This is a genomic window from uncultured Sphingomonas sp. (genome assembly GCF_913777625.1).
In the GTDB taxonomy this organism is placed as follows: Bacteria; Pseudomonadota; Alphaproteobacteria; order Sphingomonadales; family Sphingomonadaceae; genus Sphingomonas.
Genome location: NZ_CAJYTI010000008.1, coordinates 57672 through 113883, shown reverse-complemented (window position 1 = coordinate 113883; position 56212 = coordinate 57672). Strand labels below are relative to the sequence as shown.

General features: G+C 66.9%; 52 protein-coding genes and 1 tRNA gene (1 of these 53 running past the window's edge). 26 read left to right on the top strand and 27 right to left on the bottom strand.

The features are described from left to right. Nucleotides 1–97: 97 nt before the first annotated feature. Entirely contained in the window at nt 98–1489 is a 1392-nt protein-coding gene (gene dacB, locus QZ814_RS04350) for a D-alanyl-D-alanine carboxypeptidase/D-alanyl-D-alanine-endopeptidase (protein WP_294329862.1), read from the bottom strand. 141 nt (nt 1490–1630) lie between these two features. On the opposite strand from dacB, the gene QZ814_RS04345 reads away from it, so the two are divergent. The 4 genes from QZ814_RS04345 to QZ814_RS04330 all read left to right on the top strand — a co-directional run bounded on the left by QZ814_RS04345 (nt 1631) and on the right by QZ814_RS04330 (nt 5039). Then, entirely contained in the window at nt 1631–3091 is a 1461-nt protein-coding gene (locus tag QZ814_RS04345) for an altronate dehydratase family protein (protein WP_294329861.1), read from the top strand. A 105-nt stretch (nt 3092–3196) separates the two neighbouring features. Then, nucleotides 3197–3451, top strand: coding sequence for a hypothetical protein (locus QZ814_RS04340; RefSeq protein WP_294329860.1), 255 nt, complete (start codon nt 3197–3199; stop codon nt 3449–3451). A gap of 7 nt (nt 3452–3458) precedes the next feature. Then, on the top strand, nt 3459–3983 hold the full coding sequence (locus QZ814_RS04335; protein WP_294329859.1) for a gamma carbonic anhydrase family protein: 525 nt from the start codon (nt 3459–3461) through the stop codon (nt 3981–3983). Nucleotides 3984–4094: 111 nt separating this feature from the next. Next, the gene (locus QZ814_RS04330) at nt 4095–5039 is read left to right on the top strand and encodes a nitronate monooxygenase family protein (RefSeq protein ID WP_294329858.1); all 945 of its coding nucleotides are present in this window, start codon (nt 4095–4097) and stop codon (nt 5037–5039) included. A 3-nt stretch (nt 5040–5042) separates the two neighbouring features. Here QZ814_RS04330 and QZ814_RS04325 read toward each other — a convergent pair whose 3' ends face one another. Together QZ814_RS04325 and QZ814_RS04320 are read right to left on the bottom strand one after the other, a co-directional pair. Beyond that, complete coding sequence (locus tag QZ814_RS04325) at nt 5043–5501, bottom strand: DUF1465 family protein (RefSeq protein ID WP_294329857.1); 459 nt, start codon at nt 5499–5501, stop codon at nt 5043–5045. Between the two features lie 73 nt (nt 5502–5574). Further along, nucleotides 5575–5772: a DUF465 domain-containing protein gene (locus QZ814_RS04320; protein WP_294329856.1), complete on the bottom strand. Its 198-nt coding sequence runs from the start codon at nt 5770–5772 to the stop codon at nt 5575–5577. Nucleotides 5773–5933: 161 nt separating this feature from the next. On the opposite strand from QZ814_RS04320, the gene QZ814_RS04315 reads away from it, so the two are divergent. After that, entirely contained in the window at nt 5934–6086 is a 153-nt protein-coding gene (locus QZ814_RS04315) for a YdcH family protein (RefSeq protein WP_294329855.1), read from the top strand. 181 nt (nt 6087–6267) lie between these two features. Here the strand turns inward: QZ814_RS04315 and QZ814_RS04310 are convergent, their stop codons facing one another. The 3 genes from QZ814_RS04310 to QZ814_RS04300 all read right to left on the bottom strand — a co-directional run bounded on the left by QZ814_RS04310 (nt 6268) and on the right by QZ814_RS04300 (nt 8061). Continuing rightward, nucleotides 6268–6642 (bottom strand): PilZ domain-containing protein, encoded by a 375-nt coding sequence (locus QZ814_RS04310; protein ID WP_294329854.1) that lies wholly within the window; start codon nt 6640–6642, stop codon nt 6268–6270. Between the two features lie 115 nt (nt 6643–6757). Next, entirely contained in the window at nt 6758–7216 is a 459-nt protein-coding gene (dksA, locus tag QZ814_RS04305; protein ID WP_294329853.1) for an RNA polymerase-binding protein DksA, read from the bottom strand. A 335-nt stretch (nt 7217–7551) separates the two neighbouring features. Further along, nucleotides 7552–8061 carry a host attachment family protein gene (locus QZ814_RS04300; RefSeq protein WP_294329852.1) on the bottom strand — a complete coding sequence of 170 codons (510 nt, stop codon included), beginning with the start codon at nt 8059–8061 and terminating at the stop codon, nt 7552–7554. Between the two features lie 90 nt (nt 8062–8151). Between QZ814_RS04300 and serS the strand changes: the two genes are divergently transcribed. Genes serS through QZ814_RS04280 form a run of 4 tightly spaced genes read left to right on the top strand, consistent with a single transcriptional unit; the run spans nt 8152 to nt 10740 of the window. Next, the gene (gene serS, locus QZ814_RS04295; RefSeq protein WP_294329851.1) at nt 8152–9432 is read left to right on the top strand and encodes a serine--tRNA ligase; all 1281 of its coding nucleotides are present in this window, start codon (nt 8152–8154) and stop codon (nt 9430–9432) included. Beyond that, nucleotides 9432–10199: a 5'/3'-nucleotidase SurE gene (surE, locus tag QZ814_RS04290; protein WP_294329850.1), complete on the top strand. Its 768-nt coding sequence runs from the start codon at nt 9432–9434 to the stop codon at nt 10197–10199. Before serS ends, surE begins: the two co-directional genes overlap by 1 nt. A gap of 12 nt (nt 10200–10211) precedes the next feature. Next, nucleotides 10212–10556, top strand: coding sequence for a DMT family protein (locus tag QZ814_RS04285; protein ID WP_294329974.1), 345 nt, complete (start codon nt 10212–10214; stop codon nt 10554–10556). Between the two features lie 43 nt (nt 10557–10599). Continuing rightward, a complete protein-coding gene (locus QZ814_RS04280; RefSeq protein ID WP_294329849.1) occupies nt 10600–10740 on the top strand; it encodes a hypothetical protein in 141 nt (46 codons plus the stop codon). On the opposite strand, the gene QZ814_RS04275 is transcribed toward QZ814_RS04280, so the two are convergent. After that, entirely contained in the window at nt 10737–11429 is a 693-nt protein-coding gene (locus QZ814_RS04275; RefSeq protein ID WP_294329973.1) for an alpha/beta hydrolase, read from the bottom strand. The two genes, QZ814_RS04280 and QZ814_RS04275, sit on opposite strands and share 4 nt — an antisense overlap. A gap of 49 nt (nt 11430–11478) precedes the next feature. Further along, nucleotides 11479–11922 carry a GFA family protein gene (locus QZ814_RS04270; RefSeq protein ID WP_294329848.1) on the bottom strand — a complete coding sequence of 148 codons (444 nt, stop codon included), beginning with the start codon at nt 11920–11922 and terminating at the stop codon, nt 11479–11481. 170 nt (nt 11923–12092) lie between these two features. On the opposite strand from QZ814_RS04270, the gene QZ814_RS04265 reads away from it, so the two are divergent. Then, nucleotides 12093–13943 (top strand): cache domain-containing protein, encoded by a 1851-nt coding sequence (locus tag QZ814_RS04265; protein ID WP_294329847.1) that lies wholly within the window; start codon nt 12093–12095, stop codon nt 13941–13943. A 142-nt stretch (nt 13944–14085) separates the two neighbouring features. Here QZ814_RS04265 and QZ814_RS04260 read toward each other — a convergent pair whose 3' ends face one another. From QZ814_RS04260 to QZ814_RS04240, 5 genes are all read right to left on the bottom strand, one after another. Continuing rightward, a complete protein-coding gene (locus QZ814_RS04260) occupies nt 14086–14442 on the bottom strand; it encodes a tetratricopeptide repeat protein (protein ID WP_294329846.1) in 357 nt (118 codons plus the stop codon). Nucleotides 14443–14718: 276 nt separating this feature from the next. After that, nucleotides 14719–15144 carry a biopolymer transporter ExbD gene (locus QZ814_RS04255; protein WP_084582710.1) on the bottom strand — a complete coding sequence of 142 codons (426 nt, stop codon included), beginning with the start codon at nt 15142–15144 and terminating at the stop codon, nt 14719–14721. 25 nt (nt 15145–15169) lie between these two features. Continuing rightward, on the bottom strand, nt 15170–15649 hold the full coding sequence (locus QZ814_RS04250; protein WP_294329845.1) for a biopolymer transporter ExbD: 480 nt from the start codon (nt 15647–15649) through the stop codon (nt 15170–15172). Between the two features lie 80 nt (nt 15650–15729). Continuing rightward, nucleotides 15730–16512 carry a MotA/TolQ/ExbB proton channel family protein gene (locus tag QZ814_RS04245; protein ID WP_294329844.1) on the bottom strand — a complete coding sequence of 261 codons (783 nt, stop codon included), beginning with the start codon at nt 16510–16512 and terminating at the stop codon, nt 15730–15732. A gap of 75 nt (nt 16513–16587) precedes the next feature. Further along, nucleotides 16588–17262 carry a TonB family protein gene (locus tag QZ814_RS04240; RefSeq protein WP_294329843.1) on the bottom strand — a complete coding sequence of 225 codons (675 nt, stop codon included), beginning with the start codon at nt 17260–17262 and terminating at the stop codon, nt 16588–16590. A gap of 227 nt (nt 17263–17489) precedes the next feature. Between QZ814_RS04240 and QZ814_RS04235 the strand changes: the two genes are divergently transcribed. Continuing rightward, a complete protein-coding gene (locus tag QZ814_RS04235) occupies nt 17490–18326 on the top strand; it encodes a hypothetical protein (RefSeq protein WP_294329842.1) in 837 nt (278 codons plus the stop codon). A 28-nt stretch (nt 18327–18354) separates the two neighbouring features. Here the strand turns inward: QZ814_RS04235 and QZ814_RS04230 are convergent, their stop codons facing one another. Next, entirely contained in the window at nt 18355–18726 is a 372-nt protein-coding gene (locus QZ814_RS04230) for a dihydroneopterin aldolase (protein WP_294329841.1), read from the bottom strand. 176 nt (nt 18727–18902) lie between these two features. On the opposite strand from QZ814_RS04230, the gene QZ814_RS04225 reads away from it, so the two are divergent. From QZ814_RS04225 to QZ814_RS04210, 4 genes are all read left to right on the top strand, one after another. Then, nucleotides 18903–19424: an N-acetyltransferase gene (locus QZ814_RS04225; RefSeq protein ID WP_294329840.1), complete on the top strand. Its 522-nt coding sequence runs from the start codon at nt 18903–18905 to the stop codon at nt 19422–19424. Between the two features lie 71 nt (nt 19425–19495). Next, entirely contained in the window at nt 19496–20062 is a 567-nt protein-coding gene (locus QZ814_RS04220) for a DUF1285 domain-containing protein (RefSeq protein ID WP_294329839.1), read from the top strand. Continuing rightward, on the top strand, nt 20059–20655 hold the full coding sequence (locus QZ814_RS04215; RefSeq protein WP_294329838.1) for a CoA pyrophosphatase: 597 nt from the start codon (nt 20059–20061) through the stop codon (nt 20653–20655). Before QZ814_RS04220 ends, QZ814_RS04215 begins: the two co-directional genes overlap by 4 nt. Next, the gene (locus tag QZ814_RS04210) at nt 20643–21890 is read left to right on the top strand and encodes a CCA tRNA nucleotidyltransferase (protein ID WP_294329837.1); all 1248 of its coding nucleotides are present in this window, start codon (nt 20643–20645) and stop codon (nt 21888–21890) included. Before QZ814_RS04215 ends, QZ814_RS04210 begins: the two co-directional genes overlap by 13 nt. Here QZ814_RS04210 and QZ814_RS04205 read toward each other — a convergent pair. From QZ814_RS04205 to QZ814_RS04195, 3 genes are all read right to left on the bottom strand, one after another. Then, nucleotides 21830–23440 (bottom strand): EAL domain-containing protein, encoded by a 1611-nt coding sequence (locus tag QZ814_RS04205; RefSeq protein WP_294329972.1) that lies wholly within the window; start codon nt 23438–23440, stop codon nt 21830–21832. The two genes, QZ814_RS04210 and QZ814_RS04205, sit on opposite strands and share 61 nt — an antisense overlap. Before the next feature lie 170 nt (nt 23441–23610). Continuing rightward, nucleotides 23611–25851 carry a DNA topoisomerase IV subunit A gene (parC, locus tag QZ814_RS04200; protein WP_294329836.1) on the bottom strand — a complete coding sequence of 747 codons (2241 nt, stop codon included), beginning with the start codon at nt 25849–25851 and terminating at the stop codon, nt 23611–23613. 72 nt (nt 25852–25923) lie between these two features. After that, nucleotides 25924–26928, bottom strand: a complete 1005-nt coding sequence (locus tag QZ814_RS04195; RefSeq protein WP_294329835.1) for a hypothetical protein — start codon at nt 26926–26928, stop codon at nt 25924–25926. A gap of 198 nt (nt 26929–27126) precedes the next feature. Here QZ814_RS04195 and QZ814_RS04190 point away from each other — a divergent pair, with 198 nt between their 5' ends. The 4 genes from QZ814_RS04190 (at nt 27127) to purQ (ending at nt 29978) form a co-directional block, all read left to right on the top strand. Next, entirely contained in the window at nt 27127–27960 is an 834-nt protein-coding gene (locus tag QZ814_RS04190; protein ID WP_294329834.1) for a DUF4349 domain-containing protein, read from the top strand. Between the two features lie 140 nt (nt 27961–28100). Further along, nucleotides 28101–28880: a phosphoribosylaminoimidazolesuccinocarboxamide synthase gene (gene purC, locus QZ814_RS04185; protein WP_264608526.1), complete on the top strand. Its 780-nt coding sequence runs from the start codon at nt 28101–28103 to the stop codon at nt 28878–28880. 205 nt (nt 28881–29085) lie between these two features. Then, nucleotides 29086–29316 (top strand): phosphoribosylformylglycinamidine synthase subunit PurS, encoded by a 231-nt coding sequence (gene purS, locus QZ814_RS04180; RefSeq protein ID WP_116468495.1) that lies wholly within the window; start codon nt 29086–29088, stop codon nt 29314–29316. After that, on the top strand, nt 29313–29978 hold the full coding sequence (purQ, locus tag QZ814_RS04175) for a phosphoribosylformylglycinamidine synthase subunit PurQ (protein WP_294329833.1): 666 nt from the start codon (nt 29313–29315) through the stop codon (nt 29976–29978). Before purS ends, purQ begins: the two co-directional genes overlap by 4 nt. A gap of 56 nt (nt 29979–30034) precedes the next feature. On the opposite strand, the gene QZ814_RS04170 is transcribed toward purQ, so the two are convergent. Both QZ814_RS04170 and QZ814_RS04165 read right to left on the bottom strand, forming a co-directional pair. Next, nucleotides 30035–30814, bottom strand: coding sequence for a sulfite exporter TauE/SafE family protein (locus tag QZ814_RS04170; protein WP_294329832.1), 780 nt, complete (start codon nt 30812–30814; stop codon nt 30035–30037). A gap of 109 nt (nt 30815–30923) precedes the next feature. Beyond that, a complete protein-coding gene (locus QZ814_RS04165; protein ID WP_294329831.1) occupies nt 30924–31667 on the bottom strand; it encodes a queuosine precursor transporter in 744 nt (247 codons plus the stop codon). A 63-nt stretch (nt 31668–31730) separates the two neighbouring features. On the opposite strand from QZ814_RS04165, the gene QZ814_RS04160 reads away from it, so the two are divergent. Next, nucleotides 31731–31807 (top strand) — tRNA-Arg (locus QZ814_RS04160). An 87-nt stretch (nt 31808–31894) separates the two neighbouring features. On the opposite strand, the gene rtcA is transcribed toward QZ814_RS04160, so the two are convergent. The 4 genes from rtcA to QZ814_RS04140 all read right to left on the bottom strand — a co-directional run bounded on the left by rtcA (nt 31895) and on the right by QZ814_RS04140 (nt 37212). After that, complete coding sequence (gene rtcA / locus QZ814_RS04155) at nt 31895–32917, bottom strand: RNA 3'-terminal phosphate cyclase (protein WP_294329830.1); 1023 nt, start codon at nt 32915–32917, stop codon at nt 31895–31897. Then, a complete protein-coding gene (locus QZ814_RS04150) occupies nt 32914–33705 on the bottom strand; it encodes a nucleotidyltransferase domain-containing protein (protein WP_294329829.1) in 792 nt (263 codons plus the stop codon). The genes rtcA and QZ814_RS04150 overlap by 4 nt, the downstream gene beginning before the upstream one ends. A gap of 42 nt (nt 33706–33747) precedes the next feature. Continuing rightward, on the bottom strand, nt 33748–34971 hold the full coding sequence (locus QZ814_RS04145; RefSeq protein WP_294329828.1) for an RtcB family protein: 1224 nt from the start codon (nt 34969–34971) through the stop codon (nt 33748–33750). Between the two features lie 693 nt (nt 34972–35664). Continuing rightward, nucleotides 35665–37212 (bottom strand): RNA-binding protein, encoded by a 1548-nt coding sequence (locus QZ814_RS04140; RefSeq protein WP_294329827.1) that lies wholly within the window; start codon nt 37210–37212, stop codon nt 35665–35667. 272 nt (nt 37213–37484) lie between these two features. On the opposite strand from QZ814_RS04140, the gene rtcR reads away from it, so the two are divergent. Next, complete coding sequence (rtcR, locus tag QZ814_RS04135) at nt 37485–39077, top strand: RNA repair transcriptional activator RtcR (RefSeq protein WP_294329826.1); 1593 nt, start codon at nt 37485–37487, stop codon at nt 39075–39077. 245 nt (nt 39078–39322) lie between these two features. On the opposite strand, the gene QZ814_RS04130 is transcribed toward rtcR, so the two are convergent. From QZ814_RS04130 to QZ814_RS04120, 3 genes are read right to left on the bottom strand one after another with little or no spacing between them, the layout of a single operon-like run. After that, nucleotides 39323–41707, bottom strand: a complete 2385-nt coding sequence (locus QZ814_RS04130) for an ABC transporter permease (protein ID WP_294329825.1) — start codon at nt 41705–41707, stop codon at nt 39323–39325. Then, entirely contained in the window at nt 41704–42375 is a 672-nt protein-coding gene (locus QZ814_RS04125) for an ABC transporter ATP-binding protein (RefSeq protein ID WP_294329824.1), read from the bottom strand. Before QZ814_RS04125 ends, QZ814_RS04130 begins: the two co-directional genes overlap by 4 nt. A gap of 9 nt (nt 42376–42384) precedes the next feature. Further along, a complete protein-coding gene (locus QZ814_RS04120; RefSeq protein ID WP_294329823.1) occupies nt 42385–43650 on the bottom strand; it encodes an HlyD family efflux transporter periplasmic adaptor subunit in 1266 nt (421 codons plus the stop codon). 140 nt (nt 43651–43790) lie between these two features. Between QZ814_RS04120 and QZ814_RS04115 the strand changes: the two genes are divergently transcribed. From QZ814_RS04115 to QZ814_RS04095, 5 genes are all read left to right on the top strand, one after another. Next, nucleotides 43791–44324 carry a DNA-binding response regulator gene (locus QZ814_RS04115; protein WP_294329822.1) on the top strand — a complete coding sequence of 178 codons (534 nt, stop codon included), beginning with the start codon at nt 43791–43793 and terminating at the stop codon, nt 44322–44324. Continuing rightward, nucleotides 44317–45531, top strand: coding sequence for a PAS domain-containing sensor histidine kinase (locus QZ814_RS04110; protein ID WP_294329821.1), 1215 nt, complete (start codon nt 44317–44319; stop codon nt 45529–45531). The genes QZ814_RS04115 and QZ814_RS04110 overlap by 8 nt, the downstream gene beginning before the upstream one ends. Before the next feature lie 351 nt (nt 45532–45882). Next, entirely contained in the window at nt 45883–46326 is a 444-nt protein-coding gene (locus QZ814_RS04105) for a transposase (protein WP_294329820.1), read from the top strand. 26 nt (nt 46327–46352) lie between these two features. After that, nucleotides 46353–46679, top strand: a complete 327-nt coding sequence (gene tnpB, locus QZ814_RS04100; protein ID WP_294329819.1) for an IS66 family insertion sequence element accessory protein TnpB — start codon at nt 46353–46355, stop codon at nt 46677–46679. A gap of 31 nt (nt 46680–46710) precedes the next feature. Beyond that, a complete protein-coding gene (locus tag QZ814_RS04095) occupies nt 46711–48240 on the top strand; it encodes an IS66 family transposase (protein WP_294329818.1) in 1530 nt (509 codons plus the stop codon). 214 nt (nt 48241–48454) lie between these two features. On the opposite strand, the gene QZ814_RS04090 is transcribed toward QZ814_RS04095, so the two are convergent. Continuing rightward, a protein-coding gene (locus tag QZ814_RS04090) for a hypothetical protein (RefSeq protein WP_294329817.1) crosses the window boundary here: on the bottom strand, nt 48455–56212 show its 3' portion. 2070 nt of this gene lie beyond the right edge of the window; the window shows 7758 of its 9828 coding nt (coding positions 2071–9828); its start codon lies off the right edge, out of view; it ends in the stop codon at nt 48455–48457.

Below are 56212 nucleotides of genomic sequence, written 5' to 3'. Positions count from 1 at the left end.
CCCCCAAAGGCTCCCCAGCCCTCTGCGCCCGAATGCCTTAACAGGCTGGAAACACAAGCGTGTGCAAGTTACCGCTCCGGAAAACTACGAGGCGCGCTCAATTGCGCGCGGCGAGCAGCGCCAGGGCGGCGTCCATTACGGGCACCGGTCGCGCTTCGGCAGGAGCGTCGCCCGCGAAAAAGGCGAAGGTCAGCACCGCGCCGCTTGCCGCCTGCAGCGTGCCGGCAAGGGCGTGGGTGCCGGCCAGCGTTCCGGTTTTGGCCGTCAGCCGCCCGGCCAGCGGGCCGTCGCGAAAACGGCGCGAGAGCGTGCCATCCACGCCGCCCACCGGCAGCGTTGCCCACCAGGCGGCGCCCCAGGGCTGGCCCGAGGCCCAGCGCAGGAACGTCACCATGGCGCGCGGGGTGACCCGATTATAGGTCGACATGCCGGAGCCGTCGGCGAAGCTGTAGCTCCAGCGCGGCACGCCGGCCTGGACGAGCAGCGCGGAAACCACCTTCTCGCCCGACTCGATGTCGCCCTTGCCCAGCCGGCGCAGCAGCAATTCGGCGTGAAGGTTGTCGCTGGTCTTGTTGGTATGCCGCACGTCTTCCGCGAGCGGCGGCGGAGTGAGGCGGGCGATGACGACGCCCGCCCCCTCTGCCGGCTCCCCTGCATCGCTGCGATGCCGGACCCGCACCGTGCCGCGTACCTGCACGCCGCGCGCCTCGAGCATCGTCCGGAAGCGCCAGGCAGCCCCTTCCGCAGGATCGTCCAGGCCGACGCTCCGCAGGACAACCGCCCCGCCCAGCGGCATGGCGCCGCGAAGATGGAGGGTGCGATCGAATGGCCGGCGATCCAGCACGACGGATGCCGCGCCTTGCGCCACCGTCGCCGTGCGATTGTCGAGCGCGAAGAGCCCGGGTGCCTCGACCCGGAGCGTGGCACCGATATCGCCGGGTGCGATGCGCACCACGGCCTGGTTGTCGTCCAGCGTCAGCGCCGAAACCGCTGCGCCTGATCGCGTGCCGATGTTGTTCCAGCCCATCCCGGGGCTCCAGCGCAGGTCCAGAAACGCGCGGTCGTCGCCGATCACGTCCCCCACCGTGCGCGTCCGCTGTGCCACCGCGTCCGCCAGGGTGGCCAGGCAATCGACCGTGCAGTCGACAGCGCTCGACAGCCGGGCATCGCCATGTCCTTCCAGCACCACGTCCTGACCTTCGAGCCGCACGACCGCGCCACCGCTCGCATCGGGATCGTTCACGGGGAGCAACGCGAAGGCCGCGGCTGTCGTGACCAGCTTGGTCGTGGAGGCTGGCTGAAACCGCTCATCGGGATGGATCGCGACGATCTCGCGCCCCGCCGAGTCGACGACCAGCAGGCCGAATCGCGTGCCCGACCCTGCCTGTGCCAGCAGCGTCTCCACCTCTGCCTGAAGGCCGGTTTGCGCCGACACGGGGGTGCTCAGGATCAAGAGCGGCAGCAGGACGAGGCAGCGAAGAAACGGCATCGCGGATCCCTAGCCTTGCGCACCCGGTTACGAAAGCAGGCGCTTTCCGCTTGCACCGGCGGCGACACCGGTTACCTCTGCCGCACCGTACCTGCCGCCAGGCGCTTCCGCCTTCTCTGCCGCTAACCTATATCGGTGCCCATGACCCCAGCCCTGTTCCAGATCGATCCACGCGACCCGGTCGCCACCGCGCTGCGCGACGTGGCCGCAGGCGAGACGGCGCTCGGCGTCACCGTCACAGAGCCGATCCCCAAGGGCCACAAGGTGGCGTTGCGCACGATCGACGTCGGTGCGCCGGTCCACAAGTTCGGCTTCCCGATTGGCCGCGCGACCCAGCCAATCGCTGCCGGCGACCATGTCCACACGCACAATGTCGCCACGGCACTGGAGACCAGCGGTAGCTACGCCTATCGGCCCGCGCTGGAAGCGGAGGCTGGCGCGGACGCCCCCGGCTTCCTGGGCTATCGGCGCGCCAACGGCCGGGTCGGCACCCGCAACGAGATCTGGATCCTGCCGACGGTCGGTTGTGTCGGGCGCACGGCGGAGAAGATCGCGGCGCAGGCGGGCCAGCGCTTCGCCGGCCGGGTGGATGGCATCCATGCCTTCGCCCATCCGTTCGGCTGCTCGCAACTGGGCGACGATCTGGAAGGCACCCGCGCCATCCTCACGGCGCTGGCCAACCACCCCAATGCAGGCGGCGTCCTGCTGGTTGGACTTGGTTGCGAATCCAACCAGATGCGAGGCATGCTCGAGGGTGTTTCGCACCCCAATCTGCGGACCATCGGCGCCCAGGCGGCGGGGGACGAGATCGAGGAAGGAATTGCGCTCGTAGAAGAACTTGTTGCCGAAGCTGAACATTTCGTGCGAACGCCGGAACGCTTGTCCGAACTCGTTCTTGGGGTAAAGTGCGGCGGCTCAGACGGATTCTCAGGATTGACGGCCAACCCCCTGGTTGGACGAATGAGCGACGCAGTGACCGCGGCAGGCGGCACTGCCATCCTTACCGAAATCCCGGAAATTTTCGGCGCCGAGCAACTGCTGATGGCGCGCGCAGCCGACGAAGCGGTGTTCGACCGCATCGTTGCCCTGGTGAACGGCTTCAAGGCCTATTTCACCCGCCACGGCGAGCCGGTTTCCGAGAACCCCTCGCCCGGCAACCTCGCCGGCGGCATTACCACGCTGGAGGAGAAGTCGCTGGGCGCGGTGCAGAAGGCGGGCCACGCCACGGTCACGGACGTGCTCGGCTATGGCGGACAAGTGCAGCGGCGCGGGCTGACCCTGCTCGAGGCACCGGGCAACGACGCGGTCTCGTCGACCGCACTCGCCGCCGCCGGAGCGACCGTGATCCTGTTCACCACCGGTCGCGGCACGCCGCTCGGCTTCCCCGTTCCGACAGTGAAGATCGCCTCCAACAGCGATCTCGCTGCGCGCAAGCCGGGCTGGATCGATTTCGATGCAGGACAGGTGCTGGCAGAAGGCATGGACGATGCAGCAGCGGCGCTCCTCGAGCGAATCGCCGCCATCGCCTCCGGCACGGCGACGGCGGCCGAACGCAACGGCGAGCGGGAAATCGCCATCTGGAAGCGCGGGGTCACGCTCTAGCCGCCAAAAGGTTCCCGGCCCCGTGCGATAAACGCGTGCTGCAACGCGGCGATCCGCATTTCCCCTGCATTGCTGCCGAAAGCTGAAAGGCTTAGAGCCGAAAGCGTGGAAGCGATCGGGGTCGTGAACATGGCAGAATTCTTCGTTTTCGTGTATGCAATGGCTTCCGGTTTCGTGCTGCTGACGATGCAGCGCAACCGCCGCGAACAACGCGCCGATGCGCCGATGGTGACCTTGGTCGGCTGGGGACTCTTCTCGCTGTCGTCCACGCTTGCCTTGCTGCTGGGCGCCGTCGCCCTGGCACTCGCGCTGGGGCTGCGCATGCCGCTGCCCGCCGGCTTCGAGACCTTCGCGCTCTAAGCCAGCGATGCCGCTCTACGCCTTTGGAGGCAAGGCGCCGCAGATTGCCGACACCGCCTGGGTGGCGCCCAGCGCCGAGCTGATTGCCGATGTACAACTGGGCGGCGAGGCCAGCATCTGGTTCGGTGCCGTGGTGCGCGCGGACAATACGCCGATCGTAATCGGCGCGCGCAGCAACATCCAGGAAGGCGCCCTGCTCCATTCCGATCCTGGCGCGCCGCTGACGATCGGAACCGAGGTCACCGTCGGCCATCATGCGGTACTGCATGGCTGCACGATCGGCGACGGCAGCCTGATCGGCATGGGCGCGATCGTGCTCAATCGCGCCGTCATCGGACCGGAATGCATCGTCGGCGCCGGCGCACTGGTGACCGAGGGCAAGGAATTTCCCGCCGGCCATCTGATCGTCGGCAGCCCTGCGCGTGCCGTCCGCCCGCTCGACGACGCGCAGCGCGCGATGCTGCGGGCGAGCGCCGCGCTGTATGCCGCCAAGCAGCGCGAATATGCCGCAGGACTGGTGCGAATCGACTGATTCGCGGGATTCTTGCTTTGATTCGGCCGCGGGCACTCCGGCAATGGTCGCATGCCGTAACGTCCGCTAGCCCCGCCTAGACAGGCTTCGTAGCTGCGGTATCACTCAAGCATGGCGCTACCGGCACTCTTCGATCGTCTGCGGCTTCCCGTCATCGGCTCGCCGCTGTTCATCATCTCCTGCCCCGAACTGGTCATCGCCCAGTGCAAGGCCGGCATTGTCGGGTCGTTCCCGGCGCTCAATGCGCGGCCGCAGAGCCAGCTCGACGAGTGGCTGCACCAGATCACCGAGGAACTGGCCGCCTGGGATCGCGACCACCCGGACACGCCCGCCGCGCCGTTCGCGGTCAACCAGATCGTCCATCGCTCCAATCCGCGGCTCGAGGAAGACGTCGCCACCTGTGCGAAGTGGAAGGTGCCGATCGTCATTACCTCGCTGGGCGCGCGCCCGGAGCTCAACGACGCCGTGCATGGCTGGGGCGGCATCACGCTTCATGACGTGATCGACGACCGCTTCGCCCACAAGGCGATCGAGAAGGGCGCAGACGGGCTGATCCTGGTCGCAGCCGGCGCCGGAGGCCATGCCGGGCGCCTGAGCCCCTTCGCGCTGGTGCAGGAAGTGCGGGCGTGGTTCGACGGCCCGGTGGCGCTGTCGGGGTCGATCGCGACCGGCGGCGCCATCCTGGCGGCCCAGGCGATGGGCGCCGACCTAGCCTATATCGGCTCCCCCTTCATCGCCACCGACGAGGCCAATGCGATTGCCGCCTACAAGCAGGCGATCGTCGATAGCCACGCCGAGGACATCGTCTATTCCAATCTGTTCACCGGCGTACACGGCAATTACCTGCGTGCGTCGATCGTCAATGCCGGCCTCGATCCGGAGAATCTGCCCGAGAGCGATCCCAGTGCGATGAACTTCGGCGGCGCCAAGGCGTGGAAGGATATCTGGGGATCCGGTCAGGGCATCGGCGCGGTCCATGCGGTGGAACCGGCCGCCACGCGAATAGCCCGGATGCGCGAGGAATATGCCGCCGCGCGGGCGCGCCTCGCTCTTTAGCGCTTAAAAGGCGCCGGCGAGCCGATCGAGCATCCGACGTGCCGGGCTGGGCACCGCCACCGGCACGTCCAGCGACGAGTCGAGCCGAGCGACGCGGCGATACAGTTCCATGCTCGAACGGACGATCCCGGCCGCTTGCTCGGGCATCTCGGCAAGCAGCGCCGCATCGGATTCGGGCGCCGGCCCCAGCCGCCGCGCGGGCGTGCGCGCCTCGTCCAGCGCTAGCTCGCCCGCATCCACCGCGCGCTGGGTGAGCAGCCAGGCGATGACGTGCATCAGGCGCGTCGTGACCTTCAGCGACTCACAGGAAAAGGCAACGCGGTTCAGCGCGTCCAGCGTCTCGCGCTCGTCGCGCCCGAGCTGGTCGAAATAGCCCCGCGCTTCATCGGCCAGCACCATCGCTTCGACATAGAGCGAGTCGACCAGTCGCCGATGGATCGTGGCGGTTTGCTGCCCCTTCATGCCCCTAGCCGTGCCATAGCCGAGCCCGGAACGAAACGGTCAAAATCAGCGGCGTTGCGCCAGGCCGGAACGGTCACGCGATGATGTCCGGAATAAGCTGATCCTCGCATAGCGAAATCTCGTCGCGCAGCTTGAGCTTGCGCTTCTTCAGCCGGGCAACCTGCAGCTGGTCGCGCGTCCCGCTGCCGACCAGCGCGGCGATCGCCGCGTCGAGATCGCGATGCTCGGCGCGCAACGCTTCCAGTCGCCGCCGAATCTCGCTGTCGTCCATCTACGCCCCCGTACGCCCGATTCGCCTGAGCGAATGCCCTCGGCACGAACCATCGCGACTTTTCCGCCATCTGTCGATCAGTGATGATTCTGCACGCGACAAGCAGCGCGAATCGTGATGTAGTTAGGACCCCTCGGACCTGTTTGTAGGAGGACTGCTTCATGCATACCGCGCATCTTTCGGCACTTACGGCCAAGCATTCGCAGCTGGACAAGCGAATCGCCACCGAAACGCAGCGCCCCCTCCCCGATCATTTGCTGATTGCCGAACTGAAGAAACAGAAGCTGCGCGTCAAGGAAGAGATGGCGCGCTAGCCAAATCATCCACAGTTTATTTACCATGGTCTTGGCCCGTGGGATGAATCGATCCCCACGGGCCCCGATCCGTATAGCTGTGCATCGTCCAGAGATGACCACCGGGGCGATGCGGGCCGAACGGCAAAGGGCCCGACGCCTGGCCGAGCCCACCGAAATTCCAGACTTTGTTAACGCAGCATCATCGCCGCGTAAGGATCGGCTTCACATAGACCGGCGTCTGCGTGCCCCCGCCCACCGGCTTGCGCGCGAGCTTGGGATCGATCTCGTTGTCAAAGGCCACCCCTACCCGGCCCTCGGCCGCCCAGGCGATCTTGCCCTTCACCCAGCCGACGCCGCGTACCTCGATCTCCACCGGCGTGCGCAGCCCGATCGGCGCGGTATATTCCGCCATCAGGCCACCCGAGGAAAGATTGCGGACGCGCACCATGCCTGCGTCCGCGCCATCCACGCGCAGTTGCGCGGTCAGCAGCAAGCTGTCGCGGGCCCCGCTGCGCTTGCCGGCAAAATCGTCGGCGGACAGGGTATTGGCGGGAATATAAGACTGCTGGTCCATTGTTGGCTCTCAAACGCGGATTCGCACCCAGAGGTGAGTAGACCAACAAGTCTTAACGAAAGGATTAACCGGAATCCGCTCCGGTATTTTGCCGGAGCGGATTACGACGTAGATTCTACTCGTCCCGGCTGATTTTCTCGTTCCGTTCGTGCCGCTCCTGCGCCTCGACGGTCATCGTCGCGGTCGGACGCGCCTCGAGGCGACCAAGCGGAATCGGCTCTCCGGTCACTTCGCAATAGCCATATTCCCCCTCATCGATCCGGCGCAGCGCCGCATCGATCTTGGAAATCAACTTGCGCTGGCGATCGCGCGTGCGCAGTTCGATCGACCAGTCGGTTTCGCTGGAGGCGCGGTCGGTGAGATCCGCCTCCCGGAGCGGCTCCGACTGCAGTTGGTTCAAGGTGCCGGCCGCCTCGCGATAGATCGCGTCCTTCCAGGCGTTCAGCTTGGCACGGAAATATTCCTGTTGCCGGGGATTCATGAAGGGTTCGTCGTCGGTCGGCCGATAACCGTCATCGCCGTCATTCGCGGCGGGAGGAAGGTGCTCTTCAAAACGGCCCAAAACAGTTGCCATTCCCACTCTCCACACCAGTCTTCCCGGTGGCACGCCGCCAGGGAGACCGCATTGCCCGCAGGCGCTATACTTTCGCGCTCAGCGGTTAACAAGCGGATGCTGCGAAAGCTTTTTGCTGCAATTCCCTATACTCCAGTAGAAATTAGCCCCTGCTGAACCAGCCGGGCCAATTTCCACAGCCTATCGCACCAAGTTCCCAAGCCAAGAACGTTGCGCATCCAGGGCCGTCCTGAAAACGAACATTGACGACTTGCTGTCCCGCAATGAACCCGCGGGACCAGGCATGCGCTTCTGCGACGCAGCCGCAGTATAACGGCCAGCGCGCGCCGGGCGGCCTATGCGTCCCGCAAGGCGCGCTCGATCTCCGGCACCGGATGGTCGGTCAGATCCTTGGCGAGTTCCCCGGCCAGACGATCGGTCACGCTGGCATGGTAATGTTTGCGCAGCTCCCCCAGCGTCTTGGGCGGCGCGACGATGATCAGCGATTCAAAGCTGTTGTGCAGCGCCTCCTCGCGGAGCAGACCGGCCACTTCGGCCGCGAAGCGATCCTCTTCCAGCTGATGGAAATCGGTCTCGCCCATCGTGCCGCGCGCCGGGGCGAATCCCGCGCCGCCGCCCTGGGCATGCATCGCGCCGCCCTGCGCCCCCGCCGGCGCGCCGGGCCCCGACTGGGTCGACGACGACCGTCCCGACGAATCGGTCTTCTGGTCCGAGGTCTTGGGATTGGGGTGCAGCCGCTTCTCCACCAGCTGGAGGTTGAGAAACTCGGCATCGCCCTGGTTGCGCAGCATCAGCAGCTTGCGGCCATCCGCCACCACCACCATCGCGTCGTGCGGAACCTGCATTGCACTCTCCTGTCGTTCGTTGATAGAGGAGAAACGGCCGGGCGCGGCCGGGGTTGCGCGCTCCGCGGGGCCCCGCCATAGGCTGGGCCCATGCACGACATCCGCTTTCTTCGCGATCATCCCGAAACCTTCGACCAGGGTCTCGCCAAGCGCGGCCTGGAGCCGCAGTCGGAGGCGCTGCTGGCGCTCGATGAACGGCGCCGCGCGCTGGTGACCGAGCTGCAGGCCGGCCAGGCCCGCCGCAACGAAGCCTCGAAGGCGATCGGTGCCGCCAAGGCGAAGAAGGACGAGGACGCCGCCGCCGCGCTGATGGCGGAGGTGACGATCCTCAAGGAACGGCTGCCGATGCTGGAGGCCGAGGAGAAGGCCGTGGGCGAGGAACTGGAAGGCCGGCTCGCCGCGCTTCCCAACCTGCCCTATCCGGACGTGGCGCTGGGTGCCGACGAGAACGACAATGTCTTCGTCCACGAGCGCGGCACCGTTCCCGGCTTTGCCTTCGCGCCCAGGGAGCATGACGCGATCGGCCCTGCACTCGGGCTCGATTTCGAGACCGGGGCCGGCATGTCCGGCGCGCGCTTCACCTTCGTGCGCGGCCAGGCCGCCCGACTGCACCGCGCGCTCGGCCAGTTCATGCTCGACACGCTGACCGGCAGCTATGGCTATGAGGAATGCGTGCCGCCGCTGCTGGTGCGCGACGAGGCGCTGTTCGGCACCGGCCAGTTGCCCAAGTTCGCCGAGGACCTGTTCCAGACCACCGACGGCCGCTGGCTGATCCCCACTGCCGAGGTGAGCCTGACCAACGCCGTGCGCGAGAAGATCCTGAGCGAGGAGGAGCTTCCGCTCCGCCTCACCGCCCTCACCGCCTGCTTCCGCTCCGAGGCCGGTGCGGCCGGCCGCGACACCCGCGGCTTCATCCGCCAGCACCAGTTCGAGAAGGTCGAGATGGTGTCGATCACCACGCCGGACCGATCCGAGGCCGAGCATGAGCGGATGACCGCCGCGGCCGAGGACGTGCTGACCAAGCTCGGCCTCGCCTTCCGCCGGATGAAGCTGTGCAGCGGCGACATGGGCTTCACCGCGGCGCGCACCTACGACCTCGAGGTCTGGCTGCCGGGCCAGGACCGCTACCGCGAGATCTCGTCCTGCTCGACCTGCGCCGACTTCCAGGCCCGCCGGATGAACGCGCGCTACCGGCCCGAGGGCGAGAAGGGCACGCGCTTCGTCCACACGCTCAACGGTTCGGGCCTGGCGGTCGGCCGCACGCTGGTCGCGGTGCTGGAGAACTACCAGCAGGAGAATGGCGCCGTGGCCGTGCCGGCGGTGCTCCAGCCCTATCTGGGCGGACTCGCGCTGCTCGAGCCGCGCGGCTGATGCGGATCCTCCTCACCAACGACGACGGCTATCACGCCCGTGGGCTGGCGGTCCTGGAGCGGATCGCGCGGACGCTTTCGGACGACATCACGATCGTCGCCCCGGCTGAGGAGCAATCGGGCAAGGGCCGCTCGCTGACACTCACCGAGCCGTTCCGCGTCCGCCGCCACGGCGACAATCGCTATGCGGTGAAGGGCACGCCCACCGACTGCGTGATGTTCGCGCTCGCCGAGGTGATGCAGGACGCCAAGCCCGACCTGATCCTGTCCGGCGTCAACCGCGGCGGCAATCTGGCCGAGGACGTCAGCTATTCGGGCACCGTCTCGGCCGCAGCCGAGGGCGCGCTGGCGGGTATCCGCTCGGTCGCGCTCAGCCAGCGCTACGCCCGCAGCGGCATGGGCGACGCGGTGCCCTTCGATACGGCCGAGACCTGGGGCGAGCGCGCGCTGCGGCCGCTCCTGACCATGAACTGGGCGCCGCGCACGCTGGTCAACATCAACTTTCCGCCGATCGCCGCCGATGCGGTGCAGGGCATCAAGGTCGTGTCCCAGGGGCTGCGCGACTATGGTCGCGTCGGGCTCGACAAGCGCGTCGATCCGCGTGGCTTTCCCTATTACTGGCTGGCGATGGGCCGCCTGCCCCACCAGCCGGTACCCGATACCGATCTCGATGCGATCGAAGCCGGCTTCGTGACGGTGACGCCGCTCCACCTGGATCTTACCCACCGCGAGTCGATGGATCGGCTGCGCGGCGCCTATGAGGGCTGAACGCCGATGCCGATGATGGACCGCCTGTTGCCGATCGCGATGCTCTGTGCGTCGAACGTGTTCATGACCTTCGCCTGGTATGGCCATCTGAAGTTCAAGAACGCCCCGCTCGTGCTGGTCATCCTGATCAGCTGGGGCATCGCGCTAATCGAATATTGCTTCGCCGTACCCGCCAACCGGATGGGCAGCGCGGTCTATTCGGCAGCGCAGCTGAAGGGCATGCAGGAGGTGATCACCCTCACCGTCTTCGCCGGCTTCTCGGTGCTGTATCTCGGCCAGCGGATCACGATCAACCACCTGATCGGCTTTGCGCTGATCGCGGCGGGCGCCTTCTTCCTCTTCCGCACGCACAACTGAACCGGCGGCCCGACGGGGCGTTCCTTATGCGAAGGAGAGCGCCATGACCCCCGAACCCACCCGCGACGCACCGGAAACCCAGCCGGGCACCGCCCATCAGCCCGACGGCACCGACAGCTCGGCCGAATGGAATGCCGAGATCGCCGACAAGAACATGATCCCGGACGAGGGTTCGAAGGCCTAGCCTGCGAGAAACTCGACCAGCGCGTCGCCCAGCTCCGGCCGGGTGACGGCGCTCATGTGATTGCCCGGAATCTCGATGAACAGCCCGTAGGGCAGCAGGTCCGCCACTTCCTTGGCTGACCCATTGTCATAATCCTCCGCGCCGGAAATCACCGCGGTCGGCTGGGTGATGCCGGCAATCTCGTCGCGCGGCGTGTCGACAAAGGTGTCGAGGATCCGCAGCAGCGCGACCGGGTCGCCCTTGGTCGTCTTGAGGAAGGCCTCGGTCAGCCATTCGGAGCTGCCGCGCTGAAAGCTGCCGAGGTTGGTCAGCACCCGGTGGAAATAGGCGCCGCGCCCCTGGGTCGCGACCAGCCCGTCCAGCCCCATGCCGGAAAGCACCACCTTGTCGGGCGCGGCCCCGTTCGCCAGCATCCGCACCACGGTGCGCGCGCCCAGCGAATAGCCGCCCAGATCATACTCGGTCAGGCCGAGATGGGCGATCAGCGCGGCATTGTCGTGCATCAGCACGTCGGGCGGATAGGCGGCGGAATCATGCGGCTTGGCGCTGTGCCCATGCGCGCGCAAATCGGGCAGGATCACCCGGCGACCGCGCGCCGCAAGCTTGGCGGCATGGCCGTACTTGATCCAGTTGACCTCCGCATTGGAGAAATAGCCGTGGATCAGCACCACCGGCCGCCCTTCCCCCATTTCGGTCCAGGCGATCTCCTGCCCATCGAAGCTGGCAAAGCGGTGCGTTTCAGTCGGGTAGTCGGCCAAGTGCGTCCATCCATCGTTTGACGACGTTCGGGTTGTCCTCGGTGCGGTATCGGGGCAGCGCGGTCGTGTCGAGCCACTGTTCGTGCATGCTCTCGACCGCATAATGGTGGCGCGGCTGAAAGCGGCCCGGCGAATCGAAGCTGCCGACGGTCAGGTCCATGGTCTCGCCGTCGAGGAATTCGAAGGTGAGCGGCGTGCCGCATTCCCGGCAGAAGCCGCGCTCGGCGATCGGCGAGGAGCGATAGCGATCGGGCGCACGCTCCCATCGCACCTCGGCCTTGCACACGCCCTTGAACGCGATCGACACGCCGCCGGTCGCCCGCTGGCACATGCGACAATGGCAGAGATAGGCATCGTCATTCTCGATCTGCACCGCATAGCGGATCCGCCCGCACTGGCAGCCGCCCCGAACTTCCTCCGCCATGTTCTTCTCCCGCGCGAATAATCCTGTGCAGACAGCGCTTTTGACCGCGAAGAGGATCCACCGCGCTCCGCCGATCCCGATCCGAGGCTGAACCGATCGCCTATAATCAATACGGGACTTACCGCATTGCTGCAGCCGATGGGCCGCACCGCCAACTTAACGGATCAACGATGGTACAGCGCTTCCAGAATCTTCCGCTCGCCACCAAGACGACAATCCTTGCCGTCTGCGGCCTGCTATTGCTGGCGACCGCTACCTTCTTCGTTGCAGATCGCGCACTTACCGCCCAAGCGGCCCAAACCGCGGCAGAGCGACAGGAAGTCAACATGCGGGTCGCCTGGCAGGTGCTGCATGGGCTCGGCAGCGATTTCCGCGTCGAAGGCGAGGACCTCTATGTCGGCAGCCACAAGCTCAACAACTGGGACGCGCCGGTCGACACCGTGAAGCGCCTGGTCGGCGGCACCGCGACGATCTTCCGCGGCGACATGCGGATCGCGACCAATGTGACCAAACCCGATGGCAGCCGGGCGGTGGGCACGCCGCTGGCCCGCAACGCCGCCTATGCAACGGTGCTGGAAAAGGGCCAGCCCTATCGCGGCACCGCCGACATTCTCGGCAAGCCCTTCTTCACCGCCTATGATCCGATCAAGGACGCCTCGGGCAAGACCATCGGCATCCTGTTCGTCGGGATCCCCGAAAGCGACGTGATGGGAGCGATCGGCAACGCGCGCTGGATGCTGGCACTATCGGCCGCGGTCATCTCGCTGGCGATTGCCGCCTCGGCGTGGTTCGGCGGCCGCGCGATGTTCGGTCCGCTCGTGCAGATGACGACCGCCATGCGCGCGCTCGCCGCCGGCAAGGTCGATGTCTCGATCCCGAACCATGTCGCAACCGACGAGATCGGTGCCATGGCGGAGGCACTCGCCCATTTCCGTACGTCCGAGATCGCTCGCCAGCAGGCCGAAGCGCGCGACCGCGACGCGGAAGCAGCGCGGGAACGCGCGATGGACGTGCTGGGGCAGGCACTCGCGAAAGTTTCCGGCGGCGACCTGACCGCCGATATCGGCGACGACTTCCCGGCCGATTACGCGAAGCTCGCCACCCATTTCCGCTCGGCGATCGGCAGCCTGCGCGAGCTGATCGGAGCGGTTCTGGAAGGGACGGCCTCGATCCGCACCGGCTCGCAGGAAATTGCCGGCGCTTCGGAGGATCTGGCACGCCGGACCGGGGCCACTGCCGCCAGCCTCGAGCAGACCGCGGCGGCGATCACCCAGATGAACCAGCGGATCGACGCCACCGCCTCCGCTGCCGGCGTGACCGTGCAGCGCGCCGATCAGGCGATCGGCGTCGTCGGGTCGGGCCGCTCGACCGCAGACGAGGCCGTGCAGGCGATGACGCGCGTGTCGGACAGCGCCAAGGGCATCGACAGCGTCATCGAGGGGCTGGACAAGATCGCGTTCCAGACGCGCGTTCTCGCGATGAACGCGGCCGTCGAGGCCGGTCGTGCGGGTGAGGCGGGCCGTGGCTTTGCCGTTGTCGCAGATCTCGTCTCCGCGCTGGCCATGCGTGCCGAAGAAGAAGCCAAGCGCGCCCGCGACCAGCTCACCGTCACCCAGTCCGAAGTGGAAGTCGCCCGCGATGCGGTCGAGCGGGTCGATCATGCGCTTGCGGCGATCGTCGACACCGTGGGCGAGGTGCACCAGCTCCTCGGCGGCATGGCGGCCGACAACCAAGCGCAGTCGACCGCGATCCGCGAGATCAGCACCGCGATCGGCGACATGGACCGCGCGACCCAGCAGAACGCGGCCATGGTCGAGCAGACCTCCGCCGCCGCCCGCCAGCTGACCGAGCAGGTCGCGCGTCTCGATGCCCATGCGGCCACCTTCCGCACCGGCGGCGAGCAGTCGCCACTGCGCCGGCCCGCCCTACGGGCACCGCGTACGCCACCGGTTCCCGCGCCGGCAGCCAGCGCTGCGCCGGCCCCGGCAATGGCGGACGGCGACGACTGGGCCTCGTTCTGAACGACTCTACAGGGCCTATTCGACCGTGTCATCCAAAGGAAAAGCGGGCCGGAGCGATCCGGCCCGCTTTTCCTTTGAATACCCGCTCGAAGGTTGCTGCGTGCCCGTGCCCGGCCGGCGGCCAGGTACGTGCCGCAACTTTTCAGCGCGCGGCGGTCTGCTGGCGCTTGTCGAGATAGTGCAGCCCTGCGGTTGCTACCGCGTGCGAGGTCGCAAGGCGATTGGAAACCACCGTCATCGGCACATCTGCCTGCGCCAGAACGTCGCGGTACAGTGCGCGCGCCTGCTCGGTCCGGCCAGTGGCGTAATAGACGGCGGCGAGGTTCAACTGAACGTCGGGTCGCACACCTGTCTGCATTTGAGTCAGAAGCTTCTGTTCGGCCTTCGCATAGGCGCCGCTCATGATCTCCCGCGCCGTGACCGTGCCGTCCTGGGCGGCGGCCGGCGAAACCATGGCGAGCATCGGCACCAAGGCCGACGCGACAAGTTTGATCGACATACATCTCTCCTTAGACGTTACATCGAAGCTACACTTTTATGACACTTCGGTGACGTAGGAGTGACACTAATGCGTCGATCTAGCAACCCCGCATTTGCGCTTAGGATAAGGAGGCCACGCCCCCCCCCTCTGCGTACCGCCCCGAGACACGCTGGCGCAGCAGCCCCGGGCCATTCGGACACTCCGCCCGCCGGACGCCCCAACCGGGCCGGCCGGGCACAAAAAAAGGCGGCCCCGAAGGGCCGCCTTCCCAAAATGCTCTGACCGCGTCGCGGATCAGAAGTCGTTGCGATACTGTTCGTTGCCGACGAAGCCAAGCTTCGTCACGTTCGCACGCTTGATGATTGCCAGCACGCGGTCGACCACGTCGTACCGCGCCTGCGGATCCGGCTGGAAGTGCAGCTCGGGCTCCGGCGAACGCTGCAGCGAAGCGTCCAGATACTGGCGCAGCATCACGTCGTTGATCGGCATGCTGTTCCAGAACACCTGGCCCTGCGCGTCGATATAGACCTTGTTCTTGTCCGGCTCGACGGGCGGTGCGCTGTTGGGGCTCGGCTGCGGCAGATCCACCTTCACCGCGTGCGTCTGGACCGGAATGGTGATGATGAACATGATGAGGAGCACGAGCATGACGTCGATCAGCGGCGTCGTGTTCATGTCCATCATCGGCTCGCCGTCATCACGGCCTGCGCTCATTGCCATTGTCGTAACTCCTTAAGCGGACCGATCAGAGCCGGGTCGTCGTCGAACCGGGCTCCGGTTCCGAGATGAAGCCGACCTTCACGAAACCCGCCATCTGCATCGTGTAGATGGTGCCGCCGATGCAGCGATAGGGCGTGTTGATGTCGCCGCGGATATGAACTTCGGGAAGTTCGAGACCAGCGGCATTCGGGCCACCCTGACGATCGATCTCAGCCTTGAGCTTGGCGACCGCGCGGTCGAGCAGCTCGGTGTGATTGACTCGGGTCAGGCCCCAGAAGATCTCACAACCGTCCGGACCGCCCTTGACCGAGAGCGAGACGTTCTCGGGCTTGGTGGTGGTCGGCTCGAACTGAACCTTCGGCAGCGTGAGGTCGATCGTCTGGATAACAACGGGAACGGCGATAAGGAAGATGATCAGGAGCACCAGCATCACGTCCACGAGGGGCGTGGTGTTGATGTCCGACATCGGTACGTCGTCGCCGCCGCTGCCTGTGCTAATCGCCATTGGGCGCTATCCTATCCTCTTGTGCCGGATCGAAATCCGGCGGCGGGGCTGCACAGCAGCGCAGCCCCGCGCCTTGATCGTTACGAGCGGGTCGGGGTGCCGCCGGTCGTGGTCGCCGGCTTCGGAGCAGCCGCAGCAACCGGCTTCTTCGCGGCAGCGGCCGGACGAACCTTGCCGTCCGAGGCGAGGTAGCCGAGCACGTCGTTCGAGAACGCGTTCAGGTTCTCGGCGATCGCCTTGTTGCGGCGCTGCAGGAAGTTGAAGGCGAGCACGGCCGGAACGGCGACGACGAGGCCGAGCGCGGTCATGATCAGCGCTTCACCGACCGGGCCGGCGACGGCGTCGATCGAAGCCTGACCGGCCGAACCGATCTTGATGAGTGCGCGGTAGATACCGATAACCGTACCGAACAGACCGATGAACGGCGCGGTCGCACCGACCGTCGCGAGGAAGGCGAGACCGCCGCCGAGCGCCGAGTTGATCGTCGCTTCCGACCGCGCCAGCGAGCCGTGCAGCCAGTCATGCGCTTCGACCGGATCGGTCAGCAGCTTGTACTGATCCTGCGCTTCGATGCCGTCGTCGACGATCTGGCGATAGGCCGAGTTCTTCTCGAGCTTGGCCGCACCTTCGCGCAGGCTGGTCGAGCTCCAGAAGGTCGCGCGGACGCGCTTCGACTGGTTGATGATCTTCTGCTGCTCGAACAGCTTGGTGAAGAGGATGTAGAGCGACACGAACAGCATGAGCACCAGGATGGTGAACACCGACTGCGAGATCAGGCCGCCTTCCTTCAGCGCCGGAATCAGGCCGTAGGGGTTGTCGCCCTTAGCTGCGGCACCACCGGCAGCGAGAATGGTCGTGAGCATTTTGGGTCTTTCCTCTAAAAGATAGCTTCTTGCGCAAGCCGGTCCGCCACGCCCGGCGGACCGGAAACCGGAGTGTTACTTCTGCAGCCGCCAGGTGAAGCGACCCATGTACGGCGCGGAAATCTTGTTTCCTGCCGCATCCTGGGCCGGATCGAACCGAGCACGACGCTTGAGAAGGTTGCACGCGGTGCTGTCGAGCAGCGAGGAACCGCTGGACGACGTGATCGTGCAATTGGTCACCTTGCCCGTACCATCGACGTCGAGACGGAAGGCAACCGTGCCTTCGTCACCGGCGCGCGAGGCCGCTGCCGGATAGTCGTCGTCCGTCACCCACGAGCCCGGAGGCGTACGCGGCTTGAGCGGCTTCGCGATTTTCGGCGGAGCGGGCGGCGCCGGGGGAGCCGGCGGCGCGGGAGGCGCAGGCGGCGTGATCGGCGGCGGCGGGGGGATGATCGGAGTATTCTGGACCGGCGGCGCTGGCGACACGGTCTGCACGATGGCCGGCGGCACCACGACCTGGGTCGGGGGCGGCGGCACCGGCGAATCCGGCGGCGGCGGCGGCGGCGGAATCTCCTCCGGCGGGGGCGGCGGCTCTTCGACCTCGAAGGTCTTCAGCTCTTCCGCCTTCTTCTTGATATATTGGTATGCCAGACCTGTGACGAAGGCATAACCCATGCCAGCCACGATGATAGCGACGATTACGATCGCTACCACACGACTGCCACTTACATTCCGGTCAGCGTAAGCCATTCGGCAACGTCACTCCCTCTAATCCTGCTTGCGACCCTGGCCGGCTGGCAGCCGCGCACAAGTCCGCTCGCCTCGGGTCACACTGCGCCCCTGATGGCGAGAGCACCGAGTCTGTATCGTGGGCCTTCCGACGACGCAAACTCTTTGTCGGACGAATTGGTCGTACAACGCGCCCATGGCAGAATTATTTCTGTATAAGATCGGCACAATCCGGTACCGGCGGCGGCATGAAATACGCCCTACCCCTGCTCTTTTGTTGCGCTGCGGCATTTCCGGCGCTTGCGCAACCTGCCCCGCAAACCGCGAAAATCCGCCAAGAAGCGCAAAGTGGCTTACCCAGTTACGCCACCGTCGCGACCGCCGTCGTCGGCGCACCGCTGGTGATCGACGCACGCATCGGCGACTTGATCCGGATCAAGGAAAATGCAGCGCCCGGTCTCAGTTCGGGACGGGCACGCCTGTACGTCCAAGCCGATGTTTTAGCACTGATTCGCGGTAGCAGCGCCCTGCCGACCCAGATTTCCTACCTCGCGGACGTGCCGCTCGATTCTCGCGGCAAGCTACCCAAATTGAAAAGAGCACGTGTACTGCTGTTTGCGCGGCCGGTCGCCGGCAAGGCGAGCGAGGTGCAGCTGACCGGGATCGACGGCCAGTATCTGTGGACGCCGGAGCTCGACGCGCTGACTCGGCGCATCACCCGGGAGGTGCTGGCCGCGGATGCGCCGCCGGCGATCACCGGCATCGGCAATGCCTTCCATGTGCCGGGCGCACTGCCCGGCGAAGGCGAGAGCCAGATCTTCCTCAAGACCGCCAATGGCGCGCCGATCTCGCTACAGATCCTGCGCCGTCCGGGCGAAAAGACGCGCTGGGCGGTGTCGCTGGGTGATATTGTCGACGACAGCGCCGGCCAGCCGAAGCGCGACACGCTGGCCTGGTACCGGCTGGCCTGCGGGCTGCCGAAGACCCTGCCCGACGACGCCGTCAGCGCCGAGACGCCCGACAATGCCGAGGCGGTGCGGCAGGACTATCAGGTTGTGCTGCGCGACCTCGGGCCCTGCGCCTGAGGCACATCCCCTGCCCGCCGCCGGCCGATCAGCGCCGGTGGCGGACCAGGGTGATGCCGATCGATTCCTCGGCCTCGGCGATCGCGAGCTTCACGATCCGCACCTCGACGCGGCGGACGCGCGAATCGGACACGAACACCGTCTGGCAGATATGGTCCGCAACGGCTTCGATCAGCGTGAAATGCACGTCCTTCGGCAGCGCGTCCGTGGCCGCGTGCTTGAGATCCATATAGCTTTTCGAGGCGCTGAGCGGCGTGTCCGGCGTAAACTGCTCGGGCAGGTCCAGGTCTGCGGTGACGGAGATGCGCAGCGGCTGCGGCAGATGCGTCTCTTCCGAATAGACTCCGGTGAGGAGCTCTACCTCGAGATCGAGCACCTGAAGCTGCAATAGGTCGGGCAATCAAACGGCCTTTCTTGGGGCATGACGAGCGCGCGCCATAGCAGATGGTGTCGCCGGGAAAAGCCCGTGCAATTCCTGCACCTGTGCCAGCGCACTTCGCGCTTGCGCTACGCTGCCACGCCGCTAAGGCGCGCGCCTTTCGGCATGAAGCCGATGGCGCCATGTAAGGATTCGCGGTGGTACAACTGGTTGCGCTGGACGCGGTGGATCCGCACGCCGTTGAGGCGCTGCTGGACCGCGCCTTCGGGCCAGACCGGCACCTGCGCACCGCGTATCGCATCCGGCAGGATACCCAGCCGATTCGCCCGTTCAGTTTCGCCGCATTGGCGGAAGGTGGCAAGCTCGCCGGCACGATCCAGAGCTGGCCGGTGGCGCTGGCGAGCGATTCGGGGCCGCTGGTACCGCTGGTGATGGTGGGGCCCGTCGCCGTCGAACCGTCGCTGCAGCACGGCGGTATCGGCCGTCTGCTGGTGCAGGAAGCCCTGGATGCCGCCGACGTCAGTGCCCTGCCCGGGGCCGAAGCGCTGATGCTGATCGGCGATCCCGAATATTATGGCCGCTTCTTCGGATTCGATGCGAGCCGCACGGAGCGTTGGCGCGCGCCCGGACCGTTCGAGCCGCGGCGGCTGCTCGCCCGCGGGGCGGCGGTACCGAACTGCTCGGGCATGCTGGTCCCTCGGTTGCGCAAGGTCGCCTGAACCGACCGGCTGAACCACCGGCCGCGAATGGGGGGTTCGACATCGCGGTAACGCGCGCTAAGGAAACTTTCATGCCCAACACGCCGCCCCCCGATTTCGCCAGCCTGTCGCTCGCCGAGATCGCCCGGCTCGCCGAGGAACATCGGCTGCCGCCGGTGGAAAGCTGGAACCCGCAGCATTGCGGGGACAGCGAGATGCGGATTGCCCGCGACGGCAGCTGGTATCACCAGGGAGGCCTGATCGGGCGCGCGGCGATGGTTCGGCTGTTCTCGACGATCCTGCGTCGCGAGCCCGATGGCCGTTTCGTCCTGGTGACTCCGGTCGAGAAACTCGACATCGCTGTCGAGGACGCGCCGTTCGTCGCGATCGAGCTGAAGGCGGAGGGCGAAGGCGCGGCCATGCGGCTCGCCTTCCGGCTGAACACCGGCGACATGGTGGTGGCGGGCCCCGATCATCCGCTGCGAGTCGAACATCGCGAGGATGGCCCCCATCCCTATCTCGCGGTGCGGGGCGGGCTGGACGCGCTGGTTGCCCGCAGCGTCTATTACGAACTCGCCCAACTCGCCCTGGCCGAGGAAGGCGCGGCGCCCGGAATATGGAGCCAGGGGGTCTTTTTTCCGCTCGAGCCTGCTGCATGACGCTCGCCGAGCGCCTGCGTCGGGCGCTGGCGAACCGGCCGGCACAGGCGCCGATGCTGCTGCCCGGCGATCACGCCTTTTTCGATCCTGCCCAGGTGCCGAGCGCAGCCGCCGTGCTGGTCGCCGTCACCGACCGCGCCGAACCCGGCGTGCTGCTCACCCGGCGCAATGCCAATCTTCGCCGCCATGCGGGCCAGATCGCGTTTCCTGGCGGCCGAATCGATCCCGATGACGCCGACGCGATCGACGCAGCGCTGCGCGAGGCGGAGGAGGAAATCGCCCTGCCCCGCCGGCTGGTCGAAGTGGTCGGCACGGTCGAGCGCTATCGCACCGTGACCGGCTATGAAGTGACGCCGGTGATCGGGGTCGTCCCGCCGGACCTGTCGCTGACGCCCGCCGAGGCAGAGGTGGAGGAACTGTTCGAGGTCCCGCTTGCCTTCCTGCTCGACGACGCAAATCATCTAAAGAAAACCGCGCTCTATCAAGGCCATGAGCGCCATTATTACGAGATATTGTGGAACGACTATCGAATCTGGGGCGCCACGGCGGCGATGCTGGTGAACCTGTCGCGGCGGATGCCGTGGCCCCGTTGACCCTGCCCCCCACCGATTGGCGCAGCCGCGCCGGGCTCGATGCGCTGACCGACGTGCTGGGTGCCGACGCGGGGCTGTGTCGCTTCGTCGGCGGCGCCGTTCGCGACGCGCTGCTCGGCACCCCCGTCGCCGACCTCGACATTGCGACGGCGTTGTCGCCGGACGAGGTGATCGCTCGGCTGCGCGCGGCCGGCATCCGCGCCGTGCCGACCGGCATCGAGCATGGCACCGTCACCGCTGTCCTCGAAAGCGGCCCTGTGGAAGTGACGACGCTGCGCCGCGATGTCTCGACCGACGGTCGCCACGCCACGGTCGCGTTCACCAACGACTGGCGCGAGGATGCGGCACGTCGCGACTTCACGATGAACGCGCTCTATGCCGATCCCAGAGACGGCACGCTGTTCGACTATTTCGGCGGACTGGAGGATCTCGCGGCGCGACGGGTGCGCTTCATCGGCGATCCCCTGCGGCGTATCGCCGAGGATCATCTGCGGATCCTCCGCTTCTTCCGCTTCCTCGCGCGTTTCGGCGACACGCCCGATGCCGAGGGGCTGGATGCCTGCACGGCGCGGGCCAAGGATCTGATGGCGCTCAGCCGCGAGCGCATCCGCGACGAGCTCCTCAAGCTGCTGGTCGCGCGCGCAGCGGTAGAGGTGGTGCAGCTGATGCTTGGGCACGGGATTTTCGAACCCGTGGTGCCGGAGATCACCAGCGCCGATACGCTCGCCCTTGTCGCGCGCCGCGAGGCGCGGGTGGGGATGGAGCCCGATCCGATCCGCCGTCTCGCCGCGCTGCTGGCAACCGAGCCGGGGCAGGCCGATCTGATCGGCGCCCGGCTCAAGCTCTCGAACGCCCAGCGCAAGCGACTGATGCTCGCCAGCGCGGGAGAAGGCATCGATCAGCCGCGTGCCCTCGCCTATCGCATTGGCCGCGAGGCTGCCGAGGACCGGCTGCTGCTCGCCTCCCCGGACGACACCGCGCTGATCGCTGGATGGCAGCAGCTCACGGGCTGGGATGTCCCTCGCCTGCCCCTCACCGGCGGCGCGCTCGTTGCGCGAGGTCTCGCCAAGGGACCGGATGTCGCGCGGGCGCTGCGCACTACCGAGGATCAGTGGATCGCGGAGGGGTTTCCCGCAGCCGAGCGCGTCGAGGCCATTGCCGACGCCGTTGTCGGTCAGGCGTTGAGCGCGCCGATCAGCGCGAAGGCGGCGTCGCCCGGCACCGGCCGGGAATAGTGATAGCCCTGCCCGTAGGTGCAGCCCAGCGCCGCTAACGTCTGAGCCAGCTCCGGGGTTTCGATGCCCTCCGCGGTCGTCTGCATGCCCAGCGCCTGCGCCAGGCTCAGGATCGCGCGGATGATCGCGATCTTGTCCCGGTCGGCGAGCATGCCGGTGACAAAGCTGCGGTCGATCTTGAGCACGTCGATCGGCAGCTTCTGCAGATAGGCGAGGTTCGAATAGCCGGTGCCGAAATCGTCCATCGCCAGCGTGGTGCCGAGGTCCTTCAGCGCGGACATGGTCTGGGCGATGCGATCGGGATCGCTGACGATCGCGCTTTCGGTAAGCTCCAGCGTGAAACGCGATCCCGGCATATGGTGGCGATCGAGCGCCGCCTTCACCATCGCGCCGATCTGGTCGCGCTGGAGCTGGATGGCGGAGAGGTTGACCGCGATCTTCACGCCGCAATTGCCGCCGGCGCGCGCGTCCCATTCGGCCAGCGTCCGCGCCGCCTCTTCCATCGCCCAGCGCCCGAGCGGCACGATCAGGCCCGATTCTTCCGCGACGGGGATGAAGGCGTTCGGCGAAATCGCCACGCCGTCCTCGTTGGTCCAGCGCGCCAGCGCCTCGAACGAGGTGATCCGGCCGGTGCCCAGGTCGCAGATCGGCTGAAAGGCGAGTGACATGCGACCATTCTCGATCGCGCGGCGCAGCTCGGTCTCGATCGCGAACTGCTCGCGGGCAAGGTCGAAGGCCCGGGTATGGTAGAATTCGGTCCGCCCGCTTTCCTTGGCGCGACGCACGGCGAGCTGCGCGTTGCGGACCAGATCCTCGACATCGCCCTCCACATCGGCACCGAGCGCGATGCCGATCGAGCAATCGATGCGGATTTCGAAGCTGGAGAGGCGAAAGGGGTTGGTCAGCGCTGCGTGGACGCGTTTGGCGACCTGCACCGCGTCGTCCGCACCTTCTTCGAGCGTCATCAGCACGCCGAACTCGTCGCCGCCGATTCGCGCGAGGATGTCGCGCCCGCGCAGCGCACCCTTGATCCGGCGTGCCACCGAGATCAGCAGTTCGTCGCCGACCAGCGCGCCCATGCAGGCATTGACCCGGCTGAACCGGTCCAGATCGATCACCAGCACACCGAAGCCAGCGGCATCGCCCGTGCCGATCCGGCTTTCCAGCGCATCCGAGAAGCCCGCGCGGTTGGGCAGACCAGTCAGGCTGTCGGTCGCCATCTCGCGGCGCAGGCTCTGTTCGGTACGCAGCTCGGAGGTCTGGTCGAGCAGGGTCACCAGGCAACGCCGCTCGATCGATTCCCGCCGGGCGAGCACCACCCGGAAATGTCGGCTATCGACCTCGCTGCCGAACTGCCACGCAATTTCTTCGTGCAGCTGATCCGACGCCAGAAATTGCCCGATGCGGGGGCCCAATAGCTGGATGACCGGCGAGTCCTGCGCGTCCGTACCGAGCCCTGCGACGCGAAATGGGCCGTTCGACGCGGCAAAGACGTAGCGGCCTTCGGTAATCTCGAGGACGGCGGCCGGAACGGGAAGCAGCTCAAGCAGCCCAGGCAGATCCTCGCTTCCGGCCGGAAACGATAGCGCGACCGGCGGAGCGAGCTCCACGGTACGCAAATTCAGAGCCCGGACCCTTCGAAACGCCATCCCCACCGATCTAGCGGTCAAGTGGTTAAAGGGGTCTGAAAAGGTGCCCCTGGAATTCCAGCTTTTACCGCTTAGAATCGATTATCCCGCGGAAATCCCGTCGGTGGCATCCGCCCCGCTGCACCGCGCGCAGCCCGCCATGGCATCATGTCCGGCTCGGACCGATACCGCCCCTGCTCGCCGCCCATCCGCCAGCGCAGGCCGTCGGCGAGCTTGAAGGTGATCACGTCCGACAGGCCGCCGTCGCGGTAGCGCTGCAGCTGCACGCCCTGCCCACGGGTCATCTCCGCGACCTCCGAGAGCGGGAAGACCAGCATCTTGCGATTGTCGCCAATCGCTGCGACGAAATCGTCCTCGGGACCGATCGGGCGGACCAGCTTCAAATGCGCGCCGGGGCGCGGAGTAACCACCTGCTTCCCCTTGCGCGTCTCCGCCACCACTTCCTGGCTGCTAACGATGAAGCCGCGCCCGTCGCTCGCCGCCACCAGCAGCTTGGGCGCGGCGCTGGCCGGCAGCAGCGTGACGATGTGCCGCTCCGCCTCCAGGTCGATCAGCAGCCGCACCGGCTCGCCAAAGCCGCGGCCGCCAGGCAGCTTGTCGGCACCGAGCGTGTAGAAGCGGCCATTGTCGGCGGCGAGCAGCAGCTTGTCGGTGGTCTGGGCATGGAACGCCAGGAAGGGGCCGTCGCCTTCCTTGAACTTCAGCGCCTCGCCGCCGAGATCCTCGACATGTCCCTTCATCGCGCGGATCCAGCCGCGCTGCGAAAGGATGACGGTGATCGGCTCGCGCTCGATCATCGCTTCCAGCGGAATTTCGCGCGCCGGGGCCATCTCGACGATCGCGGTGCGGCGGGCACCCAGCGGCGTCTCCAGCCCGTAGCGCGTGATCATCTTGCCCAGCGCACGCTTCATCCAGGTGCGCTGGCGCGCCTCGGAGCCGAGCAGCGTCTCCAGCTCGGCCTGTTCCTTTTCCAGCTTCTCCTGCTCGCGGCGGAGTTCCATCTCCTCCAGCTTGCGTAGAGAGCGCAGCCGCATGTTGAGGATGGCCTCGGCCTGGCGGTCGGTGAGCTCGAACTCCGCCATCATGATCGGCTTGGGCTCGTCCTCGCTACGGATGATCTCGATCACCCGGTCGAGGTTGAGGTACGCGGTGATATAGCCGCGCAGCAGCTCCAGCCGATCGGCGATCTTCTCCAGCCGATGCTGCGACTTGCGCTGGAGCACAACGAACTGGTGCTCGAGCCAGCCGGCGAGCGCCTCGGCCAGGCTCATCACCCGCGGCGTGCGGTTCTTGTCGAGCACGTTGAGGTTGAGCGGCACGCGCACTTCGAGGTCGGACAGGCGATAGAGGCTGTCCATCAGCGTGTCTGCGTCGACGGTGCGACTGCGCGGTTCGAGGACGATGCGGATGTCCTCGGCCGACTCGTCGCGCACGTCGCCCAGGATCGGCAGCTTCTTGTCGTTGACCAGCGCGGCGATGCCCTCGATCAGCTTGCCCTTCTGCACGCCGTACGGGATTTCGCTGACGACGAGGTGCCAGCCCCCGCCCTTCTCGGTCACCTTCTCGATCTTGGCGCGGACGCGGAAGCTGCCGCGGCCGGTGGCATAGGCCTCGGCGATCGCGGCGGGGCTGTCGACGGCGATGCCGCCGGTCGGGAAGTCGGGGCCCTTCACATAGTCGAGGACGTTCGCCTGCGGATTGTCGATCAGCGCCACGGCGGCCTGCATCAGCTCGGCCGCGTTATGCGGCGGAATGCTGGTCGCCATGCCCACCGCGATGCCCGCCGCGCCATTGGCGAGCAGGTTCGGGAACAGGCCAGGGAACAGCTCGGGTTCCTCGTCCTCGCCGTTATAGGTGGGGCGGAAATCGACGGCATTCTCGTCGAGCCCCTCCATCAGGTCGATCGCGACCTGGGTCAGCCGCGCCTCGGTATATCGGTAGGCAGCCGCGTTATCGCCGTCGATATTGCCGAAATTGCCCTGCCCGTCGACCAGCGGATAGCGCAGCGCGAAGGTCTGGGCGAGGCGGACCATCGCGTCATAGACCGAGGCATCGCCATGCGGGTGATATTTACCGATCACGTCGCCCACGACGCGGGCGCACTTCTTGTACCCGCTCGCCGGATCGAGCCGCAGCAGCCGCATCGCCCAGAGCAGCCGGCGGTGCACCGGCTTCAGCCCGTCGCGCACATCGGGCAGCGAGCGTGCGGTGATCGTCGACAGCGCATAGACCAGGTACCGCTCGGACAATGCACTGTCGAACGGGACGTCGGAGGCGCCGGAGGGTTCGGAAACGTCGGTGTCGAGGCTCATCGCCGGACGGGATAGCAGGCCGCAGGGGCAAACGCCAAGGGCGTTCCCCCTTTGATCCGAATTGTTTCGACCTCAGCCGATCAGGTGGCGGAAGAAGCTCCGATTCTTCGCGATCAGCGGCCGCAGATGCTCGGGCACTTCGCGCTTTTCGAGCTTCCGGATCATCGGCGTCCGATGCGACGGCCCGAGCGAGACGAGCAGCGAGAGCATGCCCCGGCGCTGCAGCGGCGGCGTGCCCCGGTGCAGCGCGAAGGTGTTGACGAAATAGACGTCGCCCTTCTCCGCCAGCACCACGCCGGCGCCGCTTGCCTGCTTGAGCGGATCCAGTTCGGCATCGGAGAAACGGCGTACGTCGTAGAATTCGCGCAGGCCCGAGGTCCTGGGGATCAGCTCCAGCGGCCCGTCCTCGCGCGATCCGATCGGCGAAAGCGGCACGAACACGCGGATGAAGTTGAGCGGCTCGGCACAGTCGCGGTGCCAGTTCTGGTTCTGATAGGCGAAACCCGCCGGCTGCGAGATCCACGCCCAGGCCCAGCTGAGCGCCGCGCCCGGGCCGATCGCCTCGCGGCAAAAGGCGATCAGGTCCGGGTTGGCGCAGATCTCCAGGAAGGCCGGATCGCTGAACAGCCGCTGCGGATCCATGTAGAGGAACGGATGGTCGGTCGCTTCGGGCGCGCCGACATGCTCGAAGCCCGGCAGATAGGGGTCGCTGAACGTCTGGGGCGCGAACATCGCGGCGGCCATGCGGTCGACCAGCGCGGGCTCCAGCATCTTCTCGGCGAAGTGGAAGTCGATGTCGCGAAACTCGGCGGCACGCGGCGTGCGGCCGACCCGCGCCAGCGGCGCGCGGACCCAGCGCTCAAGCCGGCCGAGCGTGCGCAGCCTGGCGGGATCGTTGGACTTGGTGCGCAGCCAGAAGATGTAGTTGAAGGCATAGTTGTAGAACGCCAGATGCCGCCACCGGGCCAACCGGCTGTTGCACCGCAGGCCGGCGGCCACCTGGTCCGTGAACGGCTTAATGCCGGCCTCAGGCGTATGATCCAGCCCCACCAGCGCCGCCTTGCCGAAGCGCGTCATCGTCCCTGTCCATCGCTGCCCGTGTTCCTTCCCATCTTAGGACGACCGGCCTCGCATCGGTGGGAGATCCTCGAATTTGGGCGCCGGAGTCCATGCCACAATCTCGCCTCATTTACGGCAATAATGTGGCTTGACTTTGTCCTAGTCCAATGATGGGATTTGCATGTGCCCAGACCGGGCACATGCAAGGGGATGTCGATGCGCAAATTTCTCGTGCTTGGTTCCGCCGCGCTGCTCGCGGCCTGCTCCAGCAATGACGGCAGTTCCGGCCAGCAGGGCGACACGGTGGCGGCAGAGACGCCCGACAAGCCGGGCGCCGAGCCGCTCAAGGTCACCCTGCCCCAGCTCGCCTATCATTATTCTTTGAGCTTCCTGCTGCCCGACGCGAAGCTGGCGGAGACGCAGGAGGCGCATCGCACGCTGTGCGACCGGCTCGGGCCCGCACGGTGCCAGCTGCTGTCGCTCACTCGCGACGATGCCGAAGGCCGTGCGGGCAGCGCCGTGCTGAAGCTGCGCGTCGCCAGTGCGGACGCGACCTATTTCACTGGCGAAGCCGCGCGCCAGGTCACCGCCGCCGGCGGTCGTGCGCTCAACACCAATGTCGCCGGCGACGACGTGTCGAAGGACCTGACCGACACGGCCGCACGCATCCACCAGCGCGAATTGCTGGTCGCGCGACTCACCGAGACGCTGCGGACCCGCAAGGGCACCGTGCCCGAGCTGATCGAGGCCGAACGCACCGTCGCCTCCGCGCAGGAAGAGCTCGACAAGGCCCGCGCCTGGCAACGCGAACTCCAGGGGCGCGTGGCAATGGCCGAGGTGGAAATCCACTATCAGCCGCTCGCCGCACCGGCCTCCGGCGCCAACATCGGCGCGGCGCTGGGCGAGGCGGTGCAGGGCTCGGCCTCGGCCTTCATCGGGGGCATGCAGTTCCTGCTGTCGCTAGCCATCTATCTGCTGCCCTGGGGTGCCGTAGTCGGTGCCGGAATCGCCCTCGTGACCCTGCTCCGACGCCGCAACCGCGCGGCCTGACACGCCAGCCCGCTTTGGGAACGACGCCGCATTGCACCCCCGCCCCCCTTGCGGTATAGGGCGAGGCCTTCCAGCCCCGGCGGTCACGCGGAGAAATCCCGTGGAGCCGGGGCAACGCATTTCCAAGGGACTAGGCCGACATGGCACGCCGCCGGCAAATCTACGAAGGCAAGGCTAAGATTCTCTACGAGGGTCCGGAGCCCGGCACGCTGATCCAGTATTTCAAGGACGACGCAACCGCCTTCAACGCCCAGAAAAAGGGCACGATCAACGGCAAGGGCGTGCTCAACAACCGCATCAGCGAGCATGTGTTCACGCTGCTCGGCGGCATCGGCATCCCGACTCACTTCATCCGCCGCCTCAACATGCGCGAGCAGCTGATCCGGCAGGTCGAGATCGTGCCGATCGAAGTCGTGGTGCGCAACGTCGTCGCCGGCTCGCTGGCGAAGAAGCTCGGCATCGAGGAAGGCACGCCGCTCCCCCGCACGATCGTCGAATATTATTACAAGGACGATGCCCTCGGTGACCCGATGGTCACCGACGAACATATCCTGGCGTTCGGCTGGGCCGGCCAGGAAGAACTGCACGACATGGCCGACATGGCCATCCGCGTGAACGACTTCCTCTCTGGGCTCTTCGCCGGCATCGGCATTCGCCTGGTCGACTTCAAGCTGGAGTTCGGCCGGATCTGGGAAAACGAATATCCCCGGATCATCCTGGCGGACGAGATCAGCCCGGACGGCTGCCGCCTGTGGGACATCACCACCGGCGAGAAGCTCGACAAGGATCGCTTCCGTCGCGATCTGGGCGGCGAAGTCGAGGCCTATCAGGAAGTGGCGCGCCGCCTCGGCCTGTTCCCCGAGGGCGACGCCTCGGACGTGCTCGACCTCGAGACGCACCGCAAGAAGCGGGGGAAGTAAGTCCGCGCCGATCCTCCCCTGCAAGGGGAGGTGGCATGCCGCAGGCATGACGGAGGGGTGTCCCCGCTGGTAAGGGGGGGGCGCCCCTTCGCCGTTTTCACCCCTCCGTCGCTTCGCGACACCTCCCCTTGCAGGGGAGGATCTTCATGCCTCGCCCCACGATTTCCGATTGCGACTTTTGCCCCGCCGCGTCATAGGCGCGCCCATGAAACTCCGCATCATCGTCACCTTGAAGAACGGCGTGCTCGATCCGCAGGGCAAGGCCATTCAGAACGCGCTTGGCGGCCTCGGTTTCGAGGGCGTCGAGGATGTCCGCGCCGGCAAGATCTTCGAGCTGGACGTCGCCGATTCGACCAGCGACGCCGCAATCGACGAAATGTGCCGCAAGCTGCTCGCCAACACGGTGATCGAGAACTACCGGGTCGAAAAGCTGTGAAGACCGCGGTCATCGTCTTCCCCGGCTCCAACTGCGATCGCGACATCGCGGTCGCGCTGGAGAGCGTGACCGGCAGCAAGCCGCACATGGTGTGGCATGGCGACAGCGAACTGCCGGAGGGCCTGGGCCTGATCGCCCTGCCCGGCGGCTTCTCCTATGGCGACTATCTGCGCTGCGGCGCCATCGCGGCGCGCTCGCCGGTGGTGCAGGCGGTGATCGCGGCGGCCAATCGCGGGACGCCGGTGATCGGCATCTGCAACGGCTTCCAGATCCTCACCGAGACCGGGCTGCTGCCGGGCGCACTGATGCGCAATGCCGGGCTCGACTTTGTCTGCCGCGACGTGCCGCTGACGGTCGAGAACAGCCAGTCGATCTTCACCAATGCCTATACAGCCGGCGAGACGCTCTCGATCCCCGTCGCGCACCATGACGGCAATTACTTCGCCGATGCCGGGACGCTGGACCGGCTCGAAGGCGAAGGCCGCGTGGCGTTCCGCTATGGCGAGAACATCAACGGATCGGCCCGGAACATCGCCGGCGTGATGAACGCCGCCGGCAACGTGCTCGGCATGATGCCGCACCCTGAGCGCAAGATCGAAGCCGCGCATGGCGGCGATGACGGCCGCCGGCTGTTCGAGGGACTGCTCGCCGCGGTCGCCTGATCGCCACGGGCTTTCGAAAAAGGGCCGCGGTCTGCCGACCGCGGCCCTTTTTGTTGTCAGAACAGCATCTTCAGCCCGACCACCGCCAGTGTCGCGGCAAGGATCGGCACCAACACCTTGTCCGACGTACGCGTCGCCAGCAGGCTGCCGAGGATGATTCCCGGCACGGATCCGGCGAGCAGCGAGAGCAGCAGCGATCCGTTGACGGACCCCAGCACCCAGTGGCCCAGCCCGGCGAGCAGCGTGAGCGGCACGGCATGGGCGATGTCGGATCCGACCAGCTTGTTCACGGCCTGGTGCGGGTAGAGCATCAGCAGCGCGGTCATCCCCAGCGCCCCCGCCCCTACCGAGGTCAGCGATACCAGCAGGCCGAGCAGCGCGCCGAGCGCAATGGTGACATAGCCGATCCGCGCCTCCCCCAGCCGCTCGAACCGCGGCGCCATGACCGCAACGAGGCGGCTGCGGAAGAAGGTGGCGACTGCCGTCACCACCAGCGCCACGCCGAGCGTCACCGTGATCAGGCTCCCGCTGCCCTTGGCCTGCTCCTGCGCGTGGGACAGCAGCAGCAGCGTCAGCGCGGTTGCCGGCACGCTGCCATAGGCGAGCCGCCGTACGACCTTCCAGTCGATCGTGCCGTGCAGGCCGTGGACCCCTGCCCCCACCGTCTTGGTGGCGGAGGCGTAGAGCAGGTCGGTTCCCACCGCGGTCGCCGGGTGGAAGCCGAAGGCGAGCACCAGCAGCGGCGTCATCAACGAGCCGCCGCCGACGCCGGTCAGGCCGACCAGCAACCCAACGAGCACCCCGGCGATGGAATAAAGCGGATTGATCGCGAGCACGGGAATCCTTGGGTATCGATTTCCCACCAGCATGCGGGGATTTGTACGGAACGCCAGAAAGATTTGGTTTCAGCGCCGCTGGGCGGTGCCGGCTTGCGGCCGGCCGCGATCAGACCCGGGTGGCGAAGGGCGTGAAGTCGGTGCCCTCGTCGAACACATCGACGCCCTCCGCCCGCTTCAGGAACCCGACCACCACATAGGTCAGCGGCGTCAGCAGCACCTCCCAGCTCACCTTCAGCACCCATTGCGTGACGAGTACTTTCAGCACCAGCGCGTCCGTCCAGCCCTCGGCCCGCAGAAAGGCGAGCGGGTAGAAGATCAGGCTGTCCATCGCCTGGCCGGCAATGGTCGAGCCGATCGTGCGGGTCCACAGCATCCGCCCACCGGTCCACAGCTTCATCCGCGCAAGGACATAGGAGTTGACGAATTCGCCCGCCCAGAACGCAACGACCGAGGCCAGGACGATGCGCGGCACCTGTCCGAAGATCACTTCATAGGCTGCCTGGTTCGTCCAGTCGGGCGCAGGCGGCAGCTTCACCACCACCCACGCCATGAACGCCATGAACAGGACCGCGGCCGTCCCCGCCCAGATCACGCGCCGCGCGCGGGCATAGCCATAGACCTCGGTCAGCACGTCCCCGATGATATAGGAAATCGGGAAGAACAGGATCCCCGCCCCGAACGGCCAATAGCCCACCCCCGGCAGCCACACCTGCGCGACCTTGCCCGCGCCGATGACGTTGGACAGCAGGATGATCGCGACGAAGGCGGCCATCACGAAGTCGAAATAGCGGAAATGCTCGCCGGCGAGGCTGCGGGCGGAGACGTGGGCGGGGCGGCTCGGTATGTTCATTGCGCTGTACTATGCGAGGCGTTTGCTTGCCGTGCAATCTGCGCCTAAAGGCACATCCAGCGCGCGCCCGTAGCTCAGTCGGATAGAGCACGAGCCTTCTAAGCTTGGGGCCGCTGGTTCGAATCCAGCCGGGCGCGCCATTGCCTGATTATGGACTGTTTTCTGCCAGTTCCTGTGCCACCCAGCCGGAAAGCAATGGGCAATGCCTCACTGGGCCCATCGTTCGATTATCGCGTCCTCTCTCGCGCCAGATGACAGCCGTTCGGCTGTTGCTCGAACCGCCACCGACGCCCGGTAAAGCGCGCGATGATGTCGCATGCCGTCAGCGCGTGTTGGCTCGGCTTCACCGTGGTGAAGCTGCCGCCGCCGGCGAGCGCGAAGGGCAGCAGCAGCTGGTCCGCCAGATACGGTCCTGCGAACGCCTCCGACGCCAGATACCCTGCCATGCGATGCGCCGCCGTCTTGGCGAGCGATTCCGCCGAGATGCCCAGCCGGCCGAAGCCGCTGACGATCTCGGTCGCCTGCTCGAACGCGGCCTCCAGCAGCAGCACGTTGCCCGGCCCCTGTTCGTCGGGCAGCTGCCGCACGGCGAACGCGGTCTCCGGCCAATCCGGCAGCAGCCGGCGCGCCGTTGCGAGCTCGCGTTCGGCGATGTTGAACGGCAGCGCCGCGAACAGCGCTCTCGCGGATACCGAACGAAGCCCGCCGCGATCAATGCAGTCGATCGGCGCCAGCGCACCCGGCGAGATGTCCACCTCGATCCGCCCGCCGCCGCGCGGGTAGAAGCCGTGGCGCACCAGTCGCAGTTCGATCTGCGCGCCCATCCGGCGGAGCACCGGCGCGAAGGCCTTGGCGACGAACTCGAAGGGCGGCGCCAGCATGTTGTGCGTGCCGCCTTCGAGCACGAGCCGCGACGGCCCGTCTGCCAGCAGCAGCGGCATCAGCAGCGTCTGGAGCACCAGCCCGGTGCTGCCGGCAGTGCCGACCGCGAACTTGTATTCGCCCGACACGACCTTGCCGGCTATGAAGCTGAAATCGGCCGCGCCCACCGCCACGCCCTCGCAGGTCGCCCCGCCGATCGCGCACGCGGCCTCGATCGCGGTGACGTGCTGGCGCATCAGCCCCGGCTTCTCGCGGTTGCCGCGCGCATTGGTGATGCGGAAGGGCTGGCCGGTGACCAGCGACAGCGCGCACGCATTGCGCACCACCTGCCCCCCGCCCTCGCCTTGCGATCCGTCGATGATGATCATGTGTTTGCCATTTCCAGAAAAAGTGCATTCGCGCGGCCGACGAAGTCGTCGCGCAGGGCGCGGACCGGCAATTCACCGGCCCGCTCCAGTTCGCTGCGGATCAGTGCATCTAGATCGGGCAGACGGGTGCCGTTCGCCCGCTCGTTGGTGCGCGCCTTCGCTTCGACGAGCTCGGCAATCTGCCCCGCCAGCGCCGCCGGCAGATCGCTGACCGCGACCAGCGCCTGCAGGTTCATCGGCGGCCGCGCGGTCGGGTTCACGCGGAGCGCGCGGATGGTGAGCGCCGGGCGCAGCGCATAGAAATACTTCTTCACCGGCACCGCCTCGTCGCCGTCCAGCCAGCGCTCGGCCGCTTGGCGCCCGGCACTCGCATAATGGTGCGCGAGCGCGCGCGGGTTGAGCAGGTCGTCCGCCAGCGCCGCCAGTTGCGCCATGAACGGATCGGCGGGTCGATAGTGGATCGGCGACTCCATCCACTCGCTCACGGTGGCGTTGGAGCGGAGCAGCAGCCCCAGCGCCTTGCGGATGTCCCAGCCATTGAGATCGATGTCGTCGACGATCGGCTGCTCGATCACGTCGCGCCCCGGCGCGAGCGACAGATACCAGTCGCGCGGCCGCAGATAGAGAAAGCGCACGTCATAGTCGCTGTCGGGGGACGGAAATCCCCAGGCACGCGAACCCGATTCGATCGCGAGCAGCAGGCGCACGCCTTCGCGCGCCTCGATGTCGGCGAGCCGCGTTTCGATCTCGCGACGGATGTCGGGGGCGATCGCCCCTTGGAAGGTCATGATCCGTATCCGTATTTTCAGGCGCGGGATGCGCGCGAAGGGTTACCCCTTCACGCACACCACCTGCTTCAAGGTGTGGACGATCTCCACCAGATCGGCCTGGGCAGCCATCACGGCTTCGATCGGCTTATAGGCCTTGGGCGTCTCGTCGATCACGCCTTCGTCCTTGCGGCAGGCGACGCCCGCCGTGTCGGCGATATGCTCGTCGAGCGTCACCAGCTTCTTGGCCGCAGTGCGCGACATCACGCGCCCCGCGCCATGGCTGCAGCTGTCGAACGACTCCGGGTTGCCCAGCCCGCGCACGATGAACGACTTGGCGCCCATCGATCCCGGGATGATCCCCAGCACACCCTTGGCCGCGCGCACCGCCCCCTTGCGGGTGACCAGCACATTCTCGCCGAAATGGTTCTCGCGCGTCACATAGTTGTGGTGACAGTTCACCGCTTCCATTTCGGCATCGAACGGCATGGCGATCTGCCCGCGCAGGGCGGCGATGACGTTGGTCATCATCATCCGCCGGTTGAGCGCGGCATAGTCCTGCGCCCAGCCGACCGCCTCGACATAATCGTCGAAATGGTCGGTCCCTTCCGGGAAATAGGCGAGGTCCTGATCCGGCAGGTTGATGTGCCACTTGCGCATGTCCTGCTTCGCCAGTTCGATGAAGAAGGTGCCGATCGCGTTGCCGACGCCGCGCGAGCCCGAATGGAGCATCACCCAGACGCGCTGCTCCTGGTCCAGGCACAGTTCGATGAAGTGGTTGCCCGTGCCGAGCGTCCCCAGATGGCTGAGGTTGTTGGTGTTCTTCAGCCGCGGGTACTTGTCGGTGATGCGCTGAAAGCGGGCGGAGAGCGTCGCCCAGGCCTCGACGATCGCCGGGGGCGGCGCGCCCCACGAGCCATGGTCGCGCTGCCCGCGGCCGACCGAGCGGCCGTGCGGCACCGCCTGCTCGATCGCCGAGCGGATGCCCTCAAGGTTATCGGGCAGGTCGCTTGCCATCAGCGAAGTGCGCGCGGCCATCATGCCGCAGCCGATGTCGACGCCCACCGCCGCCGGGATCACCGCGCCCTTGGTCGGGATCACCGAGCCGACGGTCGCGCCGATGCCGACATGCACGTCGGGCATCGCCGCTACGTGTTTGAACACGAACGGCATCTGCGCCGCGCGGGTGAGCTGGGCGCGCGCGCCGTCTTCCACCGGCACGCCGCGCGTCCACATCTTGATCGGCACACCGCCTTCGACGTGCTGATAGTCATAGGTCGTGGTCATGTTGACCTCCTTGGCTCTTCGGGTGCCGGCGACGAGGCGTGACGAGACATTTTCGCTGAGCTATCCGGTTGCCCGGAGGCGGACTTGAACCGCCGACCTCCCGCATCGCTGCGGGTGCTCTACCTGTAGTCCCGCCGGCATTCGCCGGCTGTGCTGCTTCCATTGCGGCTCCGGCGACGAACATTGCGAAAGACGGTCCTCCGAAGAGGCATCGTGACAGGATGTAGTCCAACGCGGCATTCGCCGGAAATCGGATGCTGGCGACCAGAGGGTGGTGAGACGTGCCTTGTGCTCTATCCGTTTGAGCTACGGACCGAGACGGCCCGGCCGGGTTCGAACCGGCATCGCAAGGTCCTGGATGTAGTCCCACCGGCATTCGCCAGCATGGTGTCGGCTTGGCGACGAGGATTGGAAAAGACCCCCCGAAGGGACGATGCTCTATCCGCTGAGCTACCGCGCCCTTCGGCACGAGCGGGATTCGAACCCGCGACCGTCGCATTAACATGTAGTCCTTCCCGGCATTCGCCAGATCGTTCGTAGTGGGTCGTGGCGACGAGAACGGCGAGACGTGGCCCTTAAGCTACGTGTCGGCGGCGGGGTTCGAACCCGCATCTCCCGCTTGCGCGGGCGCTTTACTCGTCGGGCCCCTCTGGTGACATGTAGTCCCGCCAGCATTCGCCACGACCCTGTTCGTTACACCTCCACTGCCTCGACGATGCCCACCCAGTCGCGCGTCTCGCCGGCGGCGAAGCGTGCGATCCCGTCGAACACCGCATCGGAGAAGCCCCCGATGTTGAGGATGTCCGCCCGGCTCTGCGCCTGGGTCGTGCCATAGGGCGCGATGTCGACGCAGACGAGCTTGGCCCCTGGGCAACGCCGCTTCAGCCGATCCCATTCGCGCAGCGTCGCCGTGGCACCGCCGCGCGTCGCATCGACCCAGGACTCGTTGTCCGAGACGATCACGACCAGATCGACCTTCTCACCCAGCATGTTCAGCAAGGCGAGCGGTGCCGAGACGTTGGTGCCGCCCCCGCCCACCGCGGCGAGCTTCGCAGCATTCACCGCGACGCGCGCCTTGGGATCGAGCTTGAGCTTCACCACGCCCTGTTCGAACGGCAGCACCTTTGCATCGCGGTTGGTCCGCAGCATCGCCGCCGCGACCAGCGCCGCGACATCGATGCACCGCACCTTCGACGACGCGCCCTTGCGGACCCCCGTCGCCGGCGAGGCCATCGACCCCGACACGTCGGGGCAGACGATCACCCGACCCGCCACCGCCGGCACGCGGGCCAGCGACTTTTCGAGCGCATCCTCCAGCGCGGCCTGCACGGTCAGCGGCACGGCCTCGTCCGCCGCCGCCAGCGCCATCTGGAGCTGGTACGGAGTCGGCTTCACCCGGGCGATCGCAGCCGGATCGCGCAGCCGTTCGGCCACCCGCTCCGTCACCCCCTCCACGTCGAACGCGCCGTTGCGCGCCAGCGTGTTGAGGTTCATCCGCAGCGCCTGCCAGCCCATCGCGCCGGCAAGCTCCGCCCACTGCGCGGCGGTCAGTTCGAAGGCGGTCAGCCATTCGAACGGCACCGGCGGCAGTGGTCGCGAACGGTCCGTCTTCCACGCCTCGAACGCGGCGATCTCCGCCGGCAGCGCGGCCACGTCATAGGGCTTGCCGATCAGCCAGCCGTAAAAGGCGCGCCGCTCGGCATCGGCGGGCTTGGGGTGCACCATCCTGACGATGTCCGCCAGGCTGGGATCGCGGCCCGTCGCCGCGGCCATCAGGTCGCGGATCGAGGCGCGTTCCAACCAGCCCTGCACCAGCCGCTTGGGCCGGGTGCCAAGCGACGTCCGGCCGACCTGCCCGGAGCGCAGGATCTGCACATAGCTGCGCAGCATCCGGCCATTGTCGATCACGCGGCCGAAGACAAGGACCGCCAGGTCCGGATCGGCCACGGTGAGATAGGCCGCTAACAGCGCCGGCATGTCCTTCATCGCGCCCGAGCGGCGGGCATAGACCGCAGCCTTGGCGACGAAGCCCGGATCGCACGCCTGGGCGGCGGCGATCACGTCCGAAAGCTGCGCCTCGGCGGTCGCATAGAAGGTCTCGCTGAGCGTGCCGGTAACGGCCAGCTGGGCGAGCTTCGCCTGCGGGCCATAGGCATAGGCCGGGGCGCCTTCATGGTTGCGCGTATCGGCTGCCGGAAGCAGCTTCGCGATCGCCGAGGCGAAAAGTCCCTTGTTTGCCATTGCCTTGTATCCTTCCTGCGGATCCGGGGGCGGCCGGCCCATTCCGGCCGCCCCGTTCTTCCGCGCCATCGGATCCAGGAAGCGCCCGATCCGATGCCAGGTACTTTGCAGAAGGCGTGCCAAGTCGTGGCATCAAGGTCGAAGAAATCTATCATTACATTGACTTTAAAACATTTTTTACATCTCGAGATCCAATGCGCCGGCATGTCAGCTCGAGATCGCATCGGAAAAATACGATCGCATTGGATCGTATTTTATCCTATGGGATAAACATGAAACCGCTGACTGTAATTGGCTTTCTCGGCTCTACTCTCGATGCGAGCAAGTTCGGCCCCTCGCGCTGGAACAAGTGGCGCCCCACCGTCGGCCTTGCCATGCATGAGGATCTGCGCGTTGATCGGCTCCTTCTGATCCACGGCTCGCAGCATCGCCGGCTGGCGGAATATGTTGCGGAGGACGTGGTCTCCGTCTCGCCCGAGACGCGAGTGGATCTGCGCGTGCTCGACTTCCATGACGCTTGGGATTTCGAGGAAGTGTACGGCAAGCTGCTCGACTTCGCCCGTGCCGAGCCGTTCGACCCTGAGGCCGAGGAGTATCTGGTCCACATCACCACCGGCACGCACGTCGCGCAGATCTGCCTCTTCCTGCTGACCGAGGCGCGGTATCTGCCGGGCCGCCTGCTCCAGACCCAGCCGGAGCGCGGCACGCTGAACCCCGCCGGCACCTGGAACACGATCGATCTAGACCTGTCGCGCTACGACAGCATCGCCACGCGCTTCGCCGTCGCCGCGCAGGAAGGCACGTCGTTCCTCAAATCGGGCATCGAGACGCGCAACCCGGCCTTCAACCGAATGATCGACGAAATCGAACGCGTCGCACTGCGCTCCAAGGCGCCCATCCTGCTCACCGGGCCCACCGGCGCGGGCAAGAGCCAGCTCGCACGCCGCATCTACGAACTGAAGCGGCTGAAGCATCAGATCGCCGGGCCGTTCGTCGAAGTGAATTGCGCGACGTTGAAGGGCGACGGGGCGATGTCGGCGCTGTTCGGGCACCGCAAGGGCGCGTTCACCGGCGCGGTCGGCGATCGCACGGGGCTGCTGCGGACTGCCGACAAGGGGATGTTGTTCCTCGACGAAATCGGCGAACTCGGCTCGGACGAGCAGGCGATGATCCTGCGCGCCATCGAGGACAAGCGCTTCCTCCCTGTCGGATCGGACAAGGAAGTCGCCTCGGACTTCCAGCTGATCGCCGGCACCAACCGCGACCTCGGCGCGGCGGTGGCGGCGGGCGGCTTCCGCGACGATCTCTACGCACGGCTCAACCTTTGGACCTTTCAGCTCCCGGGCCTCGCCGAGCGCCGAGAGGACATCGAGCCCAACCTCGACTATGAGCTCGATCGCTTCGCCGAGCGCGAAGGCATCCGGATGGGCTTCAACAAGGAGGCCCGCCAGCGCTATCTCGCCTTCGCCACCAGCCCGGAGGCGCGCTGGCCGGGCAATTTCCGCGACCTGTCGGCAAGCGTCACCCGCATGGCCACCCTCAGTGCCAAGGGGCGGATCGACACCGACGCCGTCGAGGCGGAAGTCCACCGGCTGGCTCGCCTGTGGTCCGGGCAGGGCCAGGATGAAAGCGATATTCTGGCAGAAGTGCTGACGCCGGCGGCGCTGGCGGAAGTCGACCCCTTCGACCGCGTGCAACTCGCCGCAGTCGTCCAAACCTGCCGCCGAAGCCGTTCGCTTTCAGAAGCCGGGCGAACCTTGTTCGTCGCATCCCGCACCCGCAGAACATCCGCCAACGATGCGGACCGACTGCGGAAATATCTAGCCCGCTTCGCGCTGGATTGGTCCACGCTCACCGGCCGCTGACCTAGCTTCAGATCCCTACACATGACGCACACCACGTCTATGCCGGTCTGTTGGAAGCCGAATTTCCCAATGACCTAGGTGCCCAGCACGTTCACCTCGGGCGCGCCAGTTCCGAAAAGACCATGGATTACCATCCGTTTGAGCAAACCCCGTCGAACAGCGATGGGCACCGAATGCCGTACCGAGGCTGTGAACGCCTCATTGAGCGGGGGACGTGCAAGTGGCCGCGCACTTCGGCGCGTCGTCTATTCATACCGTAGTGCAACGATAGGCGCCCGACGGGCGGCGGCCCCTGCCAGCACGCCGATGCTCGCGACCGCCACGACGAACGCTGCACCGCCCGCCGCAGGATACAACCATAGCGGCATGTCGATGCGATAGGCATAGCCGTTCAGCCAGCGCTGCATCGCCCACCAGGTGACCGGCCAGGCGGCGAGGTTGGCCAGCAGTGCTGGCCGTGTAAGCTGGCGGAGTAGCAGCCAGAGCACCTGCCCCATGCTCGCGCCCATCGCCTTGCGAATGCCAATCTCCTTCGTGCGGCGATCGGTCGTGGCGATGGCGATGCCAACCATGCCGGCAGCCGCCAGCAGCACCGCCAGCGCGGCGAAGATCGCGAACAACTGCATGCCGCGTTCGAGATCGCGGTACAGCTCCTCCATGCGATCGGAAAGGAAGCGGCGCCGGATCGCCCCTTGCCCGCCGGTTTCCCGCCACACGCGATCGATCGCTGCGAGCGTCTCCGGCACCTGCCTGCCGGACAGGCGGATCGACACCATGCCCGCACGCGGTCCCACCCGTCGCGGGGCGTCGATATAGACGGTAGGCTTGGCCGCCAGTTCGGCCGAGGTGAACTGGAAGTTCGGCACGACGGCCACAACCACACCGATCTGTTCGCCCTCGGTGAATGGCGAGAAGTTTGTCACGGGCACGCGCTGGCCAACCGCCTCACGCGGCGACCCCAACTCCAACGCCTTCACCGCCGCTTCGTTGAGGACGATGCGACGCACCTGGGGCTCGCCCTGCGGCGGCATTCCTGCGAGCGAACCGGCGATCGGCGGGACTCCATAAAGCGCATACGTGGCCGGAAGTGCCGCCGCGACGATGATCTGGACAGGTCGCCCCCCCAGCTCGATGAACGATCCACCCTTGCCCGTCACGAACTCCGATCCGTGGCATGCGGCGCCCTGCACGCCAGGCAGGCGCGCCGCCTCCGCGACGAAGCCCGGCGGGCACTCCGCATCGACCGTGAGCATCTGCGCGATATCCGCCCCCGTGCCCTGCGCCATCGCGAAACGGCGCTGCTGGTAGACGATGCCGGTGGCGATCAACAGGCCGATCAGCACCGCGAACTGCAGCGTCGCCAGCACCGCGCGGACCCTGGTACCGCCATCGCTGGTTCGGCCGTCCGGCCGCAAGATCGTTGCGGGCGACAGTCGCGAGACGACCAGCGCCGGATAAGCGCCGGCGAGCAGCCCGACGATGACCGCGCCCGCGATAATCCCGAGCGTCAGCAAGGGCGCCTGCGCATAGTCGATCGTGGCATTGGTATCGAGAAAGGCGTTGAGCGGCGGCAGCAGCCATTCGCTGGCGACCAGCGCCAGCAGCGCCGCGATCAGCGTGGCCGCCACCGCCTCGCCGAGAAACTGCAACGCGATATCCCAACGGCCCGCTCCAGCCGCCTTGCGGACGCCGATCTCCTTGCGCCGCCGCCCGGCGCGCGCCAGCGCCAGGTTGACCGTGTTGGCCACCGCCACGAACAGCACCAGCCCCGCGATCAGCGAGCCGGTGATCAGCCGGTCGCGCGCGCCGGGATGCAGATCGGCATCGAGCGCCAGCCGATCGACCCGCACCAGCCCCATGCGATAGATTTCCTGTATTTCCGGCGGCATCAATGTCGCGATCAGCGGGCGCATCTGGCGCGCCGCCTCTGTGGCGGAAATTCCGGGGCGGAGGCGGAAATAGGTCCGGGATTCGGTTCTGAACCCACCATCTGCCGGGCGCGCGAGGCCATGGAGGACCGACGCGGCATTGCGCGACGAGGCCAGAATGTCATGGGTCCAGTCGGTCGCACCGGGCGGGAGATCGGCAAGAATGGCCCCAACCGTCATTGCGCGCCCAGCGATGGTGAGCGGCGCGCCCAGCACGTCCGAACGTCCGAACCAGCGGCGTGCCGCCTCGGCGGTCATCGCTACACCGTCGGGCCGCGCCAGCGTCGCGGCCAGATCGCCACGCAGCACCGGGCGCGGCACGACGTCAGCAATCGAAGGGTCGGCCCAGTAGATCGTCTCCTTGCGCTCGACGGCACCGCGGCGGATGGCAACCTCGTCCTCGGCAAGCCGCGCCCAGGCCTCGATCGAGGCCAGCCGGCCCGCGACGAGGGGCGCCGCCAACCCGCTCGTCCGCTCTTCGATCGCAAGCGCGCCCCCGGGCATCAGGAAGGTGGAAGTCGCCAGATAGGTCCGGTCGCGCGCCGGAACGAAGTCGTTCTGCTGCAAAGCGCCTCGGACCACGATCAGCATCAGGATCGCTGCGGTCAGCCCCACGACGAGCCCGAGCAGCGCGATCAGCGACAGCGTCCGCGCGCCCAGCGCCGCCCGCCACCCGGCGATGAGGAAATGCCGGAGCTTCACAGCAGCGTCTCGCTGACCACGCGACCATCGAGCATCCGGACCGTCCGCTGTGCCTCGGCGGCGTGGAGCGGCGAGTGGGTGACCATCACCACGGTCGTGCCCGCTGCCACCGCATCCTTGAGCAGGCCCATCACCTGTTCGCCATTGGCACTGTCGAGATTGCCGGTCGGCTCGTCCGCCAGGATCAGTTTGGGCTCGGCCACCAGCGCGCGCGCGATCGCCACGCGCTGCTGCTGACCGCCGGACAATTGCTGCGGTCGGTGCCGGGCGCGGTGGGCGATCCCCACCTGCTCCAGCGCCTCGCCGATCCTTCGTTTCGCGGCGGCGCCACCGCTGCGATAGAGCAGGCCGATCGCGACATTCTCTTCCACGGTCAGTTCGTCGACCAGATTGAAGCTCTGGAACACGAAGCCGATATGCGCGCGGCGCAACCGCGTCCGTTCCCGCTCGGAACGCCCCGCCACTTCCTCGCCAAGCAGCCGGTAGGAACCGCCGCTCGGCGCATCGAGAAAGCCGAGGATGTTGAGCAGCGTCGACTTGCCGCAGCCGGAGGGGCCCATGATCGCGACGAATTCGCCCGCGCCCACCTCCAGGCAGACGGCGTCGAGCGCGCGCGTCTCGACCTCGGAGGTACGGAAGCTTTTGCGCAGGTCGGTAAGCGTCAGCATGGGTCTGCCTCAGTCGGTAAGGAGGACGCGGTCGATCCGCGACCAGTTGGAAGTATCCGAAACGATGGCGCGCTGTCCCGCCTGCAAGCCGGCGAGGATCTCGACCTGGCGGGGGTTACGACGGCCGAAGCGCACCGGGGCGCGCCGGGCACTGCGGCCATCGGCCGCGAGCACGAACAGGTCCCCGCTTCCCTGCGCGGCGGCGCCGGCGGGCAGCACCAGCGCGCGGCGATCCAGCCCGAGCGTCAACTCGCCGTCGATCGCTGCGCCGGGGGTGGCGCCGCTGGGCTGCGCGCCCAGGAAGTCGATCTCGACGGTGAACGCGCCATTCTTCACCTCCGGGCGCACGCGGGTGACCCGCCCTGCAAGGCTCCGCCCGCCAAAGGCCAGCGCAGCGTCCAGCCCGGCTCGGACCCGCGGCAGGTAGTATTCGTCGATTGCGGCAACCACGCGAAAACCGGCATCGCTGGTAATCTCGGCCAGCCGATCCCCGCGATTGCGGTTCTGCCCCGGCTTGAGGTCGATCTGGGTGAGCGTGCCGGTCACCGGGGCCCGTACGATCAGGTCATCGAGCTGGGCATGCGTCGCATCGAGGCTGCGGCTGAGGCTTTCCTGCTCGCTGCGCAGGCGGGGGAGCTGGGCTGCGCGCAGCCGCTCCTGGCGCTGGTTGGTCGCCTGCTGCACGGCAAGGAGGCGGCGATAGCGCGCGAGATCGATGTGCAGCGCCTCGGCGTCGCCCCTGGGATAAAAGCCGCGCGCGGTGAGCGCGTCGATGCGTGCGGCCTTGGCCTCCAGCGTCGCGACGCTGGCCGCGAGTTCGGTCAGCGTCTTGTCGTTGGTCGCGCGGTTGGTCTCGAGCTGGGTTTCGAAGCTTTGCACCTGGGTGATGGATTCAACGAGGCGCCCCGCATTGTCGAGCACGTCCCGCACGAGTTGCGCATTGCGAAACACGACCAGCGGCTGCCCGGCCGTCACGCGGTCGCCCGGCTGCGCGAAGATCTGCGCGACCTGCCCGCCGGAGACTGCGTCCAGATAGAGGATCTCGCGCGGCTGCAGCGTGCCGTGGACCGCGACGACATCGCGAAACAGCTCCACCCGCGCCGTGGCGAGCGTCACCGTGCCGGCGGCGACGGTGAGTGTCCGGGCACCCGCCCCATGCACCAGCGCGGCGATACCGACCAGCAAAGCCAGCATCGCGAGGGCAGCAATCCAGCTGCTTCGGCGCGGGCGCTGCCACCAGGGCGTGGCGATCGGATGGTCCATGGACGACACCACGCCATCATATCCGCTGAGGCCCACAAGAAAAAACACGCAGCGGCAGACACTTAGTCGACGGAGAACGCCGCTCGCGCTCCGATGCCGTCCGGATTCGTACAGTTGCGCGCGGCTAGCAGCTGAACCTACCATCGGCGCCGATGAACGACGCCCGCATCCTCATCGTCGACGACGATCCCGACGTTCGCCAAGCGGCGGCGCTGGCGCTTGCGCCCCATGTGAACGGCTGCGAGGAAGCCACCTCGCCCGCCGAAGCCGCGCAAATGGTGCGGGGGCGCCGCTATGATGCGGTGTTGCTCGACATGAACTTCCTCGCAGGCGCTCGGGACGGCGAAGCAGGGCTGGCGGCCCTCGCCGACCTGCGCGGCGCCGATCCTGCCCTCGGCGTGGTGTTCCTCACCGCCTATGGCGGCGTGAGCCTTGCGGTGCGGGCGATGAAGCAGGGCGGCGACGATTTCCTGCTCAAGCCCTGGCGCAACGCCCAGTTGATCGCCGCCGTGCGCGACGCGATCGCCCGCACCGAAGCGCGGCGCCGCGCCCCGACGCTCGCGGCCGTGGAGCAATCCACCATCGCCGAAGCCCTCCAGCGCCACGAAGGCAATATCAGCCGTGCTGCGGCATCGCTGGGGCTCACCCGGCAGGCGCTGTACCGCCGGCTCACCCGCGATGGATAGTCTGGCCGCCTATCCGCGTGTCTCCGCCGTCGGCTGGCGCCTCGTCATCGCAGGCGCGGCATTGTGGGGCGCGATCCAGCTGCTGCCCTCGCACCACATCGCCACCATCGGCCTGCTGCTGATCGTCGCGTTCCTCGCCCTTGCCGATCTGTGCGTCAGCCTGACACGGCAGCCCGTCCTCCAGGCACGCCCCACAACCACGGACGATGCGCGCGAAGCGGAGCATTTGCGCGCGCTCCTCGACGCAGTGGCAACCGCGCTTTTCGTGCTCGATGCACAAGGCCGGATCGTCCGGTGCAATCGAGCGGCCCGGCGGATGGCGGGCGCCATGGTTTCTCGGCTGGAAGATGTGGCTGCACTCGATCCGAGGACGATCTCGATCCTTCAGGCACTGCCCGCCGGTGCGCGACGCCTGGTGCGTGCGAAGGACGGCCGCAACCTCCTCGTCTGGTGCGGCAGCTTTACCGCGCCGGGTGCAGCGCCGCAGCGCCTCCTGTCGCTGCAATGGGTGGCAGGCGAACTGGACGCGGTCGAGATCGAGGCGTGGCACGCCATGACGCGCGTGCTGACCCACGAGATGATGAACGCGCTCGCGCCGATCGTCTCGCTTACCGAAAGTCTCGCCGCCCTGCCCGATCACCCTCCCCAGACCGCGCGTGCGCTCGCCACGATCGAACGCCGTGCCACGCATCTGCTCGGCTTCGTCGAACGCTATCGACAGCTCGGCGACCTGCCGAGGCCGGTGCCGGAGGCGTTCGACCTTTCGGTGCTGGTGACGGACGTGGCGCAATCGACGATGTCCTTGGAGGACATCGGCATCCGCCTGGACCTCTCCCTGCCGACCGAGCCCGCGCGCATAATCGCGGACCCGGAACTGCTGGAGCGGGCGCTCGCCAATCTCCTCCAGAACGCCGCCGACGCCGTACGGGGCCAACCATCGCCGCGGATCACCATCGAGCTGACAACAGAAAAGACGGAGACGATACTCCGGGTTCGCGACAACGGACCCGGCATTCCGGTCGACCGGATCGACGAGGTCTTCGTGCCCTTCTTCACGACCAAGGAGGGCGGCTCGGGGATCGGCCTGTCGCTTTCCCGCCAGATCGCCGCCGCGCATCATGCGACTCTCATGGCCGTCCAATCGGACGAAGGGGCGTGTTTTGAACTTCGCATCCCTGCAGCGGACGGCGAGCCGTCGGCGCATTGAACGTACCGCGATCAGTCGATGCGCCAGCGATTTTCCGCCCGCGACAGACGCATTCGACCACAATTTCCCAATGATCTGAGTGCCCAGCGCTTTCACCTCGGGCGCGCCATAAAAATCGGGAAAATGGGTGTTACCTAACAGGGCGCATCCTGGTTCTAGGTAACACATAGGTAACGAAGGCCTGATTCTGCACTTGCGGGTGCGGAGTCGCGCCTATGCTTGCTCACCCGCGAGGCAAAACAGCGCAGGTTTCGATCGGTACATCGTAAGCGGAGCCTCGATCCCACCTTGCGGGCGCGATGGGCAGCGTCGAGTCTCCGCGCGGTGATCGGGCGGGAGGAGGCTGGTGCTATGATGATGTCAGGTGACGATGCTGGCACCAGCGGCGTGCGGCGCCTTGAGGTATTCACGGGCGTGGGCAAGCGTCGCGAGTGGTCGCCTGAGGCGAAGGCGGCTATTGTCGCGGAGAGCTATTCGGGATTGGAGAGCGTCAGCGCCGTGGCGCGACGGCATGGGCTGGCTGCGTCGCAGCTTTTTGGATGGCGCCGGCAGCTGCGTAAGCAGTTGGAGGACCAGGGTCTGGCGCTGGCGCAGGCGCCTTCGTTCGTTCCGGCGATGATCGAGTCGGCTCTACCTAGCGCTTCGGCTCCTAGGGCCAAGCGCTCACGCCGCCAGCGGCGATCGCCTGGCAGCGCCATCGAACTGGAGATCGACGGTATCGCGGTGAAGATCGCGCGCGGCGCCGATACAGGTCTGATTACGGCGGTGATCGATGCGCTCAAGGCATCCCGGTGATCGGACCTGGCGCGGGTGCTCGCGTGATGGTGGCGACGCGCCCGGTAGATTTCCGCAAGGGCGCGGATTCCTTGGCCGCACTGGTCACGGCCGAATATGGCGGCGATCCGTTCTCGGGCGTGATCTACGTGTTTCGGGCGAAGCGGGCGGACCGGATCAAGCTGGTCTGGTGGGACGGCACCGGCCTGTGTCTGATGGCCAAGAAGCTCGAGGCCGGCGGCTTCAAGTGGCCCGGTATCCGGGATGGCGTTATGCGCCGGACGGCGGCGCAGCTCGGCGCTCTTCTGGAGGGTCTGGACTGGCGTCGCGTGCATGGCGGACGCCGACCGCAGGCGCCTCGGATTGCCGGTTGACGGGGCCGTGATCGGTTGATTCACTGCCTCCATGCGGATGGAGGCGGACCTTCCCGACGACGTTGATGCGCTCCGCGCGCTCGTCCTCGACCAGGCCCGCAAGCTTGAGAGCACCGACGCCGAGGTCGAGCGCCTGCGAGCGATCATCGATGCTTTCCAGCGCCATCGCTTCGGGCGTCGTTCCGAGCAACTCGATCCCGATCAGCTCCAGCTGGGGCTCGAGGATGCCGAGACGGCACTGGCCCATGCCGAGGCTGCTGGCTTGGCGAAGACAGTGCGCGCCCCTGCCGATCGGCCGCGCAAGACCAACCGTGGCTCGCTGCCCGCGCACCTCGAACGGATCGAGCAGTTCGTCGATGTCGAGGAGATTGATGGTATCAGGGCCTGCCCCTGCTGCGGCGGCGCGCTCCACCAGATCGGCAAGGATGTAGCCGAGCGGCTCGACGTTGTGCCGATCACGTTCCGGGTGCTGGTCACCCGCTGGCCGCGCTACGGCTGCCGCTCGTGCGAGAGCGCGGTGGTTCAGGCGCCAGCGCCGGCCCGCATCGTCGAGGGCGGCATCCCCACCGAAGCGCTGATCGCCCAAGTGCTGGTCGCCAAGTATGCCGATCATCTGCCGCTCTACCGCCAGGCGCAGATCTATCCCCGGCAGGGCGTCCAGCTCGACCGTTCGACGCTGGCCGACTGGGTTGGCCGGGCGGCCTGGTATCTGCGGCCGCTGCGCGACCATATCCAGGATGGGCTGCGGCACTCCGAGCGCTTGTTCGCCGACGAGACGACGGCACCGGTGCTCGATCCGGGGCGCGGCCGGACCAAGACCGGCCAGCTATGGGCCTATGCCCGCGACGATCGGCCATGGGGCGGCGTCAGTCGTCCGATGGTCGCCTATGTCTATGCCGCCGACCGGAAGGCCGACCGGCCCGAGGCCCATCTCGGGGACTTCGCCGGCATCCTGCAAGTTGACGGCTATGGCGGCTATGCGGTTCTCGCCCGGCGCCGGCTGCACGTCAGACTCGCCTTCTGCTGGGCGCATGTCCGGCGCAAGTTCTATGCGTTGGCCGACAGCTCGCCGGTCGCGACCGAGGTACTGCGCCAGATCGCCTCGCTCTATGCCATCGAGGATGAAGTGCGCGGATCCTCGCCCGAGCAGCGCCGCGCCGCGCGCGCCGCCCGCAGCCGCGTCATCGTCGACGATCTCCACCTCTATCTCGAAGGTCGGCTCCGCCAGCTCAGCGCCAAGAGCAGGCTCGGCGAGGCGATCCGCTATGCGCTCACCCGATGGGAAGACCTCGCCCGGTTCTTTGATGACGGCTGCATCGATCTGGACAGCAATACCGTCGAGCGATCGATCAGGCCCCTGGCACTCAATCGCAAAAACGCCCTGTTCGCCGGATCAGACGAAAGCGGTGACAACTGGGCGGTGATCGCCCCCCTCATCGCATGCTGCAAGCTCAACGCCGTCAACCCGCACGAATGGCTGACCAGGACGCTCTCCGAGCTCGCCAACGGTCACCCCGCCAACAACGTCGCCGAACTCATGCCTTGGACGGCCGTGGCCTGAAAACAGCGGCTACGGTACATCGCTCCGAAGGCAGAGGCCACAGGTTCGATTCCTATCGGGTACGCCAAACCGCCTCCTGGGACTGTGCCCAGTATGCCACAGGGGGGTACGTAAGCGCCGGATGTGTCGGCCGCCGTGATGGCATGTTGCGCCATCCCGGCGCCCCGCCTGACATAGGCGCGTGCGAACGCTTACGATCGGACGCGCCGCCGCCCTAGAAATTAACCGTCAGCTTCACCGTTCCCGAATGGCTCTGGAACGCGTTGCGCAGCTCGCCATCATATTGCACGCCGATCCTAAGGCGATCGGTCCGCATGAACGACACACCCGCGCCGATCAGGGCACCATCCCTCGGCCCCCGCGTCGAGGTACTGGTGAAAGCCACCCCGCCCAGCACGGCGCTCAGCGGTATCGGACTGTTCTTGTAGCTGTGCGTCCAGCCGATCTTCAGCGACGGCGCGAAACGGCCCGAGGCGGTGTCGAAGATCGCCGCGCCCTGCACTCCGACCTCGTGGTTGAACGAGTCGACCGAGAGCTTGCGCACCTGCATGTTCGCGGTGCCCGCGCCGCTTTCGGTATAGCCGTCATTGTCGAGATGGATTACGCGCGCCCCGGCAAAGGGCGTAAGCGAGGCGGTATCGCTAAGCGGCACCGTGTAGCTCACGCGCAGGCCGCCGAGATACTGCTTCCCGTTATACGACGCTTCGGCGGTCCGACCGAGATAGTCGATCCGGCGCTGCTGGCGATAGTGATTATACCCGAAGCCGAGCTGGCCATCGATCGCAAGACCGCTCGTTTCCGGATCGCCCGGCTGCCAGGTGAAATAGGCGGTTCCCTGGAAGCTGTTGAGGCGGGTGCGACTGCCGGTCAGGTCGGAACGGCCATTGGCGGTGCTGCCTACCCAGCTCAGCGCCCCGCCGACGACCAGATTGGTGGTGCCGATCAGGTCGACGCCGGCCATGACGCCGAAGCTGTTGGCCGCATAGGGCGAGGCACCGCTCGCCTCCCCGCGCTTCGCGGCGTTGACCAGCACCTGCCCCCACACGCCGCCGCGCTGGCCCTGCGAACCAGCCGCCATGCCACGCTCCTCGCGGCCACTAGCGTTCGCCGCCAGCACTTCCTGATGCTGCACGATCGCGTTCACCGCCGGCGATACCGCGATGGCCATGACCTGCGGCGTCAGCTGCGTCGGCGAAAGCTGGACGATCGCGCGCTCCTGCTCCGCGACCGGCAGCGCGGCCAGCGGCACCAACACCTCGTTGATCACCGGGAGCGCCGCCGCACTGCCCGGGCCATTGCCTGCAGCCACGATGGCGTCCAGCGCAGCACCGGTCCCGACGCCGGGGCCGCCTGCCGAAACGCCGGTCGGGGCGAATTGCGTCGCCGGAACGTTGTTCAGCACCGTCAGCACCAGATCGGAGGTGCCGCCGCCGGTAGCGGTGGAAAAGCTGCCGTCGAAGCCGCTGATCAAGGCGGTCAGCCCGCTATAGGTCAGCGCGCCACCCGCCTTGACCACCGTGAAGGCGGACCCGGCCGAGAGGCTCGTGCCGCCCAGCGCGATGAGCCGCACGTTGGTGCCGGTGAGGCTCGCCGACCCGCTGACCTGCAGCTGGCCGTAGACGCTGGTGGAGGTGACCCCGATCAACAGCGCGCCGCCGGTCTGGCTGTAGTTGCCGGCTACCCGCACCACATTGTTCAGCTGCAGCGCTGCGGTGCTAACCAGACCCCGGGTACCGAGGTTGATCGCATCGTTCAGCAGTAGGTTGCCGCTGAGCACCAGATTGCTTGCGAGATTGGTGATGGTGCCCTGGCTGCCGGCCCCGAAGCCGGTCAGCGTGCCGAAGCTGGTGCCACTGCCCCCGGCGATGCGCAGATCCGTGCTCGACACGTTCTGGATGTTGCCCGCGATCACACCGCTGTTGGTGATCGGCCCCAGCGTGCCGGCATTGTAGATCGCCGCCACCGAACCGCTCAGCGTGCCGCTGTTGGTCAGGCTGCCGAGGCTGCCGGTCGCCGCAACATAGACCGGATAGTCGGCCGTCAGGCTGCCGCTGTTGGTCAGGCTCGCCAGGCCTGCGCCGATATAGTTGTTGGCCGCGGTGACGACCAGATTGGTGCCGCTCGTGCTCGAGCTCAGCGCCAGCCCCGGGATCGCCCCGGTGGTCACCGAGACGCCGGCATAGTTCGAGCCCGTGCCGCCGGTGACCAGCGTTGCCGCCGTGGTGCCGGCCAGATAATTGGCCGCGCCCGGGAGCGTCGTCGATACCGTGCCGCCGCTCAGCGTAGCCGCGCCGCTCACGTTGAGCTGCGCGCCGGTCGCCAGCGCCAGCTTGCCCGCCGTCTGGCTGAAGGCACCGGTCACGTTCGCGCTCGTCGCCAGCGTCAGCGCCGCACCGCTGTTCGCCACGCTGCCCGCCACGACATCGTCGCCCAGCAGCAGGTTGCCGCCGGCGAACACCACCGCGCCGCCACTGTTGCTGATCGTGCCGCGCCCGCCATTCACCCCGGTCAACGTACCGATGCTGCTGCCGCTGCCGCCGCTGATCGTCAGACCCTGCACCGCCACGCTCTGGATGTTGCCCGCGATCACACCGCTGTTGGTGATCGGCCCCAGCGTGCCGGCATTGTAGATCGCCGCCACCGAACCGCTCAGCGTGCCGCTGTTGGCGATCTGGCCGATCGCGCCACGATTGGAGACGCCATATTCGCTGCCGGCAAGCGTGCCGCTGTTCGAGAGGGTGCCGATGCTGCCGCTCGACGCCACATAGACCGCGGTCGATACGCCGCTGATCGTGCCCGTGTTGTTCAGGTCTGCCAGCGTGCCGCCGACATAGTCGTTGCGCGTCGCGAGCATCAGATCGACATTGCCGCCGATCGTCCCGACACTGGTCGTCAGCGCGAGGCCACTGACCCCGGAGGCGACGCCGACGCCGGCATAGCTGGATCCCGCACCGCCACGCACCAGCGTGCCCGCCCCGCTGCCCGCCAGATAATTGGCGGTGCTGTCCAGCTGGTTCGTGGTGATCAGGCCGCCGCTGATGCTGGCAATACCGCTGACCTGCAGCGACGCCATGCCGAGCGCGAGCGTGCCCGAGGCCTGGCTGTAGTTGCCGGTGACCGCGACATTATTGACCAGCTGCACGGTTGCGCCGCCGTTCACCAGCGTGCCGCTTCCGAGCTGGACCGCATCGTTCAGCACGATGCCGCCCGAGGCCAGCACCACATTGCCGCCGCTGTTGGTGATTGTGCCCTGGCTTCCCCCCTGGCCGGTCAGCGTCCCGAAGGCGCCGCCGGGGCCGCCGACGAAGACCAGGTCCTGTGCCCCGATGTTGGTGATGTTGCCCGCGATCACGCCGCTGTTGGCGATCGTGCCTAGCACGCCCGTGTTGAAGATCGCCATCGACGCCGAGATAGTGCCGCTGTTGGCGATCGCCCCGATCGTGCCGTTGTTGGCCAGACCCGTGGTGCCAGTGACGGTGTCGCTGTTCGTCAGCGTGCCGATCGACCCCGTTCCGGCGACATAGATGGCGGTCATGGCGTTGAGCGCGCTGGTGTTGTTCAGTGCCGCCAGCGTCCCGCCGACATAATCGTTGGCGATCTGGGCTACGAGATTGGTGCCCTGGGTGGCGCCGCCGACCTCAAGGCCGGTGACATTCGCGGTATAGGTCAGGCCGCCGTAGCTCGAGCCCACCCCGCCCTGCACCAGCGTGCCCGCGCCGGCGCCGGCCAGATAGTTGCCGGTGGCGGAGAAGCCGTCGAGCGCGATCGTGCCGCCGCTCAGCGCGGCCGTGCCGCTGACGATCAGCGCGTCGGTGCCCGCCGTCAACTGCAGCGTGCCGCCGGTCTGGCTGAAATTGCCGGTGACGTTCACCGCGCGGTCCAGCCGCACGGTAGCACCGCTGTTGGTCAGGCTGTGCCCGGTCACCACCACCGCATCGTCGAGCAGGATCCTGCCCGATGCCAGCAGGACGTCCGCGCCGGTGCTGGTGATCGTGCCCTGGGCGCCGCCCTGGCCGGAGAAGGTGCCGTAGCCGCTGGTGCCGCCGATCAGCGTCATCGCGCTGGCCGACTGGTTGCGCACGTCGCCCAGCACCGCGCCGCTGTTCATCACCACGCCGATACCGCCTAGGGCGACCAGCGCATTCGGTCCCTGGATCAGGCCGCTGTTCGAAACCGTGCCGATCGTGCCCTGCGCCAGCACGCCGTTGGCACTGCCGGTGAGCGTGCCGCTGTTCGACAGGACGCCCAGCGTTGCACCCGACGCCACATAGACCGCCGTCGCGGTGCTGAGCGTGCCGGTGTTGACCAGCGAGCTTTGCGAGCTGCCGATATAGTCGTTGGTAACCGAGAGCAGCAGGTTGGTGTTGCCGCCGATGGTGGCGACCGAGGTCGTCACGCCGAGGCCGCTGACGCCGGTCGAGGCGAAGCTTGCGCCGCTGTAGGACGAACCTACGCCGCCCTGGATCAGCGTGTAGGACGTGCCCGCCAGATAGGTGCCAGAGCTCGACAGCGCGGCGACGACCGAGCCGCCGGACAGCGTGGCGACGCCGCTCACCGCCAGCCCGCCGACGCCGGGGTCGAGGATCAGCGATCCGGACGACTGGGTGTAGTTGCCGGTGATGCTTACCATGCCGGGCAGCGTCAGTGCTGCGCCGGTGTTGAGCACGCTGTGGCCGGTCACGTCGATCGCCGCATTGAGCGCGAGGTTGCCGCCGCTGAACACCAGATCGCTGGCGGCATTGACGATGCTCGTCTGGCCGCTGACGCCGGTGATCGTGCCGATGGTGCTGCCGCTGCCGCCGGCGATCGTCAGGTCGTTGGCCGAATTGTTGACGATCGCGCCGCGGATCACGCCCCTGTTGGTGACCCCGCCGACAGAACCGTTCACGGAAATCAGGAGTGCGCCCGATGCGCCGCTCATCGTCCCTGCATTGACCAGCGACCCCAGCGTGCCGCTCCAGACGTTGATCGCGTTCCCGCTGGTGCTGATCGCGCCACTGTTGCTGAACGTGCCGACACTGCCGGTCGTGAACAGCGCCGTCGCGCCGGCGACCGTGCCCTGATTGTCCAGCTGCGCGATCGTGCCGCCATTGTTGAAGATGCCGAGATTGTTGCCGATCAACCCGCTATTGGTCAGCGTGCCGATGCTGCCGGCATTTTGCAGCCCGGTGCCGAAGGCATCGTTGGTCGTCTTGATCGTGCCGGTGTTGACCAGCGCGGTAATCCGGCCGGTGGCGGCGTTGGAGAGGCCGGGGTTCCCGCCCTCGATCAGGCCGGCATTGCTCAGCAGCGCGACCTGCCCGGCGTTGAACACGCCGCTGTCGGTTCCGGACAGCGTGCCGCTGTTGCTCAGCGTTCCCACATCGCCGGTCGCGGCGATGTAGACCGCGTTGGCGACGCCGCCGATGCTGCCGCTATTGTCGAGCGTCGCGAGCGTGCCGCCGACATAGTCGTTGCTGATACCCAGCACGAGGTTGGTGCCGCTGGTCGTTGCCGCAGCGATCAGCCCGTAGACACCGGAGAGACTGATGCTGGCACCAGTATAGTTGGATCCCGCGCCGCCCGAGACGAGCGTGCCCGCGTTTGTACCCGCGATATAGTTGCCGGTGCTGGAAAGGCCGCTTACCGCGATGGTGCCGCCGGTGATGCTCGCCGCCTGGGTCACGATCAGGCGACCGGTGCTGCCCAGGTTGAGCGTGCCCGCGCTCTGGCTGAAATTGCCGTTGACGTTGACGATCGTCGAAAGAGTGATGTCCGCGCCGGTATTGCTCACGGTGAGTGCGCTGGCAGCGATGTTGACCGCAGTGATCGAGTCGTTGAGCAGCAGCGCTCCCGCGGCGAAGATGAGGTTTCCGCCTGCACCGATCGTGCCCTGCGTGGTGCCGGTCGCGCCGGTGAACGTGCCGATGGTGCCGCCCGAGCCACCGATGATCGTGCCGATCACACCGCCGCTCGCGTTGATGTTGCCGCGGATCAAGCCGGTGTTGATGACCGTGCCGAACGTGCCGGCAAGCGCGGTTTGGCCCGACATCGTGCCGCTGTTGTTGACGACGGCGACGACGGCGTTGTTCTGGATCGCGACCCCGGCGCCGGTGATGACGCCGCTATTGGTCACGGTACCGATCGTACCGCTGTTCAGGATCGCCCAGCTGCTGTTGGTGATCGTGCCGGTGTTGACCAGTTGGCCGATGCTGCCCTGGTTCCACAGCGCGGTGAAATTGGCGTTGGTGATGCGCCCGGCGTTGCTCAGCGTACCGATCGTGCCGCGATTGTTGACGCCGAACTGCATGCCGCCCAGCGTGCCGGTGTTCGACACCGTGCCGATGGTGCCGGTCGTCGCGACGTACAGGCCGGTGGCGGCGCTGGTGAGCGACGCCGCGTTGGCCAGCGTCGCGAGCGAGCCGCCGACATAATCGTTGGCAATCGTCAGCAGCAAGTTGTTCCCGCTGATGGTCGACGAACTCGCGAGGCCGGTGATGCTGCCGGCCGAAACGGTCGCGCCGGAAAGCGACGAACTCGCGCCGCCGGAGACCAGCGTATAGTTGCTCGCAAGGTAATTCCCCGTGCTGGACAGGTTCGCCAGGACCGTGCCGCCGCTCAGGTTCGCCGCGCCGCTGACGATCAGGCTGCTGGTGCCCGGGGTCAGGCTGAGCGTGCCCGCCGACTGGCTGTAATTGCCGGTGATGCTGATGTTGCTGGTCAGCGACAGGCTGGCACCGGTGTTGCTGACGGTGCGGCTCGTGGCGATGATCCGGTCGTTCAGCAGCAGGTTGCCCGATGCGAACACCACATTGCTCAGCGTGTTGTTGATCGTGCCGATGCCCGACGTGCCGGTCAGCGTGCCGATCGTGCCCGCCGCGCCACCGGTGATCGTCAGGTTGTTGGCGGTCTGGTTGTCGATCCTGCCCTTGATGACGCCGCTGTTGGAAAGCCCGCCAAGACTTCCCGAGATATAGACCACGTTGTTGCCGCTGAGCGTGCCGCCATTGGCGTTGACCAGCGTCGCCAGGGTGCCGGCGACGTTTACCGCGTTGGTGGCGTTGCCGATATAGCCGCTGTTGACGAGCGACCCCAGCGTGCCGCTGACCTGGACGGCGCTCTGCCCCGAGGTGATCGTGCCGCTGTTGTTGATCGCACCCGTGTTGCTGTTGCCGTCGAGATAGATGCCCTGCGGCCCGCCGTTGATACTGCCGCTGTTGCTCAGCAGGCCCAGCGTGCCGTAATTGGCGAAGCCGGCCGAACCCGAGGAAATCAGGCCGGCGTTGGTCACCGTACCCATCGACGTATCGTTCTGCAGGCCCGCCGCAGTCCCGCCCAGGATCGTGCCGGTGGCGGTGTTGACCAAGTTGGTGATCGTGCTCTGGTTGCCCAGCCCCTTCTGCGCGCCGCTGATCAGGCCGCTGTTGGAGAGGCTGCCGATGCTGCCATTGCTGCTGAGGCCATCATTCAGGCCGGTCAGCGTACCGCTGTTGACAAGCGTGCCGATCGCGCCGGTGTTCGCGACGTAGAGGGCCCAGGTCGTGCCGCTGATCGAATCGCTGTTGCTGATCGAGGCCTGCGTATCGCCGACATAGATGTTGTTGGCCGACAGCAGCAGGTTGTTGCCGCTGGTAGCGCTGCCAAAGGCCAGGCCGGTGAAACCGCCGCTCGCCGCGATGCTGAGCCCGGCGTAGGACGATCCGGCCCCTCCGCTCACCAGCGTGCCGCCAATCGCTCCCTTCAGATAGGTGGACGTGGAGGAAAAGCCGTTGGCGCCGGCAAGGATCGTGCCGCCGGTAAAAGTCGCCGCCTGGGTGACCGCCAGCTTGCCCGCATTGCCCAGGTTTAGGGTGCCGGCGCTCTGGCTGAAATTGGCGTTCACGTTGACGATCGTAGACAGCGTGATGTCGGCACCGGTATTGGAGATCGTCAGCAGGGCGGCGGAGGTACCGGCAGCGATGATCGAATCGTTGAGAAGCAGCGCGCCCGAGGC

Bases quoted from the DNA above. Each gene is read 5' to 3' on its own strand.
- dacB (WP_294329862.1), bottom strand. From the start codon at position 1,489: ATGCCGTTTCTTCGCTGCCTCGTCCTGCTGCCGCTCTTGATCCTGAGC.
- QZ814_RS04345 (WP_294329861.1), top strand. From the start codon at position 1,631: ATGACCCCAGCCCTGTTCCAGATCGATCCACGCGACCCGGTCGCCACC.
- QZ814_RS04335 (WP_294329859.1), top strand. From the start codon at position 3,459: ATGCCGCTCTACGCCTTTGGAGGCAAGGCGCCGCAGATTGCCGACACC.
- QZ814_RS04330 (WP_294329858.1), top strand. From the start codon at position 4,095: ATGGCGCTACCGGCACTCTTCGATCGTCTGCGGCTTCCCGTCATCGGC.
- QZ814_RS04325 (WP_294329857.1), bottom strand. From the start codon at position 5,501: ATGAAGGGGCAGCAAACCGCCACGATCCATCGGCGACTGGTCGACTCG.
- QZ814_RS04320 (WP_294329856.1), bottom strand. From the start codon at position 5,772: ATGGACGACAGCGAGATTCGGCGGCGACTGGAAGCGTTGCGCGCCGAG.
- QZ814_RS04315 (WP_294329855.1), top strand. From the start codon at position 5,934: ATGCATACCGCGCATCTTTCGGCACTTACGGCCAAGCATTCGCAGCTG.
- QZ814_RS04310 (WP_294329854.1), bottom strand. From the start codon at position 6,642: ATGGACCAGCAGTCTTATATTCCCGCCAATACCCTGTCCGCCGACGAT.
- dksA (WP_294329853.1), bottom strand. From the start codon at position 7,216: ATGGCAACTGTTTTGGGCCGTTTTGAAGAGCACCTTCCTCCCGCCGCG.
- QZ814_RS04300 (WP_294329852.1), bottom strand. From the start codon at position 8,061: ATGCAGGTTCCGCACGACGCGATGGTGGTGGTGGCGGATGGCCGCAAG.
- serS (WP_294329851.1), top strand. From the start codon at position 8,152: ATGCACGACATCCGCTTTCTTCGCGATCATCCCGAAACCTTCGACCAG.
- surE (WP_294329850.1), top strand. From the start codon at position 9,432: ATGCGGATCCTCCTCACCAACGACGACGGCTATCACGCCCGTGGGCTG.
- QZ814_RS04285 (WP_294329974.1), top strand. From the start codon at position 10,212: ATGATGGACCGCCTGTTGCCGATCGCGATGCTCTGTGCGTCGAACGTG.
- QZ814_RS04280 (WP_294329849.1), top strand. From the start codon at position 10,600: ATGACCCCCGAACCCACCCGCGACGCACCGGAAACCCAGCCGGGCACC.
- QZ814_RS04275 (WP_294329973.1), bottom strand. From the start codon at position 11,429: ATGGGGGAAGGGCGGCCGGTGGTGCTGATCCACGGCTATTTCTCCAAT.
- QZ814_RS04270 (WP_294329848.1), bottom strand. From the start codon at position 11,922: ATGGCGGAGGAAGTTCGGGGCGGCTGCCAGTGCGGGCGGATCCGCTAT.
- QZ814_RS04265 (WP_294329847.1), top strand. From the start codon at position 12,093: ATGGTACAGCGCTTCCAGAATCTTCCGCTCGCCACCAAGACGACAATC.
- QZ814_RS04260 (WP_294329846.1), bottom strand. From the start codon at position 14,442: ATGTCGATCAAACTTGTCGCGTCGGCCTTGGTGCCGATGCTCGCCATG.
- QZ814_RS04255 (WP_084582710.1), bottom strand. From the start codon at position 15,144: ATGGCAATGAGCGCAGGCCGTGATGACGGCGAGCCGATGATGGACATG.
- QZ814_RS04250 (WP_294329845.1), bottom strand. From the start codon at position 15,649: ATGGCGATTAGCACAGGCAGCGGCGGCGACGACGTACCGATGTCGGAC.
- QZ814_RS04245 (WP_294329844.1), bottom strand. From the start codon at position 16,512: ATGCTCACGACCATTCTCGCTGCCGGTGGTGCCGCAGCTAAGGGCGAC.
- QZ814_RS04240 (WP_294329843.1), bottom strand. From the start codon at position 17,262: ATGGCTTACGCTGACCGGAATGTAAGTGGCAGTCGTGTGGTAGCGATC.
- QZ814_RS04235 (WP_294329842.1), top strand. From the start codon at position 17,490: ATGAAATACGCCCTACCCCTGCTCTTTTGTTGCGCTGCGGCATTTCCG.
- QZ814_RS04220 (WP_294329839.1), top strand. From the start codon at position 19,496: ATGCCCAACACGCCGCCCCCCGATTTCGCCAGCCTGTCGCTCGCCGAG.
- QZ814_RS04215 (WP_294329838.1), top strand. From the start codon at position 20,059: ATGACGCTCGCCGAGCGCCTGCGTCGGGCGCTGGCGAACCGGCCGGCA.
- parC (WP_294329836.1), bottom strand. From the start codon at position 25,851: ATGAGCCTCGACACCGACGTTTCCGAACCCTCCGGCGCCTCCGACGTC.
- QZ814_RS04195 (WP_294329835.1), bottom strand. From the start codon at position 26,928: ATGACGCGCTTCGGCAAGGCGGCGCTGGTGGGGCTGGATCATACGCCT.
- QZ814_RS04190 (WP_294329834.1), top strand. From the start codon at position 27,127: ATGCGCAAATTTCTCGTGCTTGGTTCCGCCGCGCTGCTCGCGGCCTGC.
- purC (WP_264608526.1), top strand. From the start codon at position 28,101: ATGGCACGCCGCCGGCAAATCTACGAAGGCAAGGCTAAGATTCTCTAC.
- purS (WP_116468495.1), top strand. From the start codon at position 29,086: ATGAAACTCCGCATCATCGTCACCTTGAAGAACGGCGTGCTCGATCCG.
- QZ814_RS04165 (WP_294329831.1), bottom strand. From the start codon at position 31,667: ATGAACATACCGAGCCGCCCCGCCCACGTCTCCGCCCGCAGCCTCGCC.
- rtcA (WP_294329830.1), bottom strand. From the start codon at position 32,917: ATGATCATCATCGACGGATCGCAAGGCGAGGGCGGGGGGCAGGTGGTG.
- QZ814_RS04150 (WP_294329829.1), bottom strand. From the start codon at position 33,705: ATGACCTTCCAAGGGGCGATCGCCCCCGACATCCGTCGCGAGATCGAA.
- QZ814_RS04145 (WP_294329828.1), bottom strand. From the start codon at position 34,971: ATGACCACGACCTATGACTATCAGCACGTCGAAGGCGGTGTGCCGATC.
- QZ814_RS04140 (WP_294329827.1), bottom strand. From the start codon at position 37,212: ATGGCAAACAAGGGACTTTTCGCCTCGGCGATCGCGAAGCTGCTTCCG.
- rtcR (WP_294329826.1), top strand. From the start codon at position 37,485: ATGAAACCGCTGACTGTAATTGGCTTTCTCGGCTCTACTCTCGATGCG.
- QZ814_RS04125 (WP_294329824.1), bottom strand. From the start codon at position 42,375: ATGCTGACGCTTACCGACCTGCGCAAAAGCTTCCGTACCTCCGAGGTC.
- QZ814_RS04115 (WP_294329822.1), top strand. From the start codon at position 43,791: ATGAACGACGCCCGCATCCTCATCGTCGACGACGATCCCGACGTTCGC.
- QZ814_RS04110 (WP_294329821.1), top strand. From the start codon at position 44,317: ATGGATAGTCTGGCCGCCTATCCGCGTGTCTCCGCCGTCGGCTGGCGC.
- QZ814_RS04105 (WP_294329820.1), top strand. From the start codon at position 45,883: ATGATGATGTCAGGTGACGATGCTGGCACCAGCGGCGTGCGGCGCCTT.
- tnpB (WP_294329819.1), top strand. From the start codon at position 46,353: ATGGTGGCGACGCGCCCGGTAGATTTCCGCAAGGGCGCGGATTCCTTG.
- QZ814_RS04095 (WP_294329818.1), top strand. From the start codon at position 46,711: ATGCGGATGGAGGCGGACCTTCCCGACGACGTTGATGCGCTCCGCGCG.